Annotated in this window: 41 protein-coding genes (1 of these 41 cut by a window edge); 12 read left to right on the top strand and 29 right to left on the bottom strand. The window is 74.2% G+C overall.

Annotated elements, in window-relative coordinates:
* Positions 1 to 176 carry the 3' portion of a VCBS repeat-containing protein gene (locus AB0E83_RS09840; protein ID WP_362108441.1) on the top strand. 1531 nt of this gene lie to the left of the window's left edge, so the window shows 176 of its 1707 coding nt (coding positions 1532–1707); the start codon falls outside the window, past its left edge; it ends in the stop codon at positions 174 to 176.
* A gap of 75 nt (positions 177 to 251) precedes the next feature.
* On the opposite strand, the gene AB0E83_RS09845 is transcribed toward AB0E83_RS09840, so the two are convergent.
* On the bottom strand, positions 252 to 1088 hold the full coding sequence (locus tag AB0E83_RS09845; RefSeq protein WP_362108443.1) for a trans-aconitate 2-methyltransferase: 837 nt from the start codon (positions 1086 to 1088) through the stop codon (positions 252 to 254).
* Between the two features lie 161 nt (positions 1089 to 1249).
* Here AB0E83_RS09845 and AB0E83_RS09850 point away from each other — a divergent pair, with 161 nt between their 5' ends.
* Positions 1250 to 1747, top strand: a complete 498-nt coding sequence (locus AB0E83_RS09850; protein ID WP_362108445.1) for a MarR family transcriptional regulator — start codon at positions 1250 to 1252, stop codon at positions 1745 to 1747.
* On the opposite strand, the gene AB0E83_RS09855 is transcribed toward AB0E83_RS09850, so the two are convergent.
* The 15 genes from AB0E83_RS09855 to rsmI form a co-directional block, all read right to left on the bottom strand.
* Positions 1706 to 2485 (bottom strand): response regulator transcription factor, encoded by a 780-nt coding sequence (locus AB0E83_RS09855; RefSeq protein WP_362108521.1) that lies wholly within the window; start codon positions 2483 to 2485, stop codon positions 1706 to 1708. The genes AB0E83_RS09850 and AB0E83_RS09855 overlap by 42 nt on opposite strands.
* Positions 2486 to 2738: 253 nt before the next feature.
* The gene (galK, locus tag AB0E83_RS09860; protein ID WP_362108447.1) at positions 2739 to 3878 is read right to left on the bottom strand and encodes a galactokinase; all 1140 of its coding nucleotides are present in this window, start codon (positions 3876 to 3878) and stop codon (positions 2739 to 2741) included.
* Positions 3875 to 4864, bottom strand: a complete 990-nt coding sequence (gene galE, locus AB0E83_RS09865) for a UDP-glucose 4-epimerase GalE (RefSeq protein WP_362108449.1) — start codon at positions 4862 to 4864, stop codon at positions 3875 to 3877. Before galE ends, galK begins: the two co-directional genes overlap by 4 nt.
* Positions 4861 to 5904 (bottom strand): galactose-1-phosphate uridylyltransferase, encoded by a 1044-nt coding sequence (galT, locus tag AB0E83_RS09870; RefSeq protein WP_362108451.1) that lies wholly within the window; start codon positions 5902 to 5904, stop codon positions 4861 to 4863. Before galT ends, galE begins: the two co-directional genes overlap by 4 nt.
* A gap of 103 nt (positions 5905 to 6007) precedes the next feature.
* Entirely contained in the window at positions 6008 to 6691 is a 684-nt protein-coding gene (locus tag AB0E83_RS09875; protein ID WP_362108453.1) for a LuxR C-terminal-related transcriptional regulator, read from the bottom strand.
* A 172-nt stretch (positions 6692 to 6863) separates the two neighbouring features.
* Positions 6864 to 8678, bottom strand: coding sequence for a PQQ-binding-like beta-propeller repeat protein (locus AB0E83_RS09880; RefSeq protein ID WP_362108455.1), 1815 nt, complete (start codon positions 8676 to 8678; stop codon positions 6864 to 6866).
* Between the two features lie 13 nt (positions 8679 to 8691).
* Positions 8692 to 10551, bottom strand: coding sequence for a PQQ-binding-like beta-propeller repeat protein (locus tag AB0E83_RS09885; protein WP_362108457.1), 1860 nt, complete (start codon positions 10549 to 10551; stop codon positions 8692 to 8694).
* Positions 10552 to 10664: 113 nt separating this feature from the next.
* Positions 10665 to 12473, bottom strand: a complete 1809-nt coding sequence (locus AB0E83_RS09890; RefSeq protein ID WP_362108459.1) for an ABC-F family ATP-binding cassette domain-containing protein — start codon at positions 12471 to 12473, stop codon at positions 10665 to 10667.
* A gap of 77 nt (positions 12474 to 12550) precedes the next feature.
* Entirely contained in the window at positions 12551 to 13873 is a 1323-nt protein-coding gene (locus AB0E83_RS09895) for an acyltransferase (protein WP_362108461.1), read from the bottom strand.
* An 85-nt stretch (positions 13874 to 13958) separates the two neighbouring features.
* A complete protein-coding gene (locus AB0E83_RS09900) occupies positions 13959 to 14972 on the bottom strand; it encodes a 4-(cytidine 5'-diphospho)-2-C-methyl-D-erythritol kinase (protein ID WP_362108463.1) in 1014 nt (337 codons plus the stop codon).
* Complete coding sequence (gene rsmA / locus AB0E83_RS09905) at positions 14969 to 15841, bottom strand: 16S rRNA (adenine(1518)-N(6)/adenine(1519)-N(6))-dimethyltransferase RsmA (protein WP_362108465.1); 873 nt, start codon at positions 15839 to 15841, stop codon at positions 14969 to 14971. Before rsmA ends, AB0E83_RS09900 begins: the two co-directional genes overlap by 4 nt.
* A 28-nt stretch (positions 15842 to 15869) precedes the next feature.
* Positions 15870 to 17147, bottom strand: coding sequence for a ubiquitin-like domain-containing protein (locus AB0E83_RS09910; protein ID WP_362108467.1), 1278 nt, complete (start codon positions 17145 to 17147; stop codon positions 15870 to 15872).
* An 82-nt stretch (positions 17148 to 17229) separates the two neighbouring features.
* Positions 17230 to 18129: a TatD family hydrolase gene (locus tag AB0E83_RS09915; protein ID WP_362108469.1), complete on the bottom strand. Its 900-nt coding sequence runs from the start codon at positions 18127 to 18129 to the stop codon at positions 17230 to 17232.
* 40 nt (positions 18130 to 18169) lie between these two features.
* Entirely contained in the window at positions 18170 to 18589 is a 420-nt protein-coding gene (locus AB0E83_RS09920; protein WP_362108471.1) for a hypothetical protein, read from the bottom strand.
* 299 nt (positions 18590 to 18888) lie between these two features.
* A complete protein-coding gene (gene rsmI / locus AB0E83_RS09925; protein ID WP_362108473.1) occupies positions 18889 to 19734 on the bottom strand; it encodes a 16S rRNA (cytidine(1402)-2'-O)-methyltransferase in 846 nt (281 codons plus the stop codon).
* Between the two features lie 132 nt (positions 19735 to 19866).
* On the opposite strand from rsmI, the gene AB0E83_RS09930 reads away from it, so the two are divergent.
* Positions 19867 to 21576 carry a phospholipid carrier-dependent glycosyltransferase gene (locus AB0E83_RS09930; protein ID WP_362108523.1) on the top strand — a complete coding sequence of 570 codons (1710 nt, stop codon included), beginning with the start codon at positions 19867 to 19869 and terminating at the stop codon, positions 21574 to 21576.
* Between the two features lie 71 nt (positions 21577 to 21647).
* On the opposite strand, the gene AB0E83_RS09935 is transcribed toward AB0E83_RS09930, so the two are convergent.
* The gene (locus AB0E83_RS09935; protein WP_362108475.1) at positions 21648 to 23837 is read right to left on the bottom strand and encodes a VCBS repeat-containing protein; all 2190 of its coding nucleotides are present in this window, start codon (positions 23835 to 23837) and stop codon (positions 21648 to 21650) included.
* A 192-nt stretch (positions 23838 to 24029) separates the two neighbouring features.
* Here AB0E83_RS09935 and AB0E83_RS09940 point away from each other — a divergent pair, with 192 nt between their 5' ends.
* Entirely contained in the window at positions 24030 to 25664 is a 1635-nt protein-coding gene (locus AB0E83_RS09940; RefSeq protein WP_362108477.1) for a penicillin-binding transpeptidase domain-containing protein, read from the top strand.
* Positions 25665 to 25757: 93 nt separating this feature from the next.
* Positions 25758 to 26246 (top strand): YbaK/EbsC family protein, encoded by a 489-nt coding sequence (locus tag AB0E83_RS09945; protein ID WP_362108479.1) that lies wholly within the window; start codon positions 25758 to 25760, stop codon positions 26244 to 26246.
* A 106-nt stretch (positions 26247 to 26352) separates the two neighbouring features.
* Here AB0E83_RS09945 and AB0E83_RS09950 read toward each other — a convergent pair whose 3' ends face one another.
* Positions 26353 to 27102 carry an SDR family oxidoreductase gene (locus AB0E83_RS09950; RefSeq protein ID WP_362108481.1) on the bottom strand — a complete coding sequence of 250 codons (750 nt, stop codon included), beginning with the start codon at positions 27100 to 27102 and terminating at the stop codon, positions 26353 to 26355.
* Between the two features lie 104 nt (positions 27103 to 27206).
* On the opposite strand from AB0E83_RS09950, the gene AB0E83_RS09955 reads away from it, so the two are divergent.
* From AB0E83_RS09955 to AB0E83_RS09965, 3 genes are all read left to right on the top strand, one after another.
* Positions 27207 to 27704 carry a DUF2975 domain-containing protein gene (locus AB0E83_RS09955; RefSeq protein WP_362108483.1) on the top strand — a complete coding sequence of 166 codons (498 nt, stop codon included), beginning with the start codon at positions 27207 to 27209 and terminating at the stop codon, positions 27702 to 27704.
* Positions 27704 to 27928 (top strand): helix-turn-helix transcriptional regulator, encoded by a 225-nt coding sequence (locus AB0E83_RS09960; RefSeq protein ID WP_362108485.1) that lies wholly within the window; start codon positions 27704 to 27706, stop codon positions 27926 to 27928. Before AB0E83_RS09955 ends, AB0E83_RS09960 begins: the two co-directional genes overlap by 1 nt.
* Before the next feature lie 61 nt (positions 27929 to 27989).
* The gene (locus AB0E83_RS09965; RefSeq protein WP_362108487.1) at positions 27990 to 28460 is read left to right on the top strand and encodes a hypothetical protein; all 471 of its coding nucleotides are present in this window, start codon (positions 27990 to 27992) and stop codon (positions 28458 to 28460) included.
* 23 nt (positions 28461 to 28483) lie between these two features.
* Here the strand turns inward: AB0E83_RS09965 and AB0E83_RS09970 are convergent, their stop codons facing one another.
* From AB0E83_RS09970 to AB0E83_RS09985, 4 genes are read right to left on the bottom strand one after another with little or no spacing between them, the layout of a single operon-like run.
* Positions 28484 to 29659, bottom strand: coding sequence for a serine hydrolase domain-containing protein (locus AB0E83_RS09970; RefSeq protein WP_362108525.1), 1176 nt, complete (start codon positions 29657 to 29659; stop codon positions 28484 to 28486).
* A gap of 40 nt (positions 29660 to 29699) precedes the next feature.
* A complete protein-coding gene (locus AB0E83_RS09975; RefSeq protein ID WP_362108489.1) occupies positions 29700 to 30446 on the bottom strand; it encodes an ABC transporter ATP-binding protein in 747 nt (248 codons plus the stop codon).
* Between the two features lie 4 nt (positions 30447 to 30450).
* Positions 30451 to 31212: a cobalt ECF transporter T component CbiQ gene (cbiQ, locus tag AB0E83_RS09980; protein ID WP_362108491.1), complete on the bottom strand. Its 762-nt coding sequence runs from the start codon at positions 31210 to 31212 to the stop codon at positions 30451 to 30453.
* A 19-nt stretch (positions 31213 to 31231) separates the two neighbouring features.
* Complete coding sequence (locus AB0E83_RS09985) at positions 31232 to 32293, bottom strand: energy-coupling factor ABC transporter permease (RefSeq protein WP_362108493.1); 1062 nt, start codon at positions 32291 to 32293, stop codon at positions 31232 to 31234.
* Between the two features lie 166 nt (positions 32294 to 32459).
* Between AB0E83_RS09985 and AB0E83_RS09990 the strand changes: the two genes are divergently transcribed.
* Positions 32460 to 32822 carry an SsgA family sporulation/cell division regulator gene (locus AB0E83_RS09990; RefSeq protein ID WP_362108495.1) on the top strand — a complete coding sequence of 121 codons (363 nt, stop codon included), beginning with the start codon at positions 32460 to 32462 and terminating at the stop codon, positions 32820 to 32822.
* A gap of 96 nt (positions 32823 to 32918) precedes the next feature.
* On the opposite strand, the gene AB0E83_RS09995 is transcribed toward AB0E83_RS09990, so the two are convergent.
* Both AB0E83_RS09995 and AB0E83_RS10000 read right to left on the bottom strand, forming a co-directional pair.
* The gene (locus AB0E83_RS09995; protein ID WP_362108497.1) at positions 32919 to 35084 is read right to left on the bottom strand and encodes an MMPL family transporter; all 2166 of its coding nucleotides are present in this window, start codon (positions 35082 to 35084) and stop codon (positions 32919 to 32921) included.
* A 110-nt stretch (positions 35085 to 35194) separates the two neighbouring features.
* A complete protein-coding gene (locus AB0E83_RS10000) occupies positions 35195 to 35767 on the bottom strand; it encodes a TetR/AcrR family transcriptional regulator (protein WP_362108499.1) in 573 nt (190 codons plus the stop codon).
* 203 nt (positions 35768 to 35970) lie between these two features.
* On the opposite strand from AB0E83_RS10000, the gene AB0E83_RS10005 reads away from it, so the two are divergent.
* A complete protein-coding gene (locus AB0E83_RS10005; protein ID WP_362108501.1) occupies positions 35971 to 39306 on the top strand; it encodes a S41 family peptidase in 3336 nt (1111 codons plus the stop codon).
* Here AB0E83_RS10005 and AB0E83_RS10010 read toward each other — a convergent pair.
* The 5 genes from AB0E83_RS10010 to AB0E83_RS10030 form a co-directional block, all read right to left on the bottom strand.
* Positions 39249 to 39776 carry a GNAT family N-acetyltransferase gene (locus AB0E83_RS10010; protein WP_362108503.1) on the bottom strand — a complete coding sequence of 176 codons (528 nt, stop codon included), beginning with the start codon at positions 39774 to 39776 and terminating at the stop codon, positions 39249 to 39251. The two genes, AB0E83_RS10005 and AB0E83_RS10010, sit on opposite strands and share 58 nt — an antisense overlap.
* Before the next feature lie 110 nt (positions 39777 to 39886).
* Positions 39887 to 40081, bottom strand: a complete 195-nt coding sequence (locus AB0E83_RS10015) for a hypothetical protein (RefSeq protein WP_362108505.1) — start codon at positions 40079 to 40081, stop codon at positions 39887 to 39889.
* Positions 40082 to 40204: 123 nt separating this feature from the next.
* A complete protein-coding gene (locus tag AB0E83_RS10020; protein ID WP_362108507.1) occupies positions 40205 to 41086 on the bottom strand; it encodes an SDR family oxidoreductase in 882 nt (293 codons plus the stop codon).
* A complete protein-coding gene (locus tag AB0E83_RS10025) occupies positions 41083 to 41988 on the bottom strand; it encodes an alpha/beta hydrolase (protein ID WP_362108509.1) in 906 nt (301 codons plus the stop codon). Before AB0E83_RS10025 ends, AB0E83_RS10020 begins: the two co-directional genes overlap by 4 nt.
* A complete protein-coding gene (locus AB0E83_RS10030) occupies positions 41985 to 43508 on the bottom strand; it encodes an NAD(P)/FAD-dependent oxidoreductase (protein WP_362108511.1) in 1524 nt (507 codons plus the stop codon). The genes AB0E83_RS10025 and AB0E83_RS10030 overlap by 4 nt, the downstream gene beginning before the upstream one ends.
* Before the next feature lie 198 nt (positions 43509 to 43706).
* Here AB0E83_RS10030 and AB0E83_RS10035 point away from each other — a divergent pair, with 198 nt between their 5' ends.
* Both AB0E83_RS10035 and AB0E83_RS10040 read left to right on the top strand, forming a co-directional pair.
* Complete coding sequence (locus AB0E83_RS10035) at positions 43707 to 44330, top strand: MerR family transcriptional regulator (protein WP_362108527.1); 624 nt, start codon at positions 43707 to 43709, stop codon at positions 44328 to 44330.
* Positions 44331 to 44467: 137 nt separating this feature from the next.
* A complete protein-coding gene (locus AB0E83_RS10040) occupies positions 44468 to 45055 on the top strand; it encodes a hypothetical protein (protein ID WP_362108513.1) in 588 nt (195 codons plus the stop codon).
* Positions 45056 to 45225 lie beyond the last annotated feature (170 nt).

Genomic DNA, 45225 nt, shown 5'->3' on the forward strand with positions numbered 1-45225 from the left:
GGGGCGGCTTCAAGCAGCTCGCCTCCCCCGGTGACCTGAACGCGGACGGCAAGGGCGACCTCATCGCCGTGAACGGCGCGGGCGAGCTGGTCCGCTACCTGAACACCGCGCCGTCGAAGTTCGCTCCGGCGGTCAAGATCGGTACGGGTTACCAGATCTACAACCGCATCGGCTGACGCCTCCCGGCACCCGCGGGCGCCCCGCACCGGATCCCTCCGGTGCGGGGCGTCCGCGCGTTCCTGCCGGGGCGGTCAGCGGGGCTTCCTCGCCACCGCGAAGATGCGGCGGAAGGGGAAGACGATGCCGTGCGGGCCCGGGGGGTAGGCCTCGCGGAGGAGGTCGCGGTACTGGGTGAGGAAGGCGTCGACGGCTTCGCGGTCGTCGCCGAGGGTGGTGAGGACGGGGCGCAGGGCGGTGCCCTTGACCCAGTCGAGGACGGGGTCCTCGCCCTGGAGGAGCTGGCAGTAGACGGTCTCCCAGGTCTCGGTCTCGCAGCCGAGGGCGGTCAGGCGGGTGAGGTAGTCGGCGGGGTCGAGGACGTGGACGAAGCGGCGGCCCTGGTCGCCGAGGCGGGCGCGCCACTCGGGGCGGGCGCACAGGTCGCCGAGGAGGGCGTGGCTGGGGGAGGTGAAGTTGCCGGGGACCTGGAAGGCGAGGGTGCCGCCGGGGCGGAGGCCGTCGATCCAGGCGGCGAAGGACTCGGGGTGGTTGGGGACCCACTGGAGGGCGGCGTTGGAGACGATCAGGTCGTAGGGCTCGTCGGGGGTCCAGTGGGCGGCGTCGGCGGGGCGGAAGTCGAGCCAGCCGCCGCCGGCGGTGGTGCCGGCCCAGTCCTTCTCGGCCTGCTGGAGCATCTCGGGCGAGAGGTCGAAGCCGGTGATGTGGGCGTCGGACCAGCGGTCGGCGAGGAGGGCGGTGACGTTTCCGGGGCCGCAGCCGAGGTCGGCGATGCGCGCGGGCCGGTCGTGGGCGGGAAGCCGCGGTATTCGGTGGAGGAGATCGAGGAAGGGACGGGTGCGGTGGGTGGAGTGGCGCAGGTACTGCCGCGGGTCCCATACCGGCGCGGCCGCGGATTCCACGGAATGCATGTTCGAAGCCCCCTTGCAGGCGCGGATTGCCTAAGCGGAACGGTGTTCCGGCCGGGTCCTTCCCCATTGTTCGCCCGACTATATCTCGACATCAAGATTCATGAGATCGAGAAACTCGAATGCAAGAGACTTTATGTCAACAGACCCACTACACTGATCACATGGAGGACGAGGTCGACCGGCTGGTCGCTGCATGGCGCCGAGAGCGCCCGGACCTCGACGTGGAGCCGTTGGAGGTCCTCAGCCGCGTCTCCAGGCTGGCCCGACACCTCGACCGGGCCCGTCGGCTCGCCTTCTCGGAGCACCAGCTGGAGCCCTGGGAGTTCGACGTCCTCACCTCGCTGCGCCGCGCCGGAGCCCCGTACCAGCTCTCCCCCGGCCAGCTCCTCACCCAGACCCTGGTGACCTCCGGCACCATGACCAACCGCATCGACCGGCTCACCAAGAAGGGCCTGGTCGAGCGGCTGCCCGACCCCAGCGACCGGCGCGGGGTCCTGGTCCGGCTCACCCCCGAGGGACGGGACCGCGCCGACGAGGCGCTGGCCGGGCTGCTCGCCCAGGAGCGGGCCATCCTCGCCCAGCTCTCCCGCCCCCAGCGCGCCGAACTGGCCGCCCTGCTACGCCGGCTGACCGCCCCGTTCGACAACCTGCCCGGGTAGCGCCGCCGCCTCCGCCAGCGGCGCCGGGCCCACCCCGGCCCGCCGGGCCAGCGCCACCGCCGCGAGCGTGGAGTGCACGCCCAGCTTCCCCAGCACGTTCTGCATGTGCGTGCGGACCGTGTGCGGGGAGAGGAAGAGCCGCTCCGCCACCGCCTTCCGGCCGAGCCCCGCCACCATGCAGCGCAGCACCTCCCGCTCGCGCGGGGTCAGCGACTCCACCAGGCGCTCGCTCTCCGTCCGGTGCCGCCGGGCCGCCGTCAGCTCCCGCAGCACCCCCGTCAGGAGCGCCGGCGGCAGGTGCGTCTCGTCCCGCAGCACCCCGCGGACCACCGCGAGCAGCCGCTGGAGCGAGCAGTCCTTCGCCACCCACCCCGAGGCCCCCGCCTGGAGCGCGAGCGCGGCCCGGCGGGCGTCGTCCTTCTCGGCGAGCACGATCACGCGGGGCGCGGGCTGCGCCTTGCGCACCCCCGCGACCAGGGCGATCCCGTCCCCGGCGGGCTCTCCCCCGGGATCGGGCGGTACGGCCGCCGGGGCCGCGGGCGCCGCGCCCAGGTCGGCGTCGACGAGCAGCACGTCGAAGCGGCGCCCCTCCGCGGCCCCCCGGTCCAGGCAGCGCAGGGCGGCCGGAGCGCTGCCCGCCGCGGCGACGTCGACGTCCGGCTCGGCCGCGAGCGCGGCGGCCAGCGACTCGGCGAAGACGCGGTGGTCGTCCACCACCAGGACCCGGATGCGTGCCACGGACAAACCCCCAAGTGTCGAGGAGAGACCGGCGCGGTACGGCGCCGGGGGCGGGTCCGCCGAGCGCACGGCCGCCGCCGTGCCCTGACTGCTACCCCGCGCTCCCGGCGCCGTACCCGACGGGTCTCGCCCCCTGAGCGGCACCGGCCCCCACCGGCGCTGCCCCACAGAGTAGGGGTGGGGCGGCGCCGTGGGGGCCGATTGGCGGAAGTGTCCGAAGTCGACCGTCCGGTGGCCGGAGGGGCCCGCCGGCTCAGAGGCGGCGGGCGCCCGCCGAGGGGACCGCCGGGAAGACGCCCGGCTCCGCGTACCCGGCGGCCGCGAATGCCTTCCGGACCGCGGCCGCGACCTCCTCCGCCCGGTCCTCGTCCACCAGGACCACCGCCGAGCCGCCGAAGCCGCCGCCGGTCATCCGGGCGCCGAGCGCGCCGGCCTCGTTCGCCGCCGTCACCACCAGGTCCAGCTCCGGGCAGGAGACCCGCAGGTCGTCCCGGAGCGAGGCGTGGCCCTCGGTGAGGATCGGGCCGACCGCCCGGGTGGCGCCGGCGTCGAGCAGGGCGATCACCCGGACCACCCGGTCGTTGTCGGAGACCACGTGCCGGACGTACCGCAGAATCGTCTCGTCGCTCAGACGGTCGAGGGCGGCGGGCAGATGCGCGGCGTCCACCTCGCGCAGGGCGCGCACCCCGAGCGCCCGCGCGCCCGCTTCGCAACCGGCGCGCCGCTCGGCGTACGCGCCGTCCCCGAGCGCGTGCTTCACCCGGGTGTCGACGACGAGGAGCGCCAGCCCCTCGGCGGCGAGGTCGAAGGGCACCTGCCGGTAGGACAGGTCCCGGGTGTCCAGGTGGAGGGCGTGGCCCTCCTCGGCGCAGGCGGAGGCCATCTGGTCCATGACCCCGCAGGGCACGCCGACGAAGGCGTTCTCGGCGCGCTGGGCGATCCGGGCCAGTTCGGGGCGGGTGAGGCCGAGGTCGAAGAGGTCGTTCAGGGCGAGGGCGGTGACGACCTCCAGGGCGGCCGAGGAGGAGAGGCCGGCGCCGGTGGGCACGGTGGAGGTGAGGTGGACGTCGGCGCCGGTCACCGGGTGGCCGGCCTCGCGCAGCGCCCAGACGACGCCGGCCGGGTAGGCGGCCCAGCCGCCGCCGGAGAGCGGGACGAGGGAGTCGACGCCGAGCTGGACGATGCCGCCGTCGACGTCACCGGAGTGCAGCCGCAGGACGCCGTCGTCGCGGCGGGAGACGGCGGCCACCGTGGTGTGCGGGAGGGCGAGCGGCAGCACGAAGCCGTCGTTGAAGTCGGTGTACTCGCCGATCAGGTTGACCCGCCCGGGGGCGGCCCAGACGCCGTCGGGCGCGGCGCCGTACAGCGCCTCGAAGTCGGTGGCGACGTTCACGCGTCCTCCTCCCGGAGCCGGGCGAAGGCCCAGGCGTCGGCGACGACGTCCGCCAGGTCCGGGCGGGACGGGGTCCAGCCGAGCCGCTCGCGGGCGGCCTCGGCGGAGGCGACGAGGACGGCCGGGTCGCCGGGGCGGCGGGCGGCGGTGAGCTCCGGGACCGGGTGGCCGGTGACCTTGCGGACGGTCTCGATCACCTCGCGGACCGAGAAGCCGTTGCCGTTGCCGAGGTTGCAGACCAGGTGCTCGCCGGCCGGGACGGTGGCGTCCGTCATGGCGTCCAGGGCGAGGAGGTGGGCCTCGGCGAGGTCGGCGACGTGGATGTAGTCGCGGACGCAGGTGCCGTCGGGGGTCGGGTAGTCGTCGCCGTAGACGGAGATCGCCGCGCGGCGGCCGAGGGCGACCTGGAGGACGAGCGGGACGAGGTGGGACTCGGGGTCGTGGCGCTCGCCGAGCCCGCCGTACGCCCCGGCGACGTTGAAGTAGCGCAGGGAGACGGCGGCGAGGCCGTGGGCGGCGCACTCGCCGCCGATCATGTGGTCGACGGCGAGCTTGCTCGCCCCGTAGGGGCTGGTGGGGGCGGTCGGCGCGGACTCGGGGATCGGGACGGTCTCCGGTTCGCCGTAGGTGGCGGCGGTGGAGGAGAAGACCAGCTTGCGGACGCCGGCCGCGCGCATGGCGGCGAGCAGCGCCATGGTGCCGCCGACGTTGTTCTCCCAGTACTTCTCCGGGTGGACGACGGACTCGCCGACCTGCGAGAAGGCGGCGAAGTGCAGCACGCCGTCGTAGGAGGCGTCGAGCCACCGGGCGGCGTCCTGGACGCGGCCCTCGACGAACTCGGCGCCGGCGGGGACTCCCTCGCGGAAGCCGGTGGAGAGGTCGTCGAGGACGGTGACCCGGTGGCCCCGCTCCAGGAGGTGGGCGGCGACCACGCCGCCCACGTACCCCGCACCTCCGGTGACCAGGTACTTCTTCGGATCGGTCATGCGCTTGCCACCTCTCGGATGCGCCGGGCCGCGTCCTCCGGCCGGATGTCGTTCATGAACGCCCCCGTGCCGGACTCGGTGCCCGCGAGGAACTTCAGCTTCCCGGAGGCGCGCCGGACGGTGAACAGCTCCAGGTGCAGTCCGAAGTCCTCCCGCCGCTCGTCCGCGACCGGCGCCTGGTGCCAGGCGGCGATGTAGGGCGTGGGCGGCTCCGCCGGGCCGAAGATCCGGTCGAAGCGCCTCAAGAGTTCCAGATAGACCTGTGCGAAGCCCGTCCGGGCCGCCTCGTCGAGGGCGAGCAGGTCGGGGACGCGCCGGGTGGGGTGGAGGTGCACCTCGTACGGCCAGCGGGCGGCGTACGGGACGAAGGCGATCCAGTCCTCGGTCTCCAGGACGATCCGCTCGGCGTCGGCGCGCTCGCGGGCGACGAGGTCGTCGAAGAGGTTCCGGCCGGTGGCCCGGCGGTGCTCGTCGATCCGGCGCCGCACGAGGGCGGTGCGGGGGGTGACGTACGGGAAGGCGTAGATCTGGCCGTGGGAGTGGGGCAGGGTGACGCCGATCTCGCGGCCCCGGTTCTCGAAGCAGTAGACCTGCTGGACGCCGGGGAGGGAGGAGAGTTCGGCGGTGCGGTCGGTCCAGGCGTCGAGGACGAGGCGGGCCCGCTCCTCGGTGAGGTCGGCGAAGGAGGCGGTGTGGTCGTCGGTGAAGCAGACGACCTCGCAGCGGCCGACGCCGCCGGAGAGGGAGGGGAAGCGGTTCTCGAAGACCGCGACCTCGTAGCCCGCCTCGGGGATCTCGCTCTCGTGCCCGTCGCGGCCCGGGCAGAGCGGGCAGGCGTCGGCGGGCGGGAGGTAGGTGCGGCCCTGCCGGTGGGAGGCGACGGCGACGTGGTCGCCGGTGAGCTCGTCGTACCGGATCTCGGAGCGGGAGGCGACGGGGGTGAGGGGGCGCGGGTCGACGGCGGTGCGGACGGCGTCGTCGCGGGAGTCGTAGTAGATCAGCTCGCGCCCGTCGGCGAGCGTGGTGACGGTCTTCTTCACGGGGGTGCCCTCCGGGCGCGAACAAACAGAACCAAGCACAAAGAACCACAACCGAACATCGGAGTCAACGCCGGAGCCCGGCCCGGCCCCGCGGCCCCCCGGTTCAGCGCGGCGTGCGCTGCTCCGGCACCGCCCGGTCCAGCAGGCCCGTCCGGGCCGCGAGGGCCGCCGCCTCCAGGCGGGAGCCGACCCCGAGCTTCATCAGGACCCGCTGCACGTGCGTCCGCGCCGTGCTCGGCGCGATCCCCATGCCCGCCGCGATCAGCCGGGTGTCCTCGCCCTCCGCGACCCGCACCAGAACCTCCACCTCCCGGTGGGTCAGCAGCCGCAGCAGCCGCTGCGCCTCGTCGTCCGGCTGCGCCGCCGGGTTCAGCAGCTCCGCGAAGGCCCCCGCGAGCAGCGCCGGCGCCACCGCCGCCTCCCCCGCCCGGGCCTTGAGCAGCGCCCGCTCGACGCCCTCGATCCGCTCGTCGTGCCGGACGTACCCGGACGCCCCGGCCGCGAAGGCCGCCGCGATCCCGCGCGGCGACGGCACCGGGCCGAGCACCACCACGGCCACCTGCGGCCGCTCCCGCTTGATCCGCGCGACCGGCTCGAAGGCCCCCGGCTCGGCCGGCGCCGCCGTGCCGAAGAGGCAGACCTCCGGAGCCCGGCCCACCACGACCTCCGCGGCGCCCGCCGCCGGCGCGGCCGCCGCGAGCACCCGGTGCCCGCGCAGCTTCAGCGCCGAGGCGAGCGCCTCCGCGAGCAGGCGGTGGTCGTCCACGACCACGAGCCGTACGCCCATCCCGTCCGTCCCCCATCCCCCGGGCGTGCCGTCCCCGGCACCTCTGACCCGGCAAGCTACACGCTCCCCCGCCCCGTGGCGCGCCAACCGCCGCCCCACGAAAGGGGGACGGACACGGAAAGGGCCTCCCCGGTGCTCCGGGGAGGCCCTTCTCGTCGGCGGTCGCGGGCCGTCAGCCCTTGGTGCCGAAGGAGGCCGCGAGGTACCGCTTGCCGTAGGCGCTGTCGGACTCGCGCGTCTTGTTCACGTAGGTGGCCGAGAGGAAGAGCCGGCCGTCGGCGTAGCGGAATTCGGAGCCGGTGACGGAGAAGCTGGTCTCGATGTCCCGGTTCGCCTTGTCCGACGGGTTCTCCAGGAGCACCGTCTCCTTCATCGTGCCGCCGTTGACGGAGACGATCTGCCCGCCCTTGTCGTACGGGGGCACCTTGTACGCGATGAGGTCGCCGCCGTCCATGCGCAGCGGCATCAGCGTGTACCCGTCGCCCGCGTCGGCCTTCTCGGGCGCCATGCGGCCGTCGGAGAGGTCGAAGGCGACGATCTCGTTGGTCTCGTCGCCGTACTCGCCGGTGGAGCCGTCGTGCTCCTCGGTCGGCAGGTAGAGCCGGTCGTTGCCGACGAGGGCCTGCGAGCAGTCCTCGACGGCGGTGGAGCCGCACCGGGCCGCGTAGCGGTCGGCGTTGGCCGTGATCTTGGTCCGCAGCTTTCCGGTCTTCTCGTCGATGGAGAAGAAGTCGGAGATGCCGCTGCCGTCGTCGGCGGCGTCGCCGACGTTGGCGGCGACGACCAGCGGCTTGGTCGAGATGACCGCCGTGTACTTCACGCCCGTCGGCATCTTGTACTGCGAGAGCGGCTTGCCCGTCTTCGGGTCCAGGTTCTGGACGAGGACGGACTCGGCGCCGTACGCGCCGCACTTGCGGACCGCGACGAGGCCGGCGCCGCCGCCGTAGCCCATGTCGTAGCAGTTCTGGTCGTTGGACTGCGGCTTCCAGCGGACCTTGCCGGTGGCCGCGTCGAAGGCCGCGCCGCCGTCGGTGCCGCCGGCGGCGACGGTGCCGCCGCCGAGCGTCACCTCGTTGAAGCGGGCCTTCTCGTCGCCGCCGCCGCTGACCGAGGCGGACCAGAGGAGCTTGCCGGTGTTCAGGTCGACCATGCCGACCTGGTTGCAGCTCTGGTAGTAGCGGGGTGCGACGCGCTTCTTCTCCTCGAAGAGGATCGGCACCTTGTGGTCGGCGGTCATGTGCCGGGACGCGCCGCAGACCTGGCCGGCCAGCGGCAGGGTCCAGGCGACCGTGCCCTTGTCGATGTCGTAGCCGACGATCGAGTTGACGCCCGTCTTCACGAAGGTCCTGTCGGTGAGCCAGGAGCCGTCGACGGGCGTGGTGTCGGGCACCTTCGGCATGTCGACGCGGAAGGCGAGGCGGGCGCCGGTCCGGGCGCCCGGCTTCTCCTTGCCGTCGCCGCCCAGGCCGTTGCCGGAGCCGCCGTCGCCGGAGCCGCCGGTGGCGTCACCGCCCCCGCCGCCGGAGGCGGACTGGCCGGTGCCGCCGGTGCCCTTGGCGTCCGGGGGCGCGTCCGGCCCGGAGTTGGCGTACCAGATGCCGCCGCCGACGATCAGGGCGACGGCCACGACCGCCGCGACGATGATCTGGGCCTGCGCCGACAGCTTCTTCCGCCCGCCCGGCGGGGCCGGGACGGGCTGCTGCGGCGCGGTCGGATAGCCGTACGGCTGCTGCTGGTTCGGGTAGCCGTACGGCGGCGGGACCGGCTGCTGGTGCTGCTGCGGGGCCTGCGGGTAGCCGTAACCGGGCTGCGGGACCTGCTGCGGGTAGCCGGGGCCCGGCTGTCCCTGCGGGGGCGTCGGGGCGCCGAAGCCGCCCTGGGCCGGGTCCTGCGGGGCGCCGAAGCCGCCCGGCGGCGGGTAGCCGCCGGGGGGCTGGTTCGGCGGGGGGCCCGGCGGCTGGTTCGGCGGCGGGGGTGGCTGGGTCATCGGTCCGCGTACCTCACTTGCTGAAGCCCATCATCGTCTTGGTCTCCTTCTCCTCGGCGTCGTTGGTCGCGGAGACCCGACCCGCCGCCACCACGAAGGTGCCGTTGCCGTAGGCGTATCCGGCGCTGAAGAAGCCGCTCTCGATCTGCGCGACCGAGACCGGGTGCTTGAGGAGGATCTTCGGCGCGCCACCGGTCGGGGCGATCGTGGCGACCGCGCCGCCCTTGTCGTACTTGGGCGCGACGTAGGCGAGGACCTCGCCGCCCTCCATGCGCAGCGGCGTCATCTGCTGCTCGTCGGGCGCCTTCGAACGCCACTTGGGCTTGCCGGTCTTCAGGTCGAAGGCGACGACCTCGTTGGAGGTGCCGTAGTCGGTGTCGGTCGCCATGTAGAAGGTGTCGCCGGCGGCGGCGACGCCGGTGCAGCCCTGGAGGTTGCGGCCGAAGATGATCAGGCCGCCGCCGCAGCGCGGGGCGAACTTGTCCTTGCCGCCCTGGATCTGGGAGCGGACGGTGCCGTTCGGGTTGAGCGCGACGATCGACCACTTCTTCTGCTCGCGCTGGAAGGAGGAGACGACCAGCGGGTTCACCGAGTAGACCTTGTCGACCTCCCAGGTGGCGGCCAGCTTGTAGGTCCACTTGGCCTTGCCCGTGTTCGGGTCGACCTCGCTGATCGTGTGCTGCTCCTTGCTCACGTCGGCGGTGCGGCACTGGTTGGCCGCGACCAGCTTGGTGGCGTCGCCGGCGTAGGCGTACGGCTTGCAGTCGCCGGTGGGGCCGGTGAAGACCTGGCGGCCGTCGGTGAGCGAGAAGCCGTAGGCGCTGCTGCTGCCGGCCGCGGTGACCGTGTTGCCGCCGATGGCGAGGGTGTTGTCGGAGAAGGCGAAGAGGCCGGTCGGCTTCGGGACGGCCTTCTTCCAGCCCGCCTTGCCGGTCTTGAGGTCGATCTGCTGGAGCATCGTGCACTTGGCGCCGTCCTTGGCGCTCTCCTCGTACCCGAAGACCATCAGGCCGTTGGCGCCCGGCTGGGCCGGGGCGGCGCACAGCTTGAACGGCACGTCGACCGACCACTTCTTGGCGCCGTCGGCGAGCGAGTAGCCGGCGACGCCCTTGTACATGGCCTTGACGACGGTGTCGCCGACGATCCAGGGGCCGAAGACCTCGGAGCCGTTGCGGGGCAGGTCGACGTCGTTGGTGGTGAGGAAGTTGACCTTCGCCTCGCCGGGCTGGCGGGCCGCGTTGAGGTCGTCCTCGCCGCCCTTGTCGCCGTCGCCGGAGCCGTCGCCCTGGTCGACCGACTCGGTCGGCTTCGGCGCGGCGGTGGCGCTGGAGGCGCTGGCCGTCGGGTTCGCGACGGGCGTTTCCTCACCGTCACCGCCGCCGACGACGGCCCAGGTGGTGACCGCGGCGACGGCGACGACGGCCGCCGCGACGGCCGCGACGAGCGCGGTGCGCTTCTTGGACGCGTCGCCGGAGCCGCCGGCCGGGGCGGGCGCGGCCGGGTACATCGGCTGGGTCTGGCCCGGGTAGCCCCCGTAGGGACCCGGCTGCTGCCCGTACGGGCCGGGCTGCTGGCCGTACGGACCGGGCTGCTGCGGCGGCTGGCCGTACGGGCCCGGCTGCTGCGGCTGCTGCGGGTAGCCGTACGGGCCGGGCTGCGGGGCCTGCTGCGGGTAGCCGTACCCGGGCTGGGCCTGCGGCGGCTGGCCGGGAGCCTGCGGCGGCTGGGCCGGGGCCTGCGGCGGGGCGGGCGGCATCTGCGGCGGCTGGGCCGGCATCTGGGGCGGGACCGGCGGCGTACCGCCCGGGTTCGCGTTCGGGTCCTGGGGAGCTCCGAAGCCCCCCGGCGGCTGGTTGCTGGGCGGCTGGGTCATCAGCGCTTCCCCCTTGGCTGTGAGCGGGTTTTCTTTCTACCACTCGCGGGGTGGCGCAAAAGCGACCGGTCCGTCCCTTGTGCCCAAGGGAGGACCGGTCCGTGATGCCGTCGTTATGCGTTCTCGGCCAGTTCGAGCCAGCGCATCTCCAACTCTTCACGTTCTCCCGACAGTTCCCGCAACTCGGCGTCGAGCTTCGCGACCTTCTCGAAATCGGTCGCGTTCTCGGCGATCTGCGCGTGGAGCTTCGTCTCCTTCTCGGAGATCTTGTCGAGCTGCCGCTCGACCTTCTGGAGCTCCTTCTTCGCGGCGCGGGCGTCGGCGGCGGAGACGCCGCCCTTCTGCTGCGGGGCGGGCGCGGCGGCGGGCGCCGGGGCGGCCGCCGCGATCATCCGCTGCCGCCGCTCCAGGTACTCGTCGATGCCGCGCGGCAGCATCCGCAGGGTCTGGTCGCCGAGCAGGGCGAAGGTGCGGTCGGTGGTGCGCTCCAGGAAGAAGCGGTCGTGGGAGATGACGACCATGGAGCCGGGCCAGCCGTCGAGGAGGTCCTCCAGCTGGGTCAGGGTCTCGATGTCGAGGTCGTTGGTGGGCTCGTCGAGGAAGAGGACGTTGGGCTCGTCCATGAGGAGGCGGAGCAGCTGGAGGCGGCGGCGCTCGCCGCCGGAGAGGTCGCCGACCGGCGTCCACTGCTTCTCCTTGCCGAAGCCGAACTGCTCGCAGAGCTGCCCGGCGGACATCTCGCGGCCCTTGCCGAGGTCGACGCGGTCGCGGACCTGCTGCACGGCCTCCAGGACGCGCAGCTGGGCGGGGAGCTCGGTGACGTCCTGGGAGAGGTAGGCGAGCCGGACGGTCTTGCCGACGACGATCCGGCCGGCCGGCGGCTGCTTCTCGCCCTGCGAGAAGGCCGCCTCCGCCAGCGCCCGCAGGAGTGAGGTCTTGCCCGCGCCGTTGACGCCGACGAGGCCGACGCGGTCGCCGGGGCCGAGCTGCCAGGTGAGGTGCTTCAGGAGCGTCTTGGGCCCGGCGGTGACGGTCACGTCCTCCAGGTCGAAGACGGTCTTGCCGAGCCGGGCGTTGGCGAACTTCATCAGTTCGCTGGTGTCGCGGGGCTCCGGCACGTCCGCGATGAGCGCGTTGGCCGCCTCGATGCGGAAGCGGGGCTTGGAGGTGCGGGCGGGGGCGCCGCGCCGCAGCCAGGCCAGCTCCTTGCGGACCAGGTTCTGCCGCTTGACCTCCTCGGTGGCGGCGATCCGCTCCCGCTCGGCGCGGGCGAAGACGTAGTCGGAGTAGCCGCCCTCGTACTCGTACACGTCACCGCGCTGCACGTCCCACATGCGGGTGCAGACCTGGTCGAGGAACCAGCGGTCGTGGGTGACGCAGACGAGCGCCGAGCGGCGGTTCTGGAGGTGGCCGGCGAGCCAGGCGATGCCCTCGACGTCCAGGTGGTTCGTGGGCTCGTCGAGGACGATCAGGTCCTGGTCGTCGATGAGGAGCTTGGCGAGCGCGATGCGGCGGCGCTCGCCGCCGGAGAGCGGACCGATGACGGTGTCGAGGCCGTGCTCGAAGCCGGGCAGGTCGAGCCCGCCGAAGAGGCCGGTGAGCACGTCCCGGATCTTGGCGCTGCCGGCCCACTCGTGGTCGGCCAGGTCGCCGATGACCTCGTGCCGGATCGTGGCCTTCGGGTCGAGCGAGTCGTGCTGGGTGAGCACCCCGAGGCGGAGGCCGCCGCTGTGGGTGACGCGGCCGGTGTCGGCCTCCTCCAGCCGGGCGAGCATCCTGATGAGGGTGGTCTTGCCGTCGCCGTTGCGCCCCACGACCCCGATCCGGTCCCCTTCGGAGACGCCGAGCGAGACCCCGTCGAGCAGGGCACGGGTGCCGTACACCTTGCTGACGTTCTCGACATTGACCAGGTTGACGGCCATTTCACTCCTGTGGCGGGGCATGCGATCGACGTCCAAGGGTACGTCGGTGACCGGAGCACGGTCCGCCCGACGGGTGATCACCCTTCGTGACGACGCGATCCGCGTCCGGCCGCCGCGGGACGGCGAGGTGCGGGCCGGTCCACCAGGAACCAGCCCGCCAGGGCCGCCGCGACCGCCGCCGGGGCGGTGACCTCCACCGCGACCAGGGTGGCCGTGTGGCCCTCCAGCAGGCCGCCGAAGCCGGTCATCGACAGGCCGAGGATCCCCAGCAGGGCGAGCGTGACGCCGAGGGCGGCGAGCGGGCCGGAGCCGCCGGTGCGGGGGACGGGCGCCGGGGCCTCGAAGCGGCGGAAGACCGCGACGAGCAGGGCCGTCAGCAGGGCCGCCGCCGCGAGCCGGAGCGGCAGCTGCGCCCACCAGGCGGCGGAGGCCGGGGCGGGGAGCTCCAGGCCGAGCCCGAGCATCGCCCCGTACACGCCGAGCATCGCCGTCAGGTGCCAGAGGAAGGCGGTCATCGCGAGCCCGTTGGCGGCGACCACCGCGCGCCAGACCCCGGCCCGGGCCACCAGCCGCCCGCCCGGCCCCTTCAGCAGCTCGACCGCGCCGACCAGCCACAGGCCGTGGCAGAGCAGGGCCAGCGTCGGCGGCGCCATGTTGGAGACCTTCTCGCCGGGCATGCCCACCATCGACAGCGGGTACGGCCCGAGGGCGACGAGCGCGGCGGCGCCGAGGAGCCCCGCCCCGGCGAGGAGCGCCGGCCGCCGGAGCATGCCGTCGGCGCGCAGGAAGCCGAGCTGGTGGACCGCCAGCCAGACGAAGACGAAGTTCAGGAACTCGACGTACGGCACCCCGGCCGCGAACCGCAGGGCGTCGACCAGGACCGCCCCCGCCACGAGGCCGCCGAAGGCCCCCCAGCCGTACCGCTCGTGCGCCCGCAGGAGCGGCGGGGTGAGGGCGGCCATCGCCAGGTAGATCCCGACGAACCAGAGCAGCTGCGTGACCAGCCGCAGGACGACCCCCATGAGGCCGCCGTCCGCGCCGAGCAGCTGGATCGCCAGCGCGACCGCGCCCCACACGGCGACGAAGACCATCGTGGGCCGCAGCAGCCGCCGCAGCCGGGCCCGCAGGAAGTCCGCGTACCCCGGCCGGGAGCGGTGGGCGAGGGCGTGCCCGAAGCCGCCCACGAAGAAGAAGACCGGCATCACCTGGAGCGCCCAGGTCGCCGCCTGGAGTTCCGGTACCACGGCGAGGAGGTTCCCGACCCGTCCGTCCGGGCCGACCGCGGCCATCAGCCAGTGCCCGAGCACGACGACGGCGAGCGAGGCGACCCGGAGCAGGTCGACGTACCGGTCCCGCGTCGCCGGCGTGGCGGCGGCGAGTTCACGCGCGCTGAATCCCATGCGGGTACGGTCCCGCGCCGGCCCGGCCCGCCGACAGGGCGCGGATACTCAACCGGCGGCTGAGTACGGGCCGGTGCCCGCCGGTTCAGAGGAGGGTGGCGCCGGGGGCCGGGGAGGTGGCGGGGCGGGCCGTGCGGCAGGTGCCGGAGGCGGTGAGGGCGGCGGCGACCGCGGCCGCCGCCTCCTGGTCCTTCACCAGGAACGCCGTCGTGGGGCCCGAGCCGGAGACCAGGGCCGCGAGGGCGCCCGCCTCGGTGCCGGCCGCGAGGGTCGCGGCGAGCGAGGGGCGCAGGGAGAGCGCGGGGGCCTGGAGGTCGTTGGCGAGGGCGCCCGCGAGGGCGACGGCGTCGCCGGTGCGCAGGGCTTCCAGGAGGGCCGGGGAGGCGGCCGGCTCGGGGACCTCGGTGCCCTCGGCGAGGCGGTCGAACTCGCCGTACACCGCCGGGGTCGACAGTCCGCCGTCCGCGACGGCGAAGACCCAGTGGAAGGTGCCGCCGACCGGCAGCCCGGTCAGCCGCTCGCCGCGCCCGGTGCCGAGCGCGGCCCCGCCGACCAGGCTGAAGGGCACGTCGGAGCCGAGTTCGGCGCAGATCTCCAGGAGCGCCTCGCGGGGGGTGTCGAGGCCCCACAGCGCGTCGCAGGCCAGGAGCGCGCCGGCGCCGTCGGCGCTGCCGCCGGCCATGCCGCCGGCGACCGGGATGTCCTTCCTGATGTGGAGGTGGACGTCCGGGGAGAGGCCGTGCCGGGCCGCGAGGAGTTCGGCGGCGCGGGCGGCCAGGTTGGTGCGGTCGAGGGGGACCCTGTCCGCGTCGGGGCCCTCGCAGGTGATCGTCAGGCCGTCGGCGGGGGTGGCGGTCACCTCGTCGTACAGGGAGACGGCGAGGAAGACGTTGGCCAGGTCGTGGAAGCCGTCGGGGCGGGCGGCGCCGACCGCGAGCTGCGCGTTGACCTTGGCGGGGACCCGTACGGTCACGCTCTTCGCGCCGACCGCGCCGTTCTCGCCGGCCGCCCGGTTCACACCGCTCACACCGCTCACACCGTTCTCGCCGCTCACACCGTTCTCGCCGCTCACACCGTTCTCGCCGGTCGCGCCGTTCATGCCTTCGCCTCCGCGATCCGCGCGAACTCCTCCACCGTCAGCGCCTCGCCGCGCGCCTGCGGCGAGATCCCGGCCTTCACCAGGGCCTCCTCGGCGGCGGCCGGGGAGCCCGCCCAGCCGGCGAGGGCGGCGCGCAGGGTCTTGCGGCGCTGCGCGAAGGCCGCGTCGACGACCGCGAAGACCTCTTCCTTGCTCGCGGTGGTGGCGATCGGCTCGCTGCGGCGGACCAGGGAGACGAGGCCGGAGTCGACGTTGGGCGCGGGCCAGAAGACGTTGCGGCCGATGGCGCCGGCCCGCTTGACCTCGGCGTACCAGTTCGCCTTCACGGAGGGGACCCCGTACACCTTGTTGCCCGGTCCGGCGGCGAGCCGGTCCGCGACCTCGGCCTGGACCATGACGAGGGTCCGCTCGATGGTCGGGAAGCGGTCGAGCATGTGGAGCAGGACGGGCACGGCCACGTTGTACGGGAGGTTGGCGACGAGCGCGGTCGGCGCCGGGCCCGGCAGCTCCTGGACCAGCATGGCGTCGGAGTGGACCAGCGCGAAGCGGTCCTTCCGGTCCGGCATCCGCGCGGCGATCGTCGCGGGCAGCGCGGCGGCCAGGACGTCGTCGATCTCGACGGCGGTCACCCGGTCGGCGGCCTCCAGGAGCGCCAGGGTGAGGGAGCCGAGGCCGGGCCCCACCTCGACGACCACGTCGTCCGGGCGCACGCCCGCGGTGCGGACGATGCGCCGGACGGTGTTGGCGTCGATGACGAAGTTCTGGCCCTTCTGCTTCGTGGGGCGCACGCCGAGGGCGGCGGCCAGCTCACGGATGTCGGCGGGGCCGAGGAGGGCGTCGGGGCCGTCGGGGCCGGTGGTGGTGCTCACCGGTACAGCCTAGGCCCTGTCGGGCGCGTCACCGGAAGAGCCTGCGCCCGCAGTGCGGCCAGGGGCCGGCGCCGCGCTGCACGTACAGCTTCTTCGCCCGGTACGTCTGCTCGGCGGCGGGCGCGTCCTGGGCGACGCCCTCGCCGCCGAGGGAGCGCCAGGTGGCGGGGTCGAACTGGTAGAGGCCGCCGTACGTCCCCGAGGGGTCGACGGCGTCCGGCCGGCCGCCGGACTCGCAGGCGGCGAGCGCGCCCCAGTCGAGGCCGTCGGCGCCGGAGACGGAGGTGGGCAGGGGGCGGGTGCCGACGCGGACCCGGCGGGAGACGGGTTCGCGGACGATCTCCTCGCCGGTGCGGCGCGGCGTCTGCCGCACCCCGTTGACGGTCCGCAGGTGGTACGTGATCCGGCGCAGGCCGGGGGCGCCCTGTCGTTCGACGACCTCGGTGCCGGCGAAGAGCCCCGGGTCGCGGACGCGCTCGACGGCGTACGGGACGGCCTCCTCGCGGATCTGGGTGGAGCCGGTGATCCGCAGCACGGTGACGGTCTGCCCGTCGCGGGGGAAGGCGTCGCCGGGGACGGAGGTGGTGTCCTCGCCGCCGAGGGTGATGCCGGCCTCGTCGAGGGCCTCGGCGACGGTGGCGGCGTTGGTGCGGACGGTCCGTTCGCGTCCGTCGGCGAGGAAGGTGACCGCGCGTTCGGTGCGGACGTCGAGGGCGAGGCCGGTGCGGGAGATGGCGGCGGAGCGGGAGACCGAGAGGTGGGCGCCCTCGGCGCGGACGCCGAGCTGGCGCAGGGCGCCGTCGACGGTGTCGGCGGTGGTCCACACCTGGCGGCGGTGGCCGTCGAGGGTGAGGGCGACCGGCCGGCCGTACCGGAGGACGATCTCGTCGCCGTCGGCCAGTTCCTCGCCGGGGGCGGGGGCGACGAGGTCGTGCGCGCCGACGGCCAGTCCCTCGTCGGCGAGGAGTTCGCCCACGTCGTCGGCGAAGGTGTGCAGGGTGCGGGGGACGCCGTCGACGGAGAGCCGGACCGCCTTGTCGTCGGCGACGAAGGCGGTGGTGCCGCCGGCCAGGAAGGCGACGACGAGGGCCTGCGGGACGAGCCGCCGCAGGCCGTCGCCGGCGGGGCGGACGGGCTTGCGGCGCCGGGCCCCGCGCCGGGCGGCGGTGCGGCCCTGGGCGGGCACGGCCGGCGGCGCGGGCAGGGGCACGGCGAGGGGGGCGGCCTGGGTGGGCTGCTCGTGGACGGGCAGCGTGGCCGCCGCCCCCCGCCGTCCGGCGCGGTGACTGCCCTGGGAAGTGCTCACGAGGCCGGGACCCTAGCCCCGGCGGTCGTCACTCTCCAGATCGACCCGACTACGACACGTAACCGTTATGCATCGGTGACCATCAGTAGTCGAAGGCGCGGGCCGTGTTCACGGCGAGGGCCTCCGCCATCGCGTTCTCGTCGATGCCGCGGACCTCGGCCATCGCCCGGACGGTGACCGGGATCAGGTACGGGGCGTTGGGGCGGCCGCGGAAGGGCGCGGGGGTGAGGAAGGGGGCGTCGGTCTCGACGAGGACGAGGTCGAGGGGGGCGACGGCGAGGGCGTCCCGCAGCGGCTGGGCGTTCTTGAAGGTCATGTTGCCGGCGAAGGACATGTAGTAGCCCTTGGCGGCGCAGATCTCCGCCATCGCGGCGTCGCCGGAGTAGCAGTGGAAGACGGTCCGCTCGGGGGCGCCCTCCTCGTCGAGGACGCGCAGGACGTCGGCGTGCGCCTCCCGGTCGTGGATGACGAGCGTCTTGCCGTGCCGCTTGGCGATCTCGATGTGGGCGCGGAAGGAACGCTCCTGCGCGGCCATGCCCTCGGGGCCGGTGCGGAAGAAGTCGAGGCCGGTCTCGCCGACGCCGAGGACGTGCGGGAGGGCGGCGAGCCGGTCGATCTCGGCGAGCGCGTCGTCGAGGGCGGCGTCGCCGCCCGCGTCCCTGGCGCCCTGCCGGGACCACCCTCCCCCAGCCCCGGGGGGCTGGGAGGTGCCCCCAGGCTCCCCCAGCACGATCCGGGGCGCTTCGTTGGGGTGCAGGGCGACGGCCGCGTGCACGTTCTCGTACCGCTCCGCCGTCTCGGCGGCCCACCGGGAGCCCTTCACGTCGCAGCCGACCTGGACCACCGTCGTCACGCCGACGGCGGCGGCCTTGGTCAGGGCCTCCTCGACCGTGCCGGACTGCATGTCCAGGTGGGTGTGCGAGTCCGCGACCTCCACGAGGAGGGGTTCGGGCAGCGGCGGCGGGGCGTCCTTGGCACTCATGGCCCCGATCGTACGAAGCCATGAGCGCGCCCGCGAAGCCTTACTTCCTGCGGAAGGGGTGGAACAGGTCGGACAGGTGCCGGTGGTGCGGCACCGGCGGGGCCTCGGCGGCGGCCTCCTCGGTCAGTTCCTGTCCGATCGGGCCGGCCGGCGACACGGGCTTGGTGGCCCGGGCCCCGTGCTGGTGCCGTTCGGCGGCCGCGACCGTGTCGAGCACCGACGCCACCTGGCCCGCGCGCATGATCCGGACGACGTGGCCGCCGCAGTTCATGCAGGTGGGACGGGACAGCGGGGACGGCACCCGCTCGCCGTCGGCCTTGTAGACGACGAATTCCTGGCCGGCCGCGTCGACGTGGTGCTCGATGTCGTACGCCTGTTCCCAACCGTATCCGCAGCGCATGCAGGCGAAGGCGTACGCCTCATGGGCGACGGATATGCCGGTGCCGGTGATCTCGCTCATGCCAGCTCCTCTCCACCGGTCCAGTGGACGCCTTTTCGGGCCGGAGCGCATCAGCACGGGGAAAACCGTGGAAGGACCGTGGGGGGTTCTTTGGTCTTCCCTTGCCGAGCGCCCTGCGAAGCTTTCCGGCGCCGGTTTCGGCTTTGCCTTTCAGATTAGCCCTTTACCGTTTCCAGGGCCCCCTTTGCCCTTTCCGGGGGTTGCCTTCCGGTCTGCGGTCCTCCTCGCCCCGTGTCCGGGGCTCGCCACCCCGCTTCCGGGACTCCCGCGGGCCGTTTCCGGGGCCCGCGGGCCGTTCCTCACGGCGCGTTCTTGGCCGCGACGACCGCGTCGAAGACCTCCCGCTTGGGCAGTCCCGCCTCGGCGGCGACCGCGGCGATCGCCTCCTTGCGCCGCTCCCCCGCCTCCTCGCGCACCCGCACCCTGCGCACCAGCTCGGCCGCGTCCAGCTCCTCCGGCCCGGTCTCCGGGGCGCCCTCGACGACGACCGTGATCTCGCCCCGCACCCCTTCCTTCGCCCAGGCGGCCAGCTCGCCCAGCGGGCCCCGCTTGACCTCCTCGTACGTCTTGGTCAGCTCGCGGCAGACGGCGGCGCGGCGGTCGGCGCCGAAGACCTCGGCCATGGCGTCGAGGGTGTCGTCGAGCCGGTGCGGGGCCTCGAAGTAGACGAGGGTGCGCCGCTCGGCCGCGACCTCCCGCAGCCGGCCGAGCCGCTCCCCCGCCTTCCGCGGCAGGAAGCCCTCGAAGCAGAAGCGGTCCACCGGCAGCCCGGAGAGCGCCAGCGCCGTGAGCACGGCGGACGGGCCGGGGACGGCGGTGACCTTGATGTCCGCCTCGACGGCGGCGGCCACCAGCCGGTAGCCGGGGTCGGAGACCGACGGCATGCCCGCGTCGGTCACCAGGAGCACCCGGGCGCCGCCGGCCAGCGCCTCGACCAGCTCGGGCGTGCGGGCCGACTCGTTCCCCTCGAAGTAGGAGACGACCCGCCCCGTGGTGTGCACGCCCAGCGCGCGGGTCAGTCCGCGCAGCCGGCGGGTGTCCTCGGCCGCGACGATGTCCGCGCCCTCCAGCTCGGCGACGAGCCGGGGCGGGGCGTCCGCGATGTCGCCGATGGGGGTGCCTGCGAGTACCAGCGTTCCTGTCACCCGGCCATCCTCCCAGGAGTCGCGCGCGCGACGGCGCCGCGTACCGCCCGGACAGGCGACGCGCACAGGCGCAGTCCCTACGATGGCGCGGTGACCCGTACCGCACCCGAGGCCCTGGAGGGCCAGCACTCCATGGCGAAGACCGTGGCCGAGCCCTCGTCGTGGCAGCTGCGGCTGCGGCGCTTCGGTTACCGTCCGCCCGCCGCCGGCACGCTCTCCATCGGCGCCCGGGACCGGCTCGACCCGCCGTACACCCGGCCCTCGCCGCGGGTCGTGTCGCTGCTCGGGCTCGGCCCGGGGGCGGCCGACCGGCTGTGGCGGCTGGCCGCGTGGGGCGGCCCGCTGCTGGTCGCGGCGGTCGCCGGCGTGCTCCGGTTCTGGAACCTGGGCAAGCCGCACGCGGTGATATTCGACGAGACGTACTACGCCAAGGACTCGTGGGCCCTGATCAACCAGGGGTACGAGGGGGCCTGGCCCAAGGACGTCGACAAGTCGATCCTGCAGAACCCGGACGCGGTCCCGATCCCCACCGACCCCGGCTACGTCGTCCACCCGCCGATGGGCAAGTGGGTCATCGGCGTCGGCGAGAAGATCTTCGGCTTCGAGCCGTTCGGCTGGCGGTTCATGGTGGCGCTGCTCGGGACGCTCTCCGTCCTGATGCTGTGCCGGATCGGCCGCCGCCTCTTCCGCTCCACCTTCCTCGGCTGCCTCGCCGGACTGCTGCTCGCCGTCGACGGCCTGCACTTCGTGATGAGCCGCACGGCCCTGCTCGACCAGGTGCTGATGTTCTTCGTGCTGGCCGCCTTCGGCTGTCTGGTCGTCGACCGCGACCGGGCACGGAAACGGCTCGCCGCCGCCCTCCCGGAGGACGACGAGGGCGTGCTCCGGCCCGACGCGGAGATCGCGGAGACCCTGCGGCTCGGCTGGCGCCCGTGGCGGATCACGGCCGGCGTGATGCTGGGCCTGGCGGCGTCCACCAAGTGGAACGGCCTGATCTTCCTCGCCGCGTTCGGCCTGCTGACCGTCGTGTGGGACGTCGGCGCCCGGCGGACGGCGGGCGCGGTCCGCCCGTACCTCGCGGTGCTCAAGAAGGACGTGCTGCCCGCCTTCGTCTCGACGGTGCCGGTCGCGCTCGCCGCCTACCTGGCCACCTGGTCCGGCTGGATCGCCTCCGACAAGGGGTACTTCCGGGACTGGGCCGCCCAGCAGGACGCGGCGGACCCCGGCTTCTGGAGCTGGCTGCCGCAGTGGTGGCGCAGCCTGTGGCACTACGAGACCGAGGTGTGGGACTTCCACGTCAAGCTGACCTCGCCGCACACGTACGAGTCCAACCCCTGGTCCTGGCTGGTCACCGGCCGTCCCGTCTCCTACTTCTACGAGTCCCCGGCCCCCGGCACCGCCGGCTGCCCGGCCGGCGCGAAGGAGAAGTGCGCCCAGGAGATCCTGGCCCTCGGCACCCCCCTGCTGTGGTGGGCCGGCTGCTTCGCCCTCCTGTACGTCCTGTGGCGCTGGATCTTCCGCCGCGACTGGCGCGCGGGCGCGATCCTCTGCGCCTTCGCCGCGGGCTGGCTCCCCTGGCTCCGCTACCAGGAACGCACCATCTTCTTCTTCTACGCGGTCGTCTTCGTCCCGTACCTCTGCCTGGCGGTGGCGATGACGCTCGGCGCGATCATCGGCCCCAAGGGCTCCACCGAACGCCGCCGCACGATCGGCGCGGTGACGGCCGGCTGCCTGGTCCTCCTCATCGTCTGGAACTTCATCTATTTCTGGCCGATCTACACGGCGACCCCGATCCCGATGGACCAGTGGCGGGCGCGGATGTGGCTGGACACCTGGATCTAGCTGCGCGGACGTGAGAAGAGGGCGCGACCGGTGGTCGCGCCCTCTTGTCGTCGCCCGTGGCGGGGAAGGGGTCAGAAGTCGGGGCCCGCGATCCTCTCCAGGGCGTCCAGGTACATCACCTCGGCGCTCCGGAAGGGCTTGCTCCAGTCGCCGGTGCCCTTGTAGAGCTGCGACGCCCGGGCCGGGCCGCGCAGGGCGAGGAGGTCGGCGCGTCCGTCGCCGTCGGCGTCGCCGGCGCCGACGAGCGTGCCGAAGCCGCTCCAGCCGCCGCCGATCCGGGTGCGGGGCGCGAAGGTGCCGTCGCCCTTGCCGAGGTACTGCCACAGGACGCCGTCGCGGTCGCGGGCGACGAGGTCCCCGGCCGGGCCGCCGGCGAGGTTCCCGAGGGCCGTGATCTCGTTGTAGGCGCCCCAGCCGCCGCCGATCCTCTTGCGGGGGGCGAAGGGGGCTCCGGCGTTGCCGGTGCCGGGGTAGAGCCAGAGCACTCCGGACCTGTCGGCGGCGACGGCGTCGGTGCGGCCGTCGCCGGTGAGGTCGCTGCCGGCCGTGATCCTGTCGTAGATCTGCCAGCCCCCGCCGACCTTGGCGCGGGGGGCGAAGTTGCCGGTGCCGTTGCCCGTGTAGAGCCACAGCACGCCGGACCGGTCGCGGGCCAGGAGGTCGCCGACCGCCGAACCGCCCAGGTCGCCGGCGGCCTCGATGCGGTCGTAGACGTTCCAGCCCGAGCCGATCAGGGCCGTCGGCTCGCCCTCGTTGAGCCCGTGCCGCTCCTCGGTCGAGCGGTAGAAGAGGTCGGTGCGCCACAGGCGGCCGGCGGAGTCCCGGGTGAGGAGGTCGGGGGTGCCGTTGTCGTTGAAGTCGCGCGGCTGGGTCTTGCGGACGACCTTGAAGGTGCCCCGGGAGACGGCGGCGGGGCCGATGCCGTTGGCCGGGTCGCCGGTGATCTCCCAGGTGTGGTCGCCGTTGTGGAACGCCTCGTACGCCTCGGCGGTGTCCCAGCGGAAGACCGCCCCGGTGTCCCGGCAGCAGTCGGTGACGGTCGTGGTCTTCCCGGTGCGCACGTGGCGCACGGTCAGCTTCGCGGCGCTCACCGGCCGGGAGGTGGTCCAGGCGAAGGTGAACCCGTCGTTCCGGTCCAGGTCGAGGGTGGCCGGGGGCGCGGTGACGCCGGTGACGACGACCTCGGTGGGCTCCCCGGTGGCCGCGACCTTCTCGGCCTTCAGGCCGTCGCTCCCGGTGGCCGCGAGGCGGTACATGCCCTCGCCCTGTCCGAGGACGCCCCCGCGCGCGTAGAGGGTGCCGTCGGGGGCGGGCGCCAGCTCGTAGGCGTGGTCGAGGATCCGGACCGACTTCTTGGTGGTGAGGTGGTAGGCCGTGATGGCGTGGTGCGGGCTGGGCTGGTCGAAGCCCATCCCTCCCCGCTGCCCGTACACGACCCAGTCGCCGACCAGGCCGATCTGGAGGGTGCCCAGCGGCTGCTGCGGGTTGACCGGGACCTCCTGGACGGCTCCGGTGGCCCGGTCCGCGGCGAAGATCTTCGTCGGCTGGTCCGGCGAGGTGCTCGCGAACCACGCGGTGTGCGTCGCGGAGACGGCCTCGGCGCCGGCCGTGGAGTCGAGGAGCTCCGTGACGCCGGTGGCGAGGTCGACGAGGCCCCACCTGCTCTTCCCTCCCGACCCGAAGAGGACCTTGGCGTGGTCGGGGGTGGCCGGCAGGACCTCGTGGACGACCGCGTCCGCGGGGAGGCCGGTCACCGTCGTGGTGCCCGTCTCCGTGTGCTTGCGGAGCACCGTGCCGGTCTCGGTCGGGAGGGTGGTGAAGACGGCGTCGGCCGCCGCGCCGGCGTACTTCGCGCCGCCCGCCGCCGATCCGACGGGGACCTCCAGCGAACCGTTTGTGCCCAGGTTCCGCTGCGTGATCGTGTACGCCCCCCGGAAGACCAGGAAGTCGGTGGTCCGCGTCGACCGCAGGGAGACGTGGCCGGTGTAGGACTGGCCGGTGCCGTCCGCGTACCGCCGCCACGTCGAGGTGGCGTCGGGGCCGCGGGTGAGGAAGCCGTTCACGCCGGCCTCGACGAGGCCGCTGCCGTCGTTCGGGAACGGGATCGGGTCCGCGGCGGCGTCCGCCGCCTCCGCGACGAGGACCCCGGCCGCCGGCGCGGCGTGCGCGGGGGCGGTCAGCGCGCTCGCCCCGAGGGTGACGGCGAGGACGGTGGTGACGGCGGCGGCGAGCCGGCGCCGGGTGGGTGGGGCCAGGGGCACGTGTCATTCCTCCCGGGGGTGTCAGGCGCCTCATGCGCCTCACCGGTAAGACCCGCTGAAACGCGAATAGTTGTACGAGCGGAGCCCGGTTCCTCGGAGCGCTCCCGGTGTGACGGACGTGCCGGGGGTTCCTCGACAGGTGTCAGAGGCGGCTGGTTGACTCGTGGGTCCACACGGGGAGGGGAACCTGGCATGCGAAGTGGAGTCAAAGTCGGCGTCGTCGGGGGCGTGTTCGCCGTCGTCGCGAGCGGGGTCGCGTACGGGGGCTACAACCTCTGGAACGGGATCACCGGCGGTTCGGCCGATGTCGGGACGCGGGCGGCCGAGCGGCGGACCGGTCCGGTGACGGCGGAGGAGGTCACCGCCACCGCGCGGGACTTCCTCGCCGCCTGGGCGGCCGGGGAGGCCGATCGGGCGGGGCAGTTGACGAACGACCCGGTGACGGCGGGGCCGGCGGTGGCCGCGTACCGGGAGGGGGCCGGGGTCTCGGCGGCGGAGATCACGCCGGGGGCGCCGACGGGGGCGGTGGTGCCGTTCACGGTGAAGGCGACCGTGACGTACGAGGGGGTGTCGAAGCCGTGGACGTACGCGTCGAAGCTCACCGTCGTGCGCGGCGAGTCCACCGGCCGCCCGCTGGTGCGGTGGACGCCGGCCGTGCTGCACCCGAAGCTGACGGCCGGCGCCACGCTGCGGACCGGCGAGGCGAAGACGCCGCCGGTGAAGGCCGTCGACCACGAGGGCGTCGCGCTGCCGCCCGGGAAGTACCCGTCGCTGGTGCCCGTCCTGGACGCGCTGCGGCAACGGTACGGGGCGAAGGCCGGCGGCGAGGCGGGCGTCGAGACCTGGATCGAGACCGCCGACGGCACCCCGGGCAGCACGCTCCTGGTGCTGTCGGCGGGCAAGCCCGGTGAGCTGCGGACGACGATCGACGCGGACGTGCAGGCGGCGGCCGAGAAGGCGGTGAAGGAGTTCCCGTCGGCGGCCGTGGCCGCGGTCGAGCCGTCGACGGGCGCGATACGGGCGGTCGCCAACAACCCGGCGTCCGGCTTCAACACGGCGTTCCAGGGGAAGCAGGCGCCCGGCTCCACGATGAAGATCGTGACGGCGGCGATGATGATGCGGTACGGCATCGCCGGGCCGGGGACGGCGGTGGCGTGTCCGCCCACCGTGCGGTGGGAGGAGCAGACCTTCCAGAACCTCGACCGCTTCACCACCAGCGGCGACCTCACCAACGCGTTCGCGCGGTCCTGCAACACCGCCTTCATCAAGGCGATCCCCCCGCTGAAGGACAAGGGCGTCCACGACACCGCGCTCGGCGACACCGCCCGCGAGTGGTTCGGGATCGGCGAGGTGTGGTCGGTCGGCGTGGTGACCGAGGACGGGTCCGTGCCCGAGTCCGCCGGGTCCGAGACGGCGGCCTCGTACATCGGCCAGGGCAGGATCACCATGAACGCGCTCAACATGGCCTCGGTCTCCGCGACCGTGAAGAACGGCGGATTCCTCCAGCCGTACCTGGTCCCGAAGGACGTGGACGGGCGGGAGTTCGCGCGGGCCGAGCCGCTGCCGGGCGCGGTCGCCGAGGGGCTGCGGGGGATGATGCGGGCCGCGGCCACCGCCCCGTCCGGCACCGCGCGGGAGGCGATGGCCGGGGTGCCGTCGCCGAAGGGCGCGAAGACCGGTTCGGCGGAGGTCGGCGGCCAGGCCGACGCCAACAGCTGGTTCACCGGCTACTCCGGCGACCTCGCCGCGGCGGCCGTCGTCCAGTCCGGCGGGCACGGCGGCGACGCGGCCGGGCCGGTGGTGGCGGCGGTCCTGAAGGCGGGCTGACGGCGGAGGGGGCCGGGCGGCGGAGGACCGCCGCGTGGCCCGGGCGGCCGAAAACCGTCGCGTGGCCCGTACACCTACCGCTACGGTGCGGGCATGACGACCGATGCCTCCGCCGCCCACCCCCAGTTCGCCGCCGCCCTCGCCGAGTTGGGCCTCGACGTCGAGGTCCGCGGCTTCCCGGAGGAGACGCGGACCGCGCAGCAGGCCGCCGACGCGATCGGCTGCGCGGTCTCCGAGATCGTGAAGTCGCTGATCTTCGCCGCCGACGGGGTGCCGGTCCTCGTCCTGATGGACGGGGCCTCGCGGGTGGACGTCGAGCGGGTGCGGGAGGTGCTGGGCGCCGGGGAGGTCACGCGGGCGGACGCGCGCGTGGTCCGGGAGACGACCGGGTACGCGATCGGGGGCGTGCCGCCCTTCGGGCACCGCACCCGGACCCGGGTCCTGGCCGACGAGGGCCTGCTCGACCACGCCCTGGTGTGGGCGGCGGCCGGCACCCCGCGCTCCGTCTTCGCCCTGCCCCCGAAGGAACTGGTCGCCCACGCCGGCGCGACCCTGGCGGACGTGCGCGAGCGCACGGCGTGACACCGCCGGTCGCGGGCGCGGTGCCGGTCGCGGCGGTCGCGCACGCGGCGGGGGACGCCCCGGCCCGCCGCGTCCGGGACCGGCGGCCGGCGGCCCGGGCGGCCGCTCAGCCCTCGCCGTCCAGGACCTCGCGGAAGTGCCGGTTCACCGCCATCAGGCCGCCGTCGACGCGGAGGGTGGTGCCGGTGATCCAGGCGGCGTCGGGGGAGGCGAGGAAGGCGACGGCGGCGGCGATGTCGTCGGGGGTGCCGACGCGGCCGAGGGGGTAGGCGCGGCCGCCCAGGGCGGCGAGGTCCTTCTCCCGGCCCGCCCAGGAGGGGGTGGCGACGGTGCCGGGGTTGATCTGGTTGACGCGGACGCCCTTCGGGGCCGCTTCGCCGGCCAGGGTGCGGGTGAAGGAGCCGAGGGCGGCCTTCGCGGCGCTGTAGGCGTGGTCGCCGAAGTCGGCCTCCGCGTTGACCGAGCCGATGGTGACGATCGCGCCCGCCGTGGCCGCGAGGTGCGGGAGGGCGGCGCGGGAGCAGCGGACGGCGCCGAGGAGGGTGCCGTCGAGCTGGCGGCGCCAGTTCTCGTCGGGGTCGTCGACGAAGGGGACGAAGGCGTTGTTGACGAGGACGTGGAGGGCGGGGAGGCCGCCGATCACCTCGTCGACCGCATCCCGGTCGGTGATGTCGAGGCGGTGGGCGGTCGCGCGCGGGAGGTCCGCCGCCACCGTCCGCGCCGCCTCCCCGTCGATGTCGGTGACCAGGACCCGCGCGCCCTCCGCCGCCAGCCGGCGGGCGGTCGCCGCGCCGATGCCGCTGCCCGCGCCCGTGATCAGCGCCGTCCGTCCCGCGAACCGCTTCGTGAGATCCATGCTCCGCATCTCAGCACCGATCGCGGGCCCCGACTACCCCCGCCTATCGTTTTTCGATAGATTCACATCGTGAGTCGATCGACGGAAGGGTCAAGGGAGGGGTCATGGGAAGACTGACGGTGCTGGCGCTGCGCGCCGTGCTCGGGGGACTGGCGGCCGGAACGGTGTTCGTGCAGGCGGTGATGGTCCCGCTGCTGGCCGCCGATCTCGACGGAGCGGAGGGAGACCTGGCGCACCTGCGGACGCCGCTCCTGGTGGTCTTCTTCCTCGGCGTCGTCACGGTCCAGGTCACCCTCGTCTCCGTGTGGCGGCTGGTGACGATGGTGCGGCGCGGGACCGTCTTCTCCCCCGCCGCCTTCCGGTACGTGCACCTCGTGATCGGCGCGCTCGTGACCGCCGCGCTCCTGGTCTTCTCGCTCGCGGTCCTGCTGGCGCCCGGCGAGGCGGTCGCCCCCGGGATCGTCCTGCTGATCTGCGGGGTCTCCCTGGCGGTCCTGGGGGTCGCGCTCATCGTGCTGGTGCTGCGGATGCTGCTGGCCCAGGCCGTCGACCGCGACGTCGAGGCGACGGCGATGCGCGCCGAGCTCGACGAGGTGATCTGATGCCGATCGTCGTCGACATCGACGTGATGCTCGCCCGCCGGAAGATGTCGGTGGGCGAGCTCGCGGAGCGGATCGGGATCACCCCCGCCAACCTGGCGGTCCTCAAGAACGGCCGGGCCAAGGCCGTGCGCTTCACCACCCTCGCCGCCCTGTGCGAGGCGCTCTCCTGCCAGCCGGGCGACCTCCTGCGCTGGGAGGAGGGGGACGGGGGGCCGGAGGGGTAGGCGGGGTCGCGCGCGGAGAAATCGCTGGGCGGCGGGCGGATCCGGCCCTACCGTCACTTGGATGGAGATCTCCTTCCGGAAGCTGCCGGACGACCGGCACGAGATCCTGGTCCGCGCCCGCAAGGGACCGGACGTCAGGCTGCCCCCGGGGCCCGTCGGCCCGACCGTGCCGCACGACCTGGTCCACGCCGTCGTGGAGACCGCCCTCGGCATCGAGGACGGCTTCTGGGGGGCGACGGCGCGCGGCGCCACGTTCGAGGGCTTCGAGCCCGTCGTCCCGGGCCGGCACCGCCGGTCGGGGATGAAGGTGCTGCGCCGGGGCGGCGACGCGGTGCTGGCCGCCGAGCTGCGCGTGAACTGGGCGTACCGGGCGTGGCGCGGCCTCCCCGTGGAGGGCCGCGGCGTCGGCCCGGCGCTCCTGGACGCGGAGGCCCTGGCGAGGACGGGGCCGCGCCTGGACGCCGCCGCCGCCCGCTGGGCCGCCGTCCCCGAAGGCGGGGAGCTCCTCTGGCGCTGGGGCTCGGACCGGTAGGACCGGCCCTCCCGGAGACGCGCCTACGCGGGGAGGGAGGCGCGGACCGCCCGCACCAGGGCCTGGGCGCGCGGGTCCGAGGTGACCGTCTTCCGCATGCCGTTGGTGACGTAGGCGAAGGCGGTGCCGGACTCGGGGTCGGCGAAGGCGAGGGAGCCGCCGCGGCCGGGGTGGCCGAAGGAGGTGGGGCCGAGGAGGGGGGAGGCCGGGCCGTGGAGCATGTGGCCCAGGGCGAAGCGGGTGCCGACGAGGAGGACGCGGTCGGTGCCGGCCGACTCCTCGGTGCGGGCCAGGGCCAGGGTCGCGGGGGCGAAGAGGCGGGGGGTGCCGTCCGCGAGGGGGCCGAGGGTGGCGGCGTAGAAGCGGGAGAGGGAGCGGGCGGTGGCCACGCCCGCCGAGCCGGGGAGCTCCGCCGCGCGGTAGGCGGGGTCGTTCTCGTCGGGCTTCGGGGTGATGACCTCGAAGGCGCGGCGGGTGAGGGAGGCCGGGTCCTGCCACGCCTCCGTGACCGCGCGCTTGGGGCGCAGGCGGAGCGCGCCGGTGTCCTCGGGGGCCTCCACCGGGCCCAGGCGGCCCACCCGGTGCTCCTCCGTCCCCGGCAGGCCGACCCAGAGGTCCAGGGCGAGCGGGGCCGCGATCTCCTCGGCGATCCAGCGGCCTATGGTGCGGCCCGTCACGCGGTGGACGAGGCCGGAGAGGAGCCAGCTGAAGGTGTGGGCGTGGTAGCCGTGGGCGGTGCCGGGTTCCCAGGCGGGGGCCTGGGCGGCGACGGCCGCGGTGGACGCCTCCAGGTCGGTGGCCTCGGCGAGGGCGAGGGGGCGGTCGAGGACGGGGACGCCCGCCTGGTGGGCGAGGAGCTGCCGTACCGTCACGCGATCCTTGCCGGCCGCCTTGAACCCGGGCCAGTACGTGGCCACCGGGGCGTCCAGGTCGATCCGGCCGCGCTGGTGGAGGAGGAGCGGGACGGCCGCGGCGACGCCCTTCGTGGCCGAGCGGACCACCTGGGCGGTCCCCGCCGTCCAGGGGGCGCCGCCGGCCGCCGCGTCCGCGTCCTTCGCGCCCGCCCACAGGTCGACGACCTTGACGCCGTCGTGGTGGACGGCGACCGCCGCCCCCTTCTCGCCGCGCTGCTCGAAGTTGCGCAGGAACGCGTCCCTGACCGGCTCCCAGCCCGGTGCCACCGTGCCCTGGACGTCCACCTGACCCACTCATCCTTTCGTACGAACGGGACCCATGGTCTCAGGCGACGGAACCCGGAACGAAACCGAAGGGCAGTTCGAGGCGGTGGCGGGCCATGAGCTCCTCGTCGGCGAGGATCTCGCGGGTCGGCCCGTCGGCGGCGATCACGCCCTCGCTGAGGATCAGCGAGCGCGGGCAGAGCTCCAGGGCGTACGGCAGGTCGTGGGTGACCATGAGGACGGTGACGTCGAGGGAGCGCAGCACGTCGGCGAGTTCGCGGCGGGAGGCCGGGTCCAGGTTGGAGGACGGCTCGTCGAGGACGAGGATCTCCGGTTCGCCGGCGAGGACGGTCGCCACGGCGACCCGGCGCCGCTGGCCGAAGGAGAGGTGGTGCGGGGGCCGGTCGGCGTACTCCGCCATGCCGACCCGGGCCAGCGCCCGCTCCACGACCGCGTCCAGCTCGGCGCCGCGCAGGCCGGCCGTGGCCGGGCCGAAGGCCACGTCCTCGCGGACGGTCGGCATGAAGAGCTGGTCGTCGGGGTCCTGGAAGACGATGCCGACCTTCCGCCGGATCTCCGCCATGTGCTTCTTGCCGACGGGCAGTCCGGCGACGGTGACGCCGCCCGCGCCGGCGGTGAGGATGCCGTTGAGGTGGAGGACGAGGGTGGTCTTGCCGGCGCCGTTGGGGCCGAGGAGGGCGACCCGCTCGCCCCGCCCGATGGTCAGGTCCACGCCGAAGAGCGCCTGGTGGCCGTCGGGGTAGGCGTAGGCGAGGCCGCGCACGTCGAGGGAGGGGGGAACGGTCATGGGGTCATCCCAGGAGGGCGAGGAGGCGGATCGGGAGCGCGGCGAGCGGCAGCGCCAGGGCCGCCGCCCACTGGGCGCGGGCGGCGGGCCGCTCGTCGGTGACCGGCATGGTGCCGGTGTAGCCGCGGCTGAGCATGGCGAGGTGGACGCGTTCGCCGCGCTCGTACGAGCGGATGAAGAGGGCGCCCGCGGTCTTGGCGAGGACGCCCCAGTGGCGGACGCCGCGCGCCTCGAAGCCGCGGGAGCGGCGAGCGACGGACATCCGGCGCATCTCGTCGGCGATGACGTCCCCGTACCGGATCATGAACGAGAGGATCTGGACGAGGAGGGACGGCAGCCGGAGGCGCTGGAGGCCGAGGACCAGGGCGCGGAGCTCGGTGGTGGCGGCGAGGAGCACGGAGGCGGCGACGCCGAGGGTGCCCTTGGCGAGGATGTTCCAGGCGCCCCACAGGCCGGGGACGCTCAGGGAGACGCCGAGGACGGTCGTCTGCTCGCCGGGGACCACGAAGGGCATGAGCAGGGCGAAGCCGACGAAGGGGAGCTCGATGGCGAGCCGGCGGAGCAGGAAGCCGGCGGGGACGCGGGCGAGCGCGGCGACCGCGCCGAGCAGGGCCGCGTAGAGGGCGAAGGCCCAGACGGCCTCGCGCGGGGTGGTGACGACGACCAGCACGAAGCCGAGGACGGCGACGAGCTTGGTGTGCGGGGGAAGGGCGTGCACCGGCGAGTCCCCCCGCCGGTACAGCGCGTGGGCGTGGCCCGCTCCCATGGCTGTGCTCCGTCTCCCGTCAGACCCGCGCGCCGGTGTCGGCGGGGCGCCTGCGGCGGCGGACGGCCCAGAAGGCGCCGGTGCCGACGGCGAGGGTGACGCCGACGCCGATCACGCCGGCGAGGCCGCCGGAGAGCCGCTCGGAGCCGATGCCCTGGACGCCGTAGTCGGCGAGCGGGGAGTCGGCGGTGGCGTGCTCGTACTGGTCGGCCTTGGCGTCGATGCCCTGGTCGGCGGCGACCTTCTCCAGGCCGTCGGGGCTGGCGGAGGCGTAGAAGGAGACGACGCCGGCGAGGACGAGGGCGGTGGCGAGGCCGCCGAGCCAGACCTTCCGCGGGCTCCTCGCCGCGGCGGGCGCGGGCGCGGCGGGGGTCGCGTCGACGAGCTCGCCGCCGACGCGGAGCTTGAGCGGGACGGCCAGGTCGCGGGCGCCGTGCACGAGGTCGGGGCGGACGGCGAGGACGGCGCCGACGGTGAGGGCGGTGATGACGGCCTCGCCGACGCCGATGAGGACGTGGACGCCGAGCATGGCGGTGAGGACGGTGCCGACCGGCACGTCGGTGGTGCCGCCGATCGCGTAGACCAGGGTGAAGGCGGCGGCCGAGGCCGGGACGGAGACGAGCGCGGCGACGAAGGTCGCGGCGGTGACGCCGCCGCGGGTGCGGGGCAGGACCAGCCGCAGGCCGCGGAAGAGGAAGTGGGCGGTGACGACGGTCACCACGCCCATGACGGTGATGTTGACGCCGAGGGCGGTGAGGCCGCCGTCGGCGAAGAGGACGCCCTGGGTGAGCAGGACGACGGCGATGCACAGGACGCCGGTCCACGGCCCGACGAGGATCGCGGCGAGCGCGCCGCCGAGGAGGTGGCCGCTGGTGCCGGCGGCGACCGGGAAGTTGAGCATCTGGACGGCGAAGACGAAGGCCGCGACCAGGCCCGCGAGCGGGGCGACCCGCTCCCCGTCGCCCTCGGCGCCGCCGAGCTCCTTGCGCGCGCCGCGCAGGCTCAGGGCGACGGCGCCGGCGGCGGCGACACCGGCGGCGGCCGACACGGGAGCGTTGATGAATCCGTCGGGTACATGCACGTCCTGAATGATGAGCGCTCCTGCAAAGGGCTTGCAAGAGCGTCCAGGTCACAAGACGGCACAGAGTGTGAGCCCGCACACGGTGCGCATATCCGCGCTCACCCGGGGAAGAATGGAACATTAGTTGCCATTCACGACGAATCGGACCCGACCGAGGAGCTGAGCGATGTCCGCCGCAGCCGACCACGAGGTCGAAGACCATGCCCGAGGCCGCCTGATCAGTGACGCGCCGGTCGCCCGCGCCGTGCCCGTCGCCCTCCGCTACGACCCCGGCTTCTCCCCCGCGACCGTCCGCTTCGGCCTCCCCGGCGGCGTCGAATGGTCCTTCCCCCGCGCCCTCCTGGAGGACGGGCTGCGGTCCCCCGCCCACCGCGGCGACATCGCGGTCTGGCCGTGCGGCCGGGCGCAGACGGTGGTCGAGTTCCACGGCGAGGAGCTGGTCTCCGTCGTCCAGTTCGACAGCGCCGCCCTGACCCGGTTCCTGGAGCACACGTACGCCGTCGGCACGTCGTCGCTCACGACGCGCTGACGGCGTACGGCCGCGTCGGGCCCCCGTCCCCACGGGTTCCGGCGCGGGCCGGGGCGGGCCCCCCGCTCAGGGGCCGCCCCGGGGATCAGCGGGGGCTCACGCCTTCACGAGGTCCGGCGTCCGGTCGCCGGCCGCGTCCCCGTGCGCGGCGAGCCCCTCGCCCTCGACGTCCACGGCGGGCAGCGCCCGGTCCAGCCACTTCGGCAGCCACCAGGCCTTGTGGCCGAGGAGCGCGAGGACGGCCGGGACGATCGCCATGCGGACCACGAAGGCGTCGAAGAGGACGGCGACGGCGAGGCCGAAGCCGATCATCTTGATCATCTGGTCGCTCATCCCGATGAAGCCGGAGAAGACGGCGATCATGATGACCGCGGCGGCGGTGACCACCCGGGCGCTGTGCCGGAAGCCGGTCACGACCGCCTCGCCGGGCCGCTCGCCGTGGACGTACGCCTCGCGCATCCGGGTGACGAGGAAGACCTCGTAGTCCATGGCGAGGCCGAAGACGACGCCCACCATGAAGATCGGCATCATCGACATGATCGGGCCGGTCTGCTCGACGCCGAACAGGCCGCCCAGCCAGCCCCACTGGAAGACCGCGACGACGGCGCCGAGGGCGGCGACCACCGAGAGCAGGAAGCCGAGGGCGGCCTTGAGCGGCACCAGGACCGAGCGGAAGACGACGGTCAGGAGGAGGAAGGCGAGGCCGACGACGAGGGCCAGGTAGGGCACCAGGGCGTCGTTCATCTTCTGCGAGAAGTCGATGTTCATCGCGGTGGCGCCGGTGACGAGGACCTCGTCGCCGGTGGCGTCGCGGATGTCGTGGACCAGGGTCTCGGTGGCCTCGGAGGACGGGCGGTCCTTCGGGATCACGGTGATCATGGCGGCGTCGCCGGCCTTGTTGGGCGTGGCCGGGGTGACCGCGGCGATGCCGTCGAGGCCCTTGATGGTGTCGACCGCCTTGGCGGCGGTGGCCCCGTCGCCGTCGACGACGACGAGCAGCGGGCCGTTGAAGCCGGGGCCGAAGCCCTCGGAGAGCAGGTCGTAGGCGCGGCGCTCGGTCGCGGAGACCGGCTTCACGCCGTCGTCGGGGAGGCCCATCTCCAGGGAGGCGGCCGGGATCGCGACGGCGCCGAGGCCGATGACGCCGGCCAGCAGGACGAAGACCGGGCGGCGGATGACGAAGCGGGCCCAGCGGGTGCCGGCGTTCGGCTTGCCGGTCTTCTCCGGGGAGGCGGCGCCCTTGCGCTCCTTGCGGCCGATCACCTTGTCGCCGGCGAAGCCGAGCAGCGCCGGGATGAGGGTGAGGGCGATCAGGACGGCGATGACGACGGTGCCGGCGGCGGCGAAGCCCATCTTCGTCAGCATCGGGATGTTGACGACGGCGAGGCCGACGAGGGCGATGACGACGGTGAGTCCGGCGAAGACGACGGCCGAGCCGGCGGTGCCGGTGGCGCGGCCCGCGGCCTCCTCCTTGCCGTGCCCGTCGGCCAGTTCGGACCGGTAGCGGGAGACGATGAAGAGGGCGTAGTCGATGCCGACGGCGAGGCCGATCATCATCGCGAGGGTGGAGGTGGTGGTGCCGAGGTCGAGGACGTTGGCGAGCGCGGTGATCGCGGAGACGCCGATGCCGACGCCGATGATCGCGGTGAGCAGCGGCAGTCCGGCCGCGACGAGCGAGCCGAAGGTGATGACGAGGACGATGCCGGCGATGACGACGCCGATGATCTCGCCGGTGCCGGTCTCGGGCATGGTCTGGAGGGCGTCGCCGCCGAGCTCGACGGTCAGGCCCTTGCCCTGGGCCGCGTGTCCGGCCTGTTCGAGCGCCTCGCGGGTCTCGTCGGTCAGCTCCATCCCGTTGACCTTGTAGGCCACGGAGACGTAGGCGGTGGAGCCGTCCCGGGAGACGGCCCGGGCCGTGTACGGGTCGGTGACCGAGACGATCTGGTCGGAGCCGGACTTCAGCGCGGCGACGGTCTCCTCGACGACGGCCCTGGGGGCCGCGTCGGTCATCTTCCCGCCGTCGGGGGCCTTGAAGACGACCCGGGCGGTGGCGCCGTCGGCGCCGGCGCCGGGGAAGCGCTCCTCGAGCAGGTCGAAGGCGCGCTGGGCCTCGGTGCCGGGGATGGAGAAGGAGCTGGAGGTCGCGGCGGGCGCGGTGGCGGCGCCGACTCCGGCGAGCGCGAGCAGCGCCACCCAGAGGAGGGCGACGAGCCGGCGGCGCCGGAAGGCGGTGCGGCCCAGCTTGTACAGGAAGGTGGCCACGGGTGCGTACTCCCGGTGTGGGGTGGGACAGGGCATGGGGAGCCGGCCCGACGGCGTGAGCGGTGCGCAGTCAGGTGGAGCAGGGGTGGTGCGGGGGTGGTGCGGGGAGGTCAGACGCCGAGTGAGGGGAGCACGACGGCGTTGACGTAGCTGACGAGGAAGGGCCGGTCGACCGGCTGGTCGTCGATCAGCGGGCGGGCGACGAGCGCCCCGATCAGCATGTGCGGGACGAAGTCGAGGGCCGGGTTGTCCGGCGGGACCTCGCCCCTGCGGACCGCGCGGCGGAGGAACTCGGAGAAACCGTTCAGCTCGGGTTCGATGAGCAGTTCGCGCAGCGCCTGGTGCAGGTCCGGGTGGGTGTGGACGGCATGGGCCAGACCCCGCATCAGCGCGGTGTCCTTCTCCATCTGACAGTCGTCGACGAGGTCCAGGAGCGCCTGGAAGTCGCCGCGCAGCGAACCGGTGTCGATCTGGTCGAAACCGGACGGCTTGCCGTGGCGCAGGGCCGTGGCGACCAGCTCGGGCTTGCTCCCCCACTGGCGGTAGAGGGTGGCCTTGCTGGAGTGGGTGCGGGCGGCGACGGCGTCCATGGTGAGGGCGTCGTAGCCGACCTCGCGCAGGAGGTCGAGCACGGCCCCGTACAGCTCGGACTCCCGCTCGGGAGTAAGTCTGCTGCGGGCCATGTCCGAACCTCCGGGCCGATGGGGACGAGCAGAGCGAACGAAACGGTTTCGTACTCTGCTTACGGTACGAAGGTACCCCGCCGCCCAACGAAACGAAACCGTTTCGTACGTGTTCTGGGCCACAGCCCCGCCGCCGGCCCCGGACCGCGCCCCGTACGCCCGTACGAGTTGCCGCGCCCCCTCCGCGCGGAAAGCATGAACGGGTGAGTGACGACGTGGCCTACCTCCGCTTCCCGCACCTCCACGACGACCTGCTGTGCTTCACGGCCGAGGACGACCTCTGGGTCGCCCCCCTCGCGCCCGCCGGCCGGCGCCCCGGCCGCGCCTGGCGGCTCACGGTCGACCGCACCCGCGCCGGGCACCCCCGCTTCTCCCCCGACGGGCGCCACATCGCGTACACGAACTGGCGCAGCCTCGACCCCGAGATCCACCTGGTGCCGGTCGACGGCGGCCACGCCCGGCAGCTCACCCACTGGGGCTCCACCGACACCCGCGTCTGCGGCTGGTCCCCCGACGGCGACATCCTCGCCGTCTCCTCGCACGGCCAGCCCTTCTCGTACTTCTCCTGGGCCTACACCGTCGGCACCGACGGCTCCCCCGGCGGCCGGATGCCCTGGGGCCCGGTCTCCGACATCGCCGTCCGGGACGTGGACGGCGAGCGCCGCACCCTCCTCCTCACCGGCACCCCGCCGCACGAACCGGCCGCCTGGAAGCGGTACCGGGGCGGCGCCACCGGCCGGCTCTGGCTCCACGGCGAGCGGCTCCTCCCGGACATCGGCGGCCACCTCGCCGACCCGATGTTCGTCGCCGCCCCGCCCGGCGAGACCGGGTACCGGATCGCCTTCCTCTCCGACCACGAGGGCATCGGCAACCTCTACTCCTGCCGCCCCGACGGCACGGACCTGCGCCGCCACACCGACCACGCCGACTTCTACGCCCGGCACGCCTCCTCCGACGGCCGCCGGGTCGTCTACCAGTGCGCCGGCGAGCTGTGGATCGTCGAGGACCTCACCGCCGGCTCCGAGCCGCGCCGCCTGGAGGTCCGGCTCGGCGGTCAGCGGGCCGGCCGCCGCCCGTACCAGGTGCCCGCCGCCCAGCACGTCGACGCGCTCTCCGTCGACGAGACCGGCCGGGCCAGCGCCATCGGGGTGCGCGGCAGCCTGTACTGGCTCACCCACCGCGACGGCCCGGCCCGCGCCATCACCGACACCCCCGGCGTCCGGGTGCGGCTCCCCGAGATGCTGGGCAGCGGCGGGCAGATCGCCTACGTCACCGACGCCGAGGGCGAGGACGCCGTCGAGATCGCCTATCTGCCCCGGGCCAGCGGCGACCGGCCCCCGCGCCGGCTCGCCGCCGGAAAGCTCGGCCGGGTCGAGGAGCTGGTCGCCGACCCGGACGGCGAACGGCTCGCCATCGCCTCGAACGACGGCCGCCTCCTCCTCGTCGACGCCACCGAGGACTCCGGGGACGCCACCCCGACGGAGTCCGGAGGAGGTACGGAGTCCGGGGGAGGCGGGGTCACCGAGCTCATCCGCTCCGTCAACGGCCCCGTCCGCGACCTCGCCTTCTCCCCCGACGGCGCCTGGCTCACCTGGTCCCACCCCGGCATCGGCCGCTCCCTGCGCTCCATCAAGCTCGTCCGCATCTCCGGTCCCGGCGCTCGCACGGTCATCGACGTCACCAACGGGCGCTTCGAGGACGAGAACCCGGTCTTCACCAGCGACGGCCGCTACCTCGCCTTCCTCTCCTGGCGCGGCTTCGACCCGGTCTACGACGTCCACACCGGCGACCTGTCCTTCCCGCTCGGCTGCCGCCCCTACCTCGTCCCGCTCTCCTCCGCGACCCCCTCCCCCTTCGCGCTGCTGCCCGACGGACGCCCGGCGGCCGGCGGCCTCGACCCGGCCGACGACGGCGCCGACAGCGGCGACGGCACGGTCACCGTGGAGATCGAGGGCCTGCCCGACCGGGTCACCCCCATCCCGGTCGCCGCCTCCAAGTACTCGGCGCTCGCCCCGGTCTCCGGCGGCGGCCTCGTCTGGCTGCGCTGGCCCATCTCCGGCGCCCTCGGCGAGACCTTCGCCAACCCCGCCGATACCTCCGGCCGCCCCACCCTGGAGCACTTCTCCGTCACCAAGGCCCGCCGCACCGAACTCGCCCGCGACCTCGACTGGTTCGCGGTCAGCGGCGACGGCACCCGGCTCGTCGTCTTCGACGAGGGCGAGCTGCGGGCCGTCCCCGCCACCGAACCCGGCGACAACGACTCCACCGTCTACCTCGACCTGCGGCGCGTCCTCCACGAGGTCGACCCCGGCGCCGAATGGCGGCAGTCCTACGACGAGGCCGGGCGGATCGTCCGCGCCTACTTCTGGGAGCCCGGCATGGGCGGCGTCGACTGGGACGCGGTCCTCGACCAGTACCGCCCGCTCCTCGAACGGATCGCCTCCCCCGACGAGTTCGCCGACCTGCTGCGCGAGGTCATGGGCGAACTCGGCACCTCCCACGCGTACGTCACCCCCGCCCGGCGCAACGAGGGCCCGGCGCACTACCAGCGCCCCCAGGGCCTGCTCGGCGCCAACTTCGTCTGCCGGGACGGCAACTGGCTGGTGAAGCGGATCCTGCCGGGCGAGTCCTCCGACTCCAAGGCCCGCTCCCCGCTCGCCGGCACCGGCATCCGCGAGGGCGCCGTCCTCACCCACGTCGACGGCCGGCCGGTCGACCCCGTCGCCGGCCCCTACCCGCTGCTCGCCGGCACCGGCGGCACCACCGTCGAGCTCACCTTCACCCCCGCCGGCGGCGAGGGCCGCTCCCGCCGCGTCGCCGTCGTCCCGCTGATCGACGAACGCCCGCTGCGCTACCAGGACTGGGTCGCCAAGCGGCGGGCCGTCGTCCGCGAGCTGAGCGGCGGGCGGTGCGGCTACCTCCACATCCCGGACATGGGCGGCTCCGGCTGGGCCCAGTTCAACCGGGACCTGCGGATGGAGGTCTCCCGGCCGGCCCTCATCGTCGACGTGCGCGGCAACGCCGGCGGCCACATCAGCGAACTCGTCGTCGAGACCCTCACCCGGAAGATCGTCGGCTGGGACCTCACCCGCAACGCCCAGCCCGTCAGTTACGCCTCCAACGCCCCGCGCGGCCCCGTCGTCGCCCTCGCCGACGAGGCCACCTCCTCCGACGGCGACATGATCACCGCCGTCTTCAAGCTCCTCGGCCTCGGCCCCGTCGTCGGCCAGCGCACCTGGGGCGGCGTCGTCGGCATGACCGGCCGCCACCGCCTCGGCGACGGCACCCAGATCACCGTCCCCATGAACGCGGCCTGGTTCACCGAGTGGGGCTGGTCGGTGGAGAACCACGGCGTCGAACCCGACCTCGCCGTGCTGCGCACCCCCCTCGACTGGGCCGAGGGCCGGCACGCCCAGCTCGACGACGCCGTCCACAAAGCCCTCGCCCTGCTGGAGTCGGAGCCGCCGGCGAACCCGCCCGGCTACGAGTCCGTGCCGGACCGCTCCCGCCCGAAGCTGCCGCCGAGGTCCAGCTCGTAGGCGATCGCGGTCTCCCCGGTCTTCAGCGTCTCGCGGCCGACCGCCCCGAAGCCGAGCCGGGCGAGCACCGCCCGGGAGGCGGGGTTCTCCGGCGACGCCTTGGCGTACAGCCGGCGCAGCCCGTACTCCTCCACGGCGAGCCGGCAGACCTCCCGGGCGCCCCGGGTGGCGAGTCCCCGGCCGGTGGCCGACTCCGCGATCCGGTAGCCGAGCTCGGCCGCGCCGTCGGCGAGGTCGATCAGGTTGACCCGGCCGAGGATCGCGCCGTCCTCGGCCACCAGGACGTGGAAGCGGATCGTCCCCTCGTTCTCCTGCTCGTCGAGCAGGGCCCGGTGGCGGGCGTCGAACCCGTCGAAGTACGCGTCCCCCCGGTCGGGCACGAAGGCGGCGAAGTAGGCCCGGTTCTCCCGCTCGAAGGCGAGCAGGGCGGGCGCGTGGTCGAGGCGCAGGCGTTCGAGTGCGACGGACATGGGCCGAGCGTACGAAGATCCCCGCGCGGGCGCGCGGGAGTTACGCGCCGGGCGGACGCGCGCGAGGGCGCACCCGGCGTCCCGGGTGCGCCCTCGTCACAGGACAGGCGTCAGGCCTCGCGGCCGCCCCGGCCGCGTTCCGTCCGCTCGCGCGCCTCGCGCTGGGCGCGCTCCTTCGCCTCCTGCGAGCCCTCGCGGGCCTGCGAAGCGCGCTGGGAGGCCTCTTCCTTGGCGCCGCCCATGGCCTTCTTGCCGCGCTCCTTGAGCTCCTGCGCCTTGTCCTCGAACTGGTCCTTGATGCCCATGAAGGTTCACTCCTAGAAGGGTGTGAGGGATGCGGGGGCGGTGTGCCCCCTGGGCCTCGACCAGCCTTGCACGGGCGAACATTCCGCGCATTTCGATCAGTTACCGTCCGTGCCCGCGGCCGGTCACCCCTTGGCCGTGCGGGCCTGCTCGTCGGCGGCTCCGCCCGCGCCCACCAGCCCCTTGGAGACCGAGGCCAGACGGGGTGCGAAGCGGGCCACCTCGCGCTTGCCGACGGTGGCGATCACCCCGGGCAGGTAGCCGCGGATCGACTGCATCCCGCGCAGCCACCACTGTGCGTACACGTGGGCCGAACGGCGCTCGATCCCCTCGACGATCCGGTCGACGGCCGGGCCGAGCGGGTACGTGCGGTTGGACGGCCACGGCAGCCGCTGCCGCAGCTCCTTCATCACGTCGTCCTGGTCGGCGCCCCGCACCATGTCGGTGTCGGTCCAGGAGAGGTAGCCGACGCCGACCTTCACGCCCTTGTAGGCGACCTCGGCGCGCAGGCTGTGCGCGAAGGCCTCGACGCCGGACTTGGAGGCGCAGTAGGCGGTCATCATCGGGGCCGGGGTGATCGCGGCGAGCGAGGCGATCTGGAGGAAGTACCCCCGGGACTCCATGAGGACCGGCAGGAAGGCGCGGCCGGTGACCGCTCCGCCGATCAGGTTGACCTCGATGACCCGCCGCCAGGCGACCGGGTCGGAGTCGACGAACGGGCCGCCGGCCGCGACGCCCGCGTTGGCGACGACGATGTCGACCTTCCCGAACCGTTCCTTCACCTCGGTCGCGACCCGGGCCATGGCCTCGTGGTCGGTGACGTCGGCCTCCCACCAGTCGGCCTCGGTGTGCAGCCGTCCCGCGACCTCCTTGAGGAGCTCGGGCTCCAGGCCGACGAGGGCGATCCTCGCGCCGCGCGCGGAGAGCTTGCGGGCGAGGAGTTCGCCGACGCCGCGGGCGCCGCCGGTGACGACCGCGACCTGTCCTTCCAGGCTGACCCTGCTCATACCCCTGCCTCCTTGCCGGTCGGACGTGCTCCGAGATACGTGAGCGTGAGTTCGCGGATCTGCGCGGTGACGGCCTCCGGGGCCTCGACCGGCGTCATGTGGCCCATGCCGGCCAGTTCGGTCAGGCCGGTGCAGTGCGGCAGCGCCTCGGCCAGGGCCCGGGAGTGGACGGGCGGGGTGAGCCGGTCGGCGGTGCCGACGAGGACGGCGGCCGGCACCCGGAGGTCCCGGACGCCCGCCTCCAGGTCGAGCCCGGCGAGCACCTGCGACCAGCCGTACCGGGACGGGCGCGGGCAGGCGTGCACGATGCGGGCGCAGGCGTCGACCCGGTCGGGCGCCGAACCGGGGCCCATCGTCGCGTACTTGAGGATCTTCTTCGAGATCCCGTTGACCGGGCCCAGCGGCGCCTTCGAGCCGAGGACGGCGCCGGTCAGCCGGGTCCGGAGGCCGCCGGGTCCGAGCGGCACCACGGTCGCCTCGGCGGTGAGCCGGGACGGGCCGGTGGAGCAGAGCAGGACGGCGGCGGCGTGCTGGACGAAGCCGGGGCGGCCGGCCGCGGCCATGATCGTCATGCCGCCCATGGAGTGGCCGGCGATCACGGCCCGCTCGCCGGGCCCGAGGGTGGCCGCGAGCACGGCCTCCAGGTCGTCGGCGAGCGCGGTGGTCGAGTAGCCGCCGGGGGCCGGGACCGGGGAGCGGCCGTGGCCGCGCTGGTCGTAGGCGACGACCCGGTGGTCGGGGGCGAGGGCCCGGATCTGTTCGGCCCAGAAGGACGTGGAGCAGGTCCAGCCGTGGGCGAGGACGACGGCGGGCGCGCCCTCGGGGCCGTACACCTCGGCGTGCAGCTCGGCGCCGTCGGCGGAGCGGACGGTGAGGGTGCGGGGCTCGGGGAGGCGGATCACTGGGCGGCCTCCTTCTTCCGGGCGGGGCGGGCGGTGGCCCGGACCGGCTTGGGGGCGCGGAGGACCTCGTACTCGGAGAGGTCGACCCGCCGGGTCTCGCGGCGGAACTCGCCGGTGGTGCCGGGCCACAGGGTGGTGTTGCGCCCGTTGGCGTCGAGGTACCAGCTGTCGCAGCCGCCGGACTTCCAGACGGTCCGCTCCATGCGGTTCTGCACCTTGCGGTTCCAGGCGTGCACGGCGGAGGGGCGGGCGGCGAGCGCGGCCCGGCCGCCCAGCACGTTGAGCTGGCGCAGGTAGTCGGCCATGTAGTTCAGCTGGGACTCGATCATGAGGATCATGGAGGAGTTCCCGAGGCCGGTGTTGGGCCCGATGATCGTCATCCAGTTGGGGAAGCCGTCGACGGTGGCGCCGCGCAGCGACTGCACGCCGTCCTTCCAGTGCTCGGCGAGCGAGCGGCCGTCGGCGTCGTGGACGAGGTCGGCGACCGGCATGTCGGTGACGTGGAAGCCGGTGCCGAAGACGATCGCGTCGACCTCGGTCTCGCTGCCGTCGGAGCCGACGACGACGTTGCCGCGGATCTCCTTGAGGCCGCCGGCGACGACGTCCACGTTGGGCTGGGCGAGGGCCGGGTAGTACGTGTTCGACAGCAGGATCCGCTTGCAGCCGATGCGGTACGAGGGCGTGAGCTTGGCCCGCAGGACCGGGTCCTTGATCGACTTGGCGATGTTGGCCTTGGCCAGCTTCTCGACCAGGCCCAGCTCGCCGGGGTGCTTGGTGAAGGCGCCGACCTGGAGCTCGCGGATGCCCCAGAGGATGCCGCGGCGCAGGGTGGCGGTGGCCGGCAGGGCGCGGTGCAGCCAGCGCTCGGGGCCGCTGATGGCCCGGTCCATGCGGGGCATGACCCACGGGGGCGTGCGCTGGAAGAGCGTCAGCTTCCCGACCTCGGGCTGGATGGCGGGCACGATCTGGATGGCGGAGGCGCCGGTGCCGACCATGGCGACCCGCTTGCCCCGCAGGTCGTAGTCGTGGTCCCAGCGGGCCGAGTGGAAGACCTTGCCGGAGAAGCCGTCGAGCCCCGGGACGTCGGGGATCTTCGGGTCGGAGAGCGGCCCGGTGGCGGAGACGACGACGTCGGCGGTGAAGGAGCCGGAGCCGGTCTCGATCGTCCAGCGCAGCTCGTCGGCGTCCCACTCCATCCGCTTCACCTCGTGGTTCAGCCGCAGGTGCGGCCGGATCCCGAAGGTGTCGGTCACGTGCTCCAGGTAGGCGCGGATGTGCCGCTGACCGGAGAAGGTGCGCGGCCAGTCCGGGTTGGGCGCGAAGGAGAAGGAGTAGAGGTGCGAGGGCACGTCGCAGGCGCACCCGGGGTAGCTGTTGTCCCGCCAGGTCCCGCCCACCGAGTCGGCCCGCTCCAGGACGACGAAGTCGGTGATCCCCTCGCGGCGCAGCCGGACCGCGGCGCCGAGTCCGCCGAACCCCGATCCGATCACCGCCACCCGAACGTGCTCGTGCTTCGCCATGCCGCCTCCCGTGCGCCCGGCCAAGATTCCGCCAGCAATCACTGGCACAGTCGGACTGTAGAGCAGCTCCATACCGAGCGGTAGGGGTACGACGAGGGAAAGTTACCGGCGGTACAACATAGGCTGGCGGACGTGGCAGAACGATCGGGAGAACAGGCGGCGCCCACGGAGGACCGGGACCCCCCGCACGAGTACCGCATGGCCGAACTGGCCGAGGCGGCCGGGATCACCGTGCGCACCCTGCGGTTCTACCGGGAGCGGGGACTCATCCCGCCGCCCCGCCGGGAGGGCCGGATCGCCTGGTACGACGAGCGGCACCTGGCCCGGCTGCGGACCATCGCCGCCCTGCTCGAACGGGGCCACACCCTCACCGGCATCGCCGACCTGACCACCGCCTTCGAATCGGGACGGGACGTCGGGGAGGTCCTGGAACTGGGGACGCCCTCCGAGGAGGAACCCGTCCGGCTCACCCCCGAGGAGCTGGCCGACCGCTTCGCCGGCGAGGTCACGCCGGAGAACCTCGCCGCCGCGCTCGACCTCGGCTACCTCGCCACCGACGGCGAGGACATCGTCCACGTCAGCCGCCGCCTCCTCGACGTCTCCGCCGCCCTCGTCCGCGAGGGCGTCCCGCTCGCCGAGGTCCTGAAGGCCGGCGCCCGCGTCCGCGAACACGCCGAAGCCCTCGCCGAGTTGTTCGCCGAGGTGCTGGGGGCGCACGCGGGCGCCGCCGACCTCCAGCGGCTGCGCCCGCTCGCCAAGAGCGTCGTCGAGGCCGAACTCTCCCTCGCCCTCGACCGCCGGCTGCGGGCCGGCGACGCCTGACCGGAGCGGCACGCGGCGCGGCCTCATCGGCGCCTGACAGGTTCTTCGAAAGTTCTTCATCACCTCCGCCCTACGGTCGGTCCGCCCGCCGCGCCCCGCGGCCGGGCCGACCACCAGGAACGGGGACCGAGGAACCGATGAGGACCGACCGGACACTGCTCGCCGCCGTCGCGGCGACCGCCGCCGTCGTGCTGACCGGCTGCGGCGGGAACGACCCGGGGACCGGCGTCCCCACCGCCGGGGACGCCACCGCCACCGCCCGCGCCGGCGGGACGAAGGGCGGCGCGGGCGGCGACGAGGGCGAGATCGCCGCGTACGTCGAGGCCCGGCGCGCCTGGGTGGCCTGCCTCCGCGAGGGCGGCATCGACGCGCCCGACCCGGACGAGAACGGCCGGGTCGAACTCGCCGACGGCCGCGCGGTCAAGGCGGACCCCGCGCTCCGCAAGGTCCTGGAGGAGTGCGGCAGGAACCAGCCGGGCGTCCCCGCCGCCCTGGAGCGCAGGCTCGCCCCCGAGCTCACCCCCGACCAGATCGAGAAGAAGTTCGAGTTCGCCGCCTGCATGCAGAAGAACGGCGCCCCCGACTTCCCCGACCCCGAACCCGACGGGCACGTCTACGGCGACGCCCAGCAGTGGGACTCCACGACCGCCGCCGCCCAGCGCGCCTCCCGCGTCTGCGCCCCGATCATCGGGCGCCCCACCGAGACCGGACCGGGCAAGGGCTGAGCCGTGGACGACCTCTCCCCCGAAGCGGCCCCCGCCCTCGCGCCGCCGCCCCGCCGGCGGCGCCGGACCGCCCTGCTCGTCACCGGCGCCGCCGCCGTCGTCGCGGCCGTCGCCGCCGCCGAGGCCGAGCGGGCCGGCGACGGGGATCGGAAGTGCACACCTCAGAACTC

The sequence above is a fragment of the Streptomyces sp. NPDC035033 genome, from assembly GCF_040636735.1.
Lineage (GTDB): Bacteria > Actinomycetota > Actinomycetes > Streptomycetales > Streptomycetaceae > Streptomyces.

Excerpts from the sequence above, each read along its gene's own strand:
- AB0E83_RS09845 (WP_362108443.1), bottom strand. The coding sequence starts at position 1,088 with ATGCATTCCGTGGAATCCGCGGCCGCGCCGGTATGGGACCCGCGGCAG.
- AB0E83_RS09850 (WP_362108445.1), top strand. The coding sequence starts at position 1,250 with ATGGAGGACGAGGTCGACCGGCTGGTCGCTGCATGGCGCCGAGAGCGC.
- galE (WP_362108449.1), bottom strand. The coding sequence starts at position 4,864 with ATGACCGATCCGAAGAAGTACCTGGTCACCGGAGGTGCGGGGTACGTG.
- AB0E83_RS09875 (WP_362108453.1), bottom strand. The coding sequence starts at position 6,691 with ATGGGCGTACGGCTCGTGGTCGTGGACGACCACCGCCTGCTCGCGGAG.
- AB0E83_RS09880 (WP_362108455.1), bottom strand. The coding sequence starts at position 8,678 with ATGACCCAGCCACCCCCGCCGCCGAACCAGCCGCCGGGCCCCCCGCCG.
- AB0E83_RS09885 (WP_362108457.1), bottom strand. The coding sequence starts at position 10,551 with ATGACCCAGCCGCCCAGCAACCAGCCGCCGGGGGGCTTCGGAGCTCCC.
- AB0E83_RS09890 (WP_362108459.1), bottom strand. The coding sequence starts at position 12,473 with ATGGCCGTCAACCTGGTCAATGTCGAGAACGTCAGCAAGGTGTACGGC.
- AB0E83_RS09895 (WP_362108461.1), bottom strand. The coding sequence starts at position 13,873 with ATGGGATTCAGCGCGCGTGAACTCGCCGCCGCCACGCCGGCGACGCGG.
- AB0E83_RS09900 (WP_362108463.1), bottom strand. The coding sequence starts at position 14,972 with ATGAACGGCGCGACCGGCGAGAACGGTGTGAGCGGCGAGAACGGTGTG.
- AB0E83_RS09915 (WP_362108469.1), bottom strand. The coding sequence starts at position 18,129 with ATGAGTGCCAAGGACGCCCCGCCGCCGCTGCCCGAACCCCTCCTCGTG.
- AB0E83_RS09920 (WP_362108471.1), bottom strand. The coding sequence starts at position 18,589 with ATGAGCGAGATCACCGGCACCGGCATATCCGTCGCCCATGAGGCGTAC.
- AB0E83_RS09930 (WP_362108523.1), top strand. The coding sequence starts at position 19,867 with ATGGCGAAGACCGTGGCCGAGCCCTCGTCGTGGCAGCTGCGGCTGCGG.
- AB0E83_RS09940 (WP_362108477.1), top strand. The coding sequence starts at position 24,030 with ATGCGAAGTGGAGTCAAAGTCGGCGTCGTCGGGGGCGTGTTCGCCGTC.
- AB0E83_RS09945 (WP_362108479.1), top strand. The coding sequence starts at position 25,758 with ATGACGACCGATGCCTCCGCCGCCCACCCCCAGTTCGCCGCCGCCCTC.
- AB0E83_RS09950 (WP_362108481.1), bottom strand. The coding sequence starts at position 27,102 with ATGGATCTCACGAAGCGGTTCGCGGGACGGACGGCGCTGATCACGGGC.
- AB0E83_RS09955 (WP_362108483.1), top strand. The coding sequence starts at position 27,207 with ATGGGAAGACTGACGGTGCTGGCGCTGCGCGCCGTGCTCGGGGGACTG.
- AB0E83_RS09960 (WP_362108485.1), top strand. The coding sequence starts at position 27,704 with ATGCCGATCGTCGTCGACATCGACGTGATGCTCGCCCGCCGGAAGATG.
- AB0E83_RS09965 (WP_362108487.1), top strand. The coding sequence starts at position 27,990 with ATGGAGATCTCCTTCCGGAAGCTGCCGGACGACCGGCACGAGATCCTG.
- AB0E83_RS09975 (WP_362108489.1), bottom strand. The coding sequence starts at position 30,446 with ATGACCGTTCCCCCCTCCCTCGACGTGCGCGGCCTCGCCTACGCCTAC.
- cbiQ (WP_362108491.1), bottom strand. The coding sequence starts at position 31,212 with ATGGGAGCGGGCCACGCCCACGCGCTGTACCGGCGGGGGGACTCGCCG.
- AB0E83_RS09990 (WP_362108495.1), top strand. The coding sequence starts at position 32,460 with ATGTCCGCCGCAGCCGACCACGAGGTCGAAGACCATGCCCGAGGCCGC.
- AB0E83_RS10000 (WP_362108499.1), bottom strand. The coding sequence starts at position 35,767 with ATGGCCCGCAGCAGACTTACTCCCGAGCGGGAGTCCGAGCTGTACGGG.
- AB0E83_RS10010 (WP_362108503.1), bottom strand. The coding sequence starts at position 39,776 with ATGTCCGTCGCACTCGAACGCCTGCGCCTCGACCACGCGCCCGCCCTG.
- AB0E83_RS10015 (WP_362108505.1), bottom strand. The coding sequence starts at position 40,081 with ATGGGCATCAAGGACCAGTTCGAGGACAAGGCGCAGGAGCTCAAGGAG.
- AB0E83_RS10020 (WP_362108507.1), bottom strand. The coding sequence starts at position 41,086 with ATGAGCAGGGTCAGCCTGGAAGGACAGGTCGCGGTCGTCACCGGCGGC.
- AB0E83_RS10030 (WP_362108511.1), bottom strand. The coding sequence starts at position 43,508 with ATGGCGAAGCACGAGCACGTTCGGGTGGCGGTGATCGGATCGGGGTTC.
- AB0E83_RS10035 (WP_362108527.1), top strand. The coding sequence starts at position 43,707 with ATGGCCGAACTGGCCGAGGCGGCCGGGATCACCGTGCGCACCCTGCGG.
- AB0E83_RS10040 (WP_362108513.1), top strand. The coding sequence starts at position 44,468 with ATGAGGACCGACCGGACACTGCTCGCCGCCGTCGCGGCGACCGCCGCC.